Consider the following 42,085-nt stretch of genomic DNA (forward strand, 5'->3'; position numbering starts at 1 on the left):
AAAGCAAGAAAGAGAGCCTTGATTCAGGCTCTCTTTTTCGTTTCCTTTTCTTTCTCCGGTTTATTGTATTCCCGGGATATGCTGAGCAGAATGCCGAGGCTGGCCAGCGTCGTCAGCATCGAGGTGCCGCCATAGCTGATTAGCGGCAGTGTGACGCCGGTCATCGGAATCGTATTGGTGACGCCACCCATGTTGATGAACGCCTGAATGCCGATCATTCCGACGATCCCCACGCCGAGCAGCATCCCGAACGTATCCTGACAGCGGAGCGCTACGATCAGCCCTCGCCATAGAAAAGCGAGATAAATCAGCAGAAAGAGCGATGTGCCAATAAATCCGAGCTCTTCGCCAATGATGGCAAAAATAAAGTCGTTGTGCGCCTCCGGCAAATAATGCAGCTTCTGCACGCTTTGCCCGAAGCCGGCGCCCGTCAGGCCGCCGTGTCCGAACGCATACAGCGATTGCAAAAGCTGAAAGCCGCTTCCCTGCGGATCCTTGTTGGGGTCCCAATAAGCCGTGAACCGCGCGAAGTGATGACTGGTCCCGTCCGTGACGATATAAAAAATCATGCCCACCATGGTCAAGAAAACGGCTCCGCCGGCGCCCAAATAAAATACATGCTTGAGCTGCGCTCCGCCGACAATAATGATCAGCATGGCGCACAGGACCAGCACCATCGTGGAACCGAGATCGGGCTGCATCATAATCAGTGCGGAGATGAAACCGATGACGACGAGCGGCGGCATAAGTCCCCGTTTGAAGTCCTGAAACCGGTCGCCTTTTTTGCTGATAATCGAAGCCAAATAAACGATAATCACAAGCTTGGCGAATTCGGTCGGCTGCAGGGAGAAGCCGAATAAATTAAGCCAGCTCGTAGCGCCGTTCTTATCTTTACCGACAAGCGGAACGAGCAGAAGGAGCACCGAAACGACGAAAAGAGCCGGTACGACCCATTTCTGAATTTTCCGGAAATCCACATTCATGCAAAAAAACATAACGACCGTACCGAGACCGGCAAATATCGCCTGCTTCGACGCCAAGAACCAGGGATTGCTAGCTCTATACGCCATGCTTGCGCTAAAAACAAACGCCAATCCGAAGCACACGAGCGAAAACGTCAAGAAGAGCAGCAGAAAATCAGGCGTTCCTCGTCGCGGGGCACTCATAGGGCCTCCGTCTACTGAGTCAGCTTGACTTTCAGTTCAGCGAGCTTTCCGCTAGCCGTTTTCATAATGTAGTCCGGAATGGCGGCCTGATAGTTGACGCCGTGCGGGAACGTCGCTTGACCGATGTAAACGTCCTCGACATAAAGAATGGCATAAGGCGATTCCAGCTTTCCGGATTCTACGCGGGTATTGATGCGCAGGAAATAATCGTTCGTGGATTCGCGATCCGGCAATTGCAGATCGTACGTCGCGCGGTAGTATTCCCATTGCCAACGCACGAAGCCGAGCTGCTCCATCACTTCGTCCAAATGCGCAAGGTCGCTTTTTATCCCTTTAATTCCGCTATTTTCAATGATCACAACAAAACCCTCCTAGAAATATGTACCTCGACTCTACGGTAAACCCTTTATTCATGATAGTATGTTTCCCTTTCTTGTGCAAGCCTAATGCACGGAGGGAAATTGCCTGCCCGAATAAAGTTGTGAAATTCTTGTGACACATGGATGAAACCGTTTAAAGGATTTGATAAAATGATACTACATTTCAGCGATCGCTAATTTGAATGCGCCGGACAGCGGCAAGAGGAGACGGAGGGGTACCCTATGAAATCGATAGAAGAAACGCTGCAAGCGTCAGTGCCCGATATGATCGCTTGGCGCCGCTATTTGCACCGCCATCCCGAGCTTTCGTTCGAAGAATCGAAGACTGCGGCTTTTGTCGCGGACTTGTTGAAGCAGTGGGGGCTGGAGGTTCGGACGGGCGTAGGCGGGCACGGGATCGTAGCCAAGCTGCGCGGAGCATCGAACGGGCCGACGGTGGCGCTGAGAGCCGATATGGATGCGCTGCCGATCCAGGATGAAAAAAGCTGCGAATACGCATCTTCGGTGCCGGGGGTGATGCACGCCTGCGGCCATGATGCCCATACGTCCGCTTTGCTCGGCGTCGCCAAAACCCTTAGCAGCCACCGGGAAGCGTTTAGCGGCAGCATCGTATTTATTTTTCAGCCGGCGGAAGAGATGACCCCGGGCGGGGCGCTGGGGATGATCGAGGAAGGCGCGCTCGACGGGGTCGATGTCATTTATGGCATTCACTTGTGGACGCCGTTTGAGGTCGGTGCGGCTTATTGCAAGCCCGGTCCGATGATGGCGGCGGCGGATGAGTTTGTGATCGAGATCAAAGGAAAGGGCGGCCACGGCGGTCTGCCTCATGAGACGGTGGACAGTGTATATGTCGCCTCGCAGCTGGTTGTCAATTTACAATCGATTGTGAGCCGCAGTACCGACCCTACACAGCCCTGTGTCGTTACCGTGGGATCGATCCACAGCGGTACGAGCTTCAACGTGATTGCCGAATCCGCTGTGCTTAAAGGGACGGTCCGGACTTACGATTCCGCTTTGCGCATGCAGGTGAAAGAGCGGCTGGAGACGATCGTAAAGCAGACATGTCTGATGAACGGAGCAGCCTATACGCTCGATTACAAGCTTGGTTATCCTCCCGTCATCAACGATGCGAAGGAAGCGGAACGGTTTTACCGCGCCGCTGCACGGGCTATGGGCACGGAAGGCGGACGGACCGCGCCGCTCATTATGGCCGGGGAAGACTATGCCTACTACCTGGAAAAAATTCCAGGCTGCTTTATGTTCGTGGGCGCGGGCAATAAAACGAAGGGCGTCGTCCAACCGCATCACCATCCGAAATTCGATATTGACGAAACGTCGATGGAACATGCGGCCCGGTTATTCATCGCCATGATCCAAGATTATATGAAGGAAAATGGGGGAAGTGTTTGACCGCGTCTCCGGGGAAGTAACACCGGGCGGGACGAATGGGAAGCCGGGGGAAAGGGAATTCTAAGCGTGCAGCGGCCTGGGGACTTTCTTGTCTTCGATGAAAAATTTGGCGGAGAGTTTCGGCAACAGGCTGCCAATTCCTTTTCTCAGGAGGGTGTTTTTGCCATGAGTACAAGAACGCTTCGGGAAATTATGACGACGGATTGTGCAACGGTTACGTTGAAGGATAACGTATACGAGGCAGCCGTTAAGATGAAGCAGGAGGATACGGGCTTTATTCCCGTCGTTGAAGGGAAGAAGCTGATCGGCGTATTGACGGACCGGGACCTTGTGATTCGCGGCTATGCGGATAAGCGGGAAGGCTCCGCGGCGATTAAGCAGGTAATGAGCGACAGAGTCGTCTCCGTGCCGCCCGAGACGACGGTGGACGAAGCGGCCAAAATTATGGCTAAAGAACAAATCCGCCGGCTGCCGGTGGTGGAGAACGGCGAGTTGGTCGGGATCGTATCCATCGGAGACCTGGCCGTCCGCGACAAGTTCGAGGATGAAGCGGGCGAAGCGCTCAGCCAAATTTCCGAACAGGATAAGCAAACGGTGCACTAAACCACAATCGTTCTTTCGTCCGACAGGCCGGAGGAACGATTTTTCTTATTGTTTTGTTCACGTGTGCATTGTATAATGAAGGAGTCGAAAAGAAGGTTAATTTAGGCAATGACCTATCACGAGAGGCGGGGAAACGATGAGCAAGGTACGATTCGGACTTATCGGAATCGGCAATATGGGGAAGGGCCATGCGAATTATTTTGCCAAAAATGAAGTGGCCGGAGGCGAGCTGACTGCCATTGTGGATACGAATCCGGAGCGTTTGGAATGGGTTCGCCAGCAGTATGGAGACCGGTTCCAGCTGTTTGAAAATCTGGATTTGTTTTTTGCTTCGCAAGCCTTCGATGCCGTTCTCATCTGCACGCCGCACTACGATCATCCGGGCTTAGCGATTGCGGCATTCGAGCACGGCTATCATGTGCTGGTCGAGAAGCCGGCAGGCGTCTACACGAAACAGGTTCGCGAGATGAACGAGGCTGCCGCCCGGTCCGGAAAAGCGTTCGGCATCATGTACAATCAGCGCACGAACCCGTTGTACCAAAAGCTGCGCGATCTCGTCTCCACCGGAGAGCTTGGCGAAATCCGCCGCACCAATTGGATTATCACGAATTGGTACCGTTCCCAAAGCTACTACGATTCCGGCGGCTGGCGGGCGACCTGGGCGGGGGAAGGCGGAGGCGTTCTGCTTAACCAAGACCCGCACCAGCTCGATTTGTGGCAGTGGACGATCGATATGATGCCTAAACGGGTGCGTGCGTTTTGCCATTTCGGAAAATACCGCAATATTGAAGTGGAGGATGACGTGACCGCTTATGTGGAATACGAGAACGGAGCGACCGGTTTGTTCGTGACGACGACCGGCGAAGCCCCGGGTACGAACCGGTTCGAAGTGAGCGGCGACCGCGGCAAAATCGTCATCGAAGACGGCAAGCTGACGTTCTGGCGGCTGCGGGTGCCGGAGTCCGAGTTCAACCGCGATTTCAAGGGCGGTTTCGGTGCGCCGGAATGCTGGAAATGCGAGATTCCGGTAGGCTCCTCGGAAGGGGCGCAGCACAAAGGGATTACGCAAAATTTCGTCGATCACATTTTGCACGGTACGCCGCTGCTGGCGCCGGGAGAAGAAGGGATCAAAGGACTGACCCTTTCGAACGCAATGCATCTGTCCTCATGGACCGACAATTGGGTCGATCTTCCGATCGACGAAGACCTGTATTATGAAAAGCTGCAAGAACGGATTCAAAGCTCCACGTATAAAAAAGAAACCCGCAAGCTGGACCATATGGATGTCAGGGGAACTCATTAATTTAATAAAGGATGTAATCGGCCACAAACGAAACGGTCCGGACGAACGCGCCCGGACCGTTTTTGTTTCAGTCAAGATTTATTTATTGTCGGCCCACAGCCCTTTTTTCTTGCTGCGCGCCTCCCGCTCCAGCTTGACGAAGCTGTCCTGGAACATCACGTTAGGCGGTATGGTCATCGTATTGGCGTAGCCTTCGCGGATCAGCGTTTCGTTAAACATCGCGGGCTCACCTTGAATGAAGACATACCGGAGAAGCCGCCCGTACTTGTCTTTATCTCCTGCGTCCGCAAAGAGGTAAACCGTTTTGCCGGTCAGCTTCGATTTCGTGAATTGACTGGCTTCCTTTCCGTAATGTTCGACAGGACTGTTCGGCTTCACGGTTTCAGGCGTGTTGACTCCGATTAAGCGGACTTTGTCCCCCGACTTCGTCTCGAACGTATCGCCGTCGACGACACGCTTGACCTCCATTACCGTCATTTTATGGTCCTTCAATGCGGGATACTGCTTCAAGATTTCCTTGGCGAAGGCGTCGCCGTCCGCCCCTGATTTCGAGCAGGCCGCAAGCAGCAGTACGATTGCAAAAATGAGCAGCCCCGCTACCGATTTTCTCCCCATGCTTCCCATGACTCCATACTCCTCTCTCATTTTTCCAACCACAAAAAGGCACGTCGTCTATTGTAGAGCTTCCCGCTCCTTGTTGCAAATGAGGCAGAGGCCGGATTTACCGCGGATGTTTAAATCCCCCTTGCAACCCTCATACTAAAACTGACAGCTACAAGTGGAGGGATCGGTAGATGACATTTCATAAAGACCGCCCATTGATCGTGCAAACCGACTTTTGCGTGCTGCTTGAAGTCCGGCACCCGGCTTTCGAAGAAGCGCGGGCCGGACTCGCCAAGTTTGCGGATCTCGTCAAATCCCCGGAAAACATTCATACGTACCGCATGTCGTCGCTTTCCCTCTGGAATGCCGCGGCGGCCGGGTTAACATCAGAGGAGATTATCGGCTTCTTGGACCGCCATGCAAAATTCGGCGTTCCAGCGGCCGTAAAACAAGATATCCGGCGTTTCGTCGAGCGGTACGGTCTTGTTCGCATGGAAAGGCTGGGCGACGACTTGCTTCTCATCTCGGAAGACGTGGAAGCGATCAAGGAGATGGTTTCTTTCCGTTCCTTGCGGTCGTACGGGCTGTGTCAGGTCGATACGCAGACGCTTCGCTTTTCCGCCCGGTATCGGGGGCTTCTGAAGCAGGAGCTCGTTAAGCTCGGCTTCCCGGTTGAAGATCTGGCAGGCTACAGCCGGGGCGAATCGCTTCCGATCCAACTCCGCACGGTAGAGGCCGGAGGGCAGGCATTCGAGCTGCGGGAATATCAGCGGTCGGCGGTCGATTCCTTTTATCGGGAAGGGAGCATGCATGGAGGCAGTGGTGTGTTGGTTCTGCCCTGCGGCGCCGGGAAAACGGTAATCGGCATCGCCGCAATGGGAAAGTTAAACTGCGCGACGCTGATTTTGACGTCAAACAGCACTTCGGTTCGGCAGTGGAAAAGGGAAATATTGGACAAAACGAACGTTACGGAAGACTTGGTCGGCGAATACACGGGAATGCAAAAAGAAGTGCGCCCGATTACCGTGGCCACCTATCAAATCCTGACGTACCGCAAATCGAAGGATGATCCGTTCGTCCATATGGACCTGTTCAACAAACGCGACTGGGGCCTGATCGTTTACGATGAGGTGCATTTGCTTCCGGCTCCGGTGTTCAGGGTTACGGCCGACATTCAGGCGACGCGCCGGCTTGGCTTGACGGCGACGCTGATCCGCGAGGACGGACGGGAGGAGGATGTGTTCTCGCTGGTCGGGCCCAAGCGCTATGAGATGCCGTGGAAGGAGCTGGAGACGCAAGGCTGGATTGCCTCGGTCGAGTGCGTCGAGATCCGGGTTCCGATGGCGGACAAAGAGAAGGAAGCCTATCTTGCCGCAGCGCCAAGACAGAAAATGCGGGAAGCCAGCGTGAACCCGGGCAAGCTGAAGGTTGTCCGCGAGCTGCTGGACAAGCATAACGGCGAGCAGATTTTAATTATAGGCCAATATTTGGAGCAGCTTCGCCAGCTAGCGGAAGCTACGAAGCTTCCGATGATAAGCGGCGAAATGCCTTATGAGGAGCGGGAAGCGTTGTATTCCGGCTTTCGCGGCGGGACGGTTCCGGCGCTGATCGTATCCAAGGTAGCCAACTTCGCGGTCGATCTGCCCGATGCAACGGTGGCGATTCAAATATCGGGAAGCTTCGGTTCTAGGCAGGAGGAGGCGCAACGGCTTGGACGGATATTGCGGCCCAAGGCGGGCACAAACCGGGCGGTCTTCTATACGCTCGTCAGCGAGGATACGAAAGAACAGGAGTTCGCGCTTAATCGGCAGCTGTTCTTGATCGAGCAGGGCTACCGCTACCGGATCGAATGGGCGGACGGTTCGAAGGAGGCGGTCTCGATATGAATTATTCGCAATTGCTGGTGCGGATGCCCCGCGAGCTGAAGAGCAGGCTGGAAGCCGAAACGGTCTATGCTCCGTGGCTTGGCCAAGGAGCATCGCTTGGTCAACTTTGGACTGACCCTGTCGTGATGGAGACCGTCTGCAACCGGCTGAGTCGTTCCGAGCGTACGGTGCTTGAGGCGATTGTGCGGCGGATCGGCTGCGAGCCGTTTGACGATGCGGAATTGGAGCGGGCGGCAGCCGGTCCCTTGTCCGGGGCCGAGGTGAAAATGGGTCTGGCCGGATTGCTTCGCAAAGGCATCGTATTTTCGTTTCTCAAAACATGGGGAGAGCATCTGTATTTAATGCCCGAGGACGGATTTGCCTGCTGGCAAGACGTTCTATTTCCCGACTTGCCCTCCGGGCTAGGCGAAGCGCCGGGAAGCGCAGGATTGAGCCCGGTTCCTGCCTTCCCCGGCGAGCCGAACCTGGCGCACGATCTGTTTCATTCGCTGGTGTTTGCCGCGGAACAAGGGCTTAAGCTGACTAAAAACGGAACTTTGCACAAAAAGCAGCTTCAGAAATTGTCCGAACGGGTTCGGCTTCCGGAAGAGGCTCTCGAGCCGCTTTCGTTGAAATATGCGTATGCCGATACGTATTCCCCGAAGATTGCGTTGGTGCTGGATATGCTTCTGCGGTTGCAGCTTATCGTTTCGGAAGACGAACAGCTTAAGCTGGGCGTCGAAGCGGTAGCCGTTTTTCTGGATCAGCCGCTGGCTGCGCAGATGCGCCGTTTGTACGGGCTTTGGAAAACGCTGGCGCTTCCTGCCGCTGCTTGGCTGCAGCATGCTGTGCTCCTTCTGGAGCGCGTAAACGAGGGAACATGGATAACGGCGGAGCAATTGCTGGGTCGGTTGGAGGCGTTCGGTCTACTGCCTGGGACGTTAGAGGGCGGGGAAAGGGCCGAGCGTACCCGGTATTTGCTCAGGCTGTGGCTGGAGCCGCTCGCTGCGCTGGGCTTTCTGGAACAAAGCTCCGATCCGATCTGCGGGCCGGGCGCCTACCGATGGACGTTTCCGCTTGGTTTGCGGGACAAGTCGGCCGGGGAGGATGAAGCGGAAGACGGCGGCTTTATGGTTCAGCCCGATTTTGATATCCTGGTACCGCCGGATGTCGCGGGTAAAGTGCGCTGGGAGCTGTGCTGCCTGGCCGATCTGGTGACGCGGGATCAGGTAAGTGTCTATAAATTGTCGAAGGAAAGCGTCAAGCGGGCTCTGGAGAATGGCCGTACGGCTGCGGAAATATGCGATTTTCTGGAGCGTCACGCGCTTTACGGCGTGCCGGATCATGTCCGGTTAAGCATTGGGCAGTGGGCGAAGCCGTACGGCAAAACCGTCTTTACCCAAGCGCTGCTGCTTCGCTGCGCCGATGATGAAACCGCCCGAACGGTAACCAAGCTGCCTGCCGCTTCCCCTTACGTGAAGGAAATGCTGAATGGGCGGGATTTTCTTATTGCGGCCGCAGACGCAAAGCCGCTTGCCGTTGTTTTGGAAAAAGCGGGCTTTATGCCCGGACTGCCCGCTATCCCGGCGGCGCAAACGGGAATGCATGGGGAAACGAGCTCAAGCCGCTTCCCGAAGTTGTCCGCCGAACGGACCGCATCCGTGATGAAGCTGCTTTCCGTCGAGCCGGTGGACAAAGGGCTTATTTACTCAAGAAATTCCGTCGCTTTCCTCAGACTGCAGACACGCCTGCCGGAAGCCTCCGACGTTTATCCTTCTTTGCAGGATATTCCTCCGACGTGGCTCCGGGATTATCGTAACTATCATTTATCGACGCGCAAAGAAATCGTCGAAAAGGCGATCGAGATGCGTTCGGTGCTGCAAATCCGCAAAAATGGCACCGATTTTCGCATCGTTCCACGCAAAGTGCAGGAAACGCGGGGAACCTGGTGCATGACCGGACTCGGTCTATCCGGCGGCGCGCAGGACGAAACGTCGGAGGTACGCTGGCTGGCGGAGGAGTGGCAGGAAATGAGGCTGATACTTCCCGGGATAAACGATAAATATTAATTCAGCACGACCGTCCTCAAGTATGGTATGATAAACATGTCTGACATGGTCTGACGAATCATAGCCCGATTGAAAGGACGGTGCTGCCGCATGGCGGTAACGGAGACGCATACGCTCGATATGTCTGCTATACTGCTTGGATCGTATGAGCTGGCTGACCGCATCAAGTTCTCCGCGGAAACGGCGGATTATTTATATTGGAAACATCGCAAGGATGCCGACGAGGAAGTTCGGCAGTTGGTGAAGGAGTTTCTCAAAGCCAAGGAATTGTTCGAGGAGTGCGAACGCTTCGGGCATTTTCATCCGAATTATCATGAGGCGCTTGACCGGGTCAGGGCGGTTCAGGAGCGGCTTGATGCCGTAGAATCCGTCCGGCGCTTCAAGGAAGCGGAGAAACGGTTGGACGACTTGCTGCACGATGTGTCGGAGATCATTGCGCGTTCCGTATCGGATACGATCAAGGTGCCTTCGAACGATCCGCTTGCAGCAGGGGGAGGCTGCTCCTCCGGAGGAAGCTGCAGCGGCAAGTGCGGTTAACAAGCGATAAAACGGGCCCGGGGATATCCCGGGCCCGTGCTTTAGACGCGATGAAGTCGGAAGACCGGTCGGACGATGCCGACCTGATCGCCGCGGCGGTTGTTCACCGCCGGGTGGTGGAAGCTGGCAAGCTGCGCTGCCTCTTCGGCGCTAAGCAAACCGAGCTGGAGCAGCGATTCGGCGGCAGCGGGATAGATTGCTCGCTGGGCCCCGTCTTCGATTTTGACGGCAATGCCGATGCCCTGCTCGGGCACGGTGGCCGCATACAAGCCCTCGGCCCCCATTTTGCCGATGATGCGGCCTTGCGTCAGCTCGGCGAGGCGGGTATCGAATCTTTCGCTGCCGGCTACATAGAACGGCGCTTGCCGAATCGCTCCGATGATCTTACGGCAAGCCTCCGCGCGCTCCGGAAACAGATCGTCCGGCCGCCCGAGCCGCGCGTAAGCGAATGCGAGCGAGGCCAGCGGGACGGCGAATACGGGCACTCCGCAGCCGTCGGTTCCAAGCGTAATGCTTTCCGGCGGGACCCCGCACATGTCGGCGACCGTCCGGAGCATTTTTTGCTGGACAGGATGCTCGGGTGCGATATACTGTTGTATAGGAACATTCATAAGCTTCGCGAGCGCCAGCATGCCGGCGTGCTTGCCGGAGCAGTTGTTATGAAGCTGTCCGGGTTCGCGCCGCTCCCGCTTTATCGCATCGGCCGCGGGCTTATACATCGGCTCCTGCGGGCCGCAGCCTAGAGCGCTTTCATCCAGTCTCAGCTTTCGTAAAATCTCCAGAGCGGTTGCCGCATGCTCCGGTTCCCCTCCGTGCGAGGCGCAAAGCAGTGCCGTCTCGGATGGCGTCAGCCCAAACCGTTCGCTTCCGCCGGCTTCCAGGAGCGGGATAGCTTGCAGCAGCTTGGCGGTCGAGCGGGTAAACGTGTAAAATTCCGGATTCCCGGCATACGCCAGCAGTTTCCGCTCGTGATCCACAACGGCGATATGGCCACGGTGTACGCTTTCGGTCATCGATCCGCGGGAGATTTCGACTAACAATTCATTTTCCGGTGTATCCATCGTTCATCGGTCCTTTCCCGATCCTATTGCAAACAGAAAGAAGGTCATTGTCCATGTTTACCGAGCGAAGCGGCATTATTGTCTGGGTAAGCGATTTGAAAGCGGCCGGCAAACATTTGGAGAAATATGGGAATGTCCATTTTATTTCCAAAAGACTGCACTATGCCGCGATGTACGTTTATTCCAGCCGTCTGGACGAAACGATGAAGCAGCTTCAGAAGCTGCCGTTTGTAAAAAAGGTGGAACGTTCGTATCGTAACGAGATCAAAACCGAGTATAATAGTAACGTTCCGGATAAGACAAGATTCTATTCCATTTAACACGCAGCAAGTATATGAATATAGCTTACGAAAGGAAAAGAGCTTCTGTGCGCGGAAGCTCCTTTCCTTTTTTGGCATGTGCGCCTTAGGCAAGCAGTAAGTTCTGGCTCCGGTTTCTAAAGTTTTTTTAATTTGATTCCTGGGTTGGAATAAGGCAAAATAATAGGTAGATTCATGTGTACATAGGGTAACGGAACTATTTTTGTAGGAAAGGGGTTGGGAAGTTGAACGGAGGAAAAGTCGACGGCCGGGAACGAAAAAACGTATCGCGCGACGGGTTGCTTAGAGGCAGGCCGATTGCGGATATCGTCGTCACCCATCACGCTCGCAGCCGATGGGTCGATCGGGTGGAAACGGAGAAGACGGGCTTTCACGACATTACGGCTTTTTTGTGGAGCAAGCTGAAGTCGAACTCGATCCAACCCTACTACAAAAACGAGCAGGATGTTTACCTGATCGATGAGGATTTGGTCATGGTCGCCGAATTTGTCAAGATGGACACAACGGAATCGGTAGGGGAACCGGAGGCGTACAAAATGATCGTCGTCACGTTCCTCGGGAGGATGTCGGAGACGATAGAGCTGCGGGATTTGCGCTCCTACTATTCCTGGCTTCGCCATTCGCGGCGCATGACGCTGATCAAGAACAGCCGTAAACGAAGATAAGCTGTAAAGATTCAAGCATGCCGGGGGGCGGCATGCTTTTTTGGCGCTTTCCCGCCCACAAGAAAACCTACCTCTAACCCGCGGTCGCCCATCCGTGAATAGCTTCGCTCGAGGTTTTCTTAACGGTCGGGAAAGCAGCAGTTTTCGGCGAAGCCGAACGCTTTCCCGCCCACAAGAAAACTTACCTCTAATCCACGGTCGCGCATCCTCGAATAGCTTCGATCTGGGTTTTCTTATATAATGAGGCTACAACGCTTGCGGAGGAGTCGTTATGGCGCTTAACTTTCACCAGCTTCATATATTTCATACCGTTGCGGAGAAGGGGAGCTTCTCCTATGCTGCGCAGGCGCTGCATATGACACAGCCGGCGGTGACGATGCAGGTGCAGTCGCTTGAGGACTATTTCGGGACGAAGCTGTTCGTGCGGTCAACCAAGCGGGTCGAGCTGACCGAAGCGGGCCGGACGCTGCTGCCGTTTGCGTCCCGGAGTATTGAGCTGATGAGGGAAACGGACATCCGGATGTCCAAATTCACGCATATGCTGGAAGGACGGCTGCATCTGGGAGCGAGCTTAACGGTGGGGGAATACGTGTTGCCCCGGCTGCTCGGACCGTTCGGGCAAGAATATCCGAACATCTCCGTCAGCATGAAGGTCATCAATACGAAGCAAATTTTGGAGGAAGTGCTGAGTCATCAGCTGACCTTCGGCTTAGTGGAGGCCGAGGTGGATCATCCGGACGTGCATACGGAAGCCGTGTTGAATGACGAATTGAAGCTGATCGTGCCGAGACATCATCCGCTTGCCGAACTTGAGCATATCGGAATGGAGGAGCTTGCAAAATATCCGTTTATTTTGCGGGAACAGGGGTCGGGAACGCGCAAGGTAATGGAGGAGGAGTTAGCCCGGGCCGGCTTCGATGTGTCCAATCTGAAAATCGTGATGGAGCTTGGCAGCACGGGGGCGGTGAAATCGGCCGTAGAGGCCGGACTTGGCATCTCGATCGTGTCGCAATCCTCCGTCAAGCATGAAGCCGCGCTCGGCGTATTGCAGGTGAAGAACGTCGAAGGGGTTTCCTTCGCCCGCAGCTTTCATGCCATTTACTTAAGCTCTACGCTGCTCCCTATCTCGGCCGTGACCTTCATGACCTTTTTGCGGGAGCGCGATTTAAGCCAGTGGTTATAACAGACTTGTTTGAGAAAAAAAAGGGAGGCCTGTGGTTCTATGGCATTTGCAGATTTACATACGCATACGCTGGCCTCAGACGGTACGAGGCCGCCTGCCGACAATGTCCGGCTGGCCGCCGAGGCGGGGCTCGCAGCGGTAGCGATCACCGACCATGATACGGTGGGCGGACTCCGGGAGGCGATGGAAGCGGGCTTGAAGTACAGCATCGCTGTCGTGCCGGGCGTGGAGATCAGCACTGTCTATGCCGGACAGGACATTCATGTGCTCGGCTATTGGATCGACGATACGGACCCTCAGTTTCTGGCAAGGCTTGCAGAGCTGAGAGAAGTGCGCAACCGGCGCAACGAGATGATTGTGAACAAGCTTCAGGAACTGGGACTGTCCGTCACGATGGACGACGTGCTCGAATCGCTGCGGACCTCGAAAAAAGCGGGTGACACCGTAGGCCGTCCGCATATCGCCGATGCATTGGTGCGCAAAGGCTATGTAAGCTCGATGGCCGAAGCGTTCGACCGGTATTTGGCCAAAGGGGCGGCGGCCTATGTAAATCCGCCCCGCATCACGCCGCAGCAGGCGGTGGAGTGGATTCTGGAGGCCGGCGGGGCTCCGGTGCTGGCGCATCCGGGACTGTACGGGCAGGACGAGCTGATCCCGCTGCTTGCGGCAGTTGGGCTCGTCGGTGTGGAAGCATTTCATTCCGACCATACCCCGGAGCAGGAAACGCATTATGAAGCGTTGGCTGCCGAGCACGGTTTGTTGGTAACGGCGGGATCGGATTACCATGGCGAACGGGGCGGCGTCGTGTTCCATGCGCCGATAGGGGCGCGCCGCGTCGCCGCGGGCGTCGTAGACCGGCTATTCGAACGGAGGGGGATGCGGTCATGACCGTACGCAAAGCGATTATTCCGGCCGCGGGTCTCGGTACCCGCTTTTTGCCGGCGACCAAAGCGCAGCCGAAGGAGATGCTGCCGATCGTCGACAAGCCGGCGATTCAGTATATTGTAGAGGAAGCGATCTCGTCCGGTATCGAAGATATTATGATCATTACCGGGCGCAACAAGCGGGCCATCGAAGACCATTTCGACAAATCGGTGGAGCTTGAGACCATTCTTGAAGAAAAAGGAAATCAGGAGCTGCTCGGCATCGTCCAGTCCGTATCGAACCTGGCTGACGTTCATTACATTCGCCAAAAGCAGCCGCTCGGACTCGGTCACGCGGTGCTCTGCGCCCGTAAATTTATCGGCAATGAGCCGTTCGCGGTGCTACTTGGAGACGATATCATTCAATCGGAACCGCCTTGCCTGAAGCAAATGATCGACCTGCACGAGGCGACGAACACGTCGGTGATCGCTTGCATGGAAGTGCCCTGGGACGACGTAGACAAATACGGTATCATCTCGCCCTTGGCAGGGCAGCGTTCGCATCGTTATATCGATGGCTTAATCGAGAAGCCGGAACGCGGACAGGCCCCGTCCAACTGGGCGATTATCGGACGGTATATTCTCACTCCGGATATTTTCGATATACTTGAGCGCAGCGAGCCCGGCCGCGGCGGCGAGATTCAATTGACCGACGCCCTGCAGGTGCTGAACCGGCTGCGGCAAATGGTGATGTTTCCCGTACCGGGCCGGCGTTTTGATGTCGGCGATAAGCTGGGTTACCTCGAAGCGACGATCGAGATGGCACTGGAGCGGGAGGAGCTGCGCGGTCCGTTCGAAAGTTATTTGCGCAAGCGGTTAGGCTTGTAGGAAGACCGTCCTTCTAGCGGAAACGTATCCGCCGAAGGGCGGTTTTTTATTTTGGGATGCTGTTGCACTGTGCCGCCAAAAAAATCGAGCGCAATTGGAAAAAAACGGGTATACTTGAGCTGTAGCTTTAGTCTTGATACGGAATCCTGGACGTAAAGGATAAACGTGGTAGGGAACCGGGATTCATGTACCGGCTGGGAAAGAGGGTGAAATGAATGAACGGTAATCAAGCATTGCAGTACAGGCTGTGTCCGTACGAATCCGGGGGGAAGATCGTCGGAAGGGGGGCGCCGGCCGGAAGGCTTGAAGCGCTGCCGCAAGTTAGACCGGAAGACGGCGAGTTGGAGTCTGTGTATGATGACGAACAGACGCTGCAGCGGATTCTCGGGCTGCTGAACAAAGCATGCGGAATCGACTTCCAGAACTACAAACGAAGCAGCCTCATCCGGCGTATCGAACGCCGCATGGGCAGGCTGAGCCTGGAAGAGATGGAGGATTATGCACGACTGTTGACAGACGAACACGACGAGCTTCGCGCGCTAGGTAAAGATTTGCTTATCGAGGTGACGCATTTTTTTCGCGATCCGCAGGCATTCGAGACCATTCAGAAAAAGGTCATTCCCGCCATCGCAGAAAGCAGGCGGCACGAACGGCATATCCGCGTCTGGGTTGCGGGATGCTCAACCGGCGAAGAAGCTTACTCCCTCGCTATGCTGTTTCATCAATTCAACGAGAGTTCGGCGGAGCCTTATTCGGTCAAAATTTTTTCCACCGATCTGGACAAGGACGCGATCGCTGCGGCCAGTCAAGGCATCTATCCCGAAGCGGCGGTGACAAGCCTGCCGAAACCATGGCTGAGGCGCTATTTTACCCGAAACGGAGACCTGTATCACATCGATAAAGATATTCGCAAGATGGTCGTGTTTGCGCATCACAATATAGTTGAAGACCCGCCGTTCAGCCGCTTGGACCTGATCGCCTGCCGCAATCTGTTGATCTACCTGCAATCCGAGACGCAGCGGAAGGTGCTGTCGACGTTTCATTTCGCGCTTAATCCGGATGGGTTTATGTTTTTGGGACCGAGCGAAACGATCGGCCGGCTCACGCATTTATTTGTCCCATATGACCGCAAGTGGAATATTTTCAGGCAGAAGCTGCCGCCGGGACCGGGGCCCGTGTTCGCAAGCGAGATTGACAGGGGCAACTCTGGCGCTCCCCGGACACGTCCGACGGCAGCGGCAAGGCGGGGGCATCGGAAGTTGAAGGATCTGCAAAGCTTCATGAAAACGGACGAGTTGTATACGGCTTTCGTGGACGAGCACATGCCGCCCTGCATGGTGATCGACGAAAACAACGAAGTGATTCATCTCAGCGGCAACGTGAATCCTTATGTAACGCTGGCGAAGGGAAGGCCGAGCTGGAACATCTACAAAATCGTCGAGGCTCATATTGCAGTCGCGATTGTAACGGCCACGCAAAAAGTCCGCAAAGAAAAGCGCGCCGTTTATTATAAAAACATGAAGGTAAGCGGCTCCGAGCCGTCGTCATCCGTTAACCTGATAGTGAAGCCGTTTTCATTGAAAAACAAAACATTCGACAAGCTGGTACTCGTTTTGTTCGAGAAGCCGGAGCATCCTGACAATCCGGTCCGGTCCGCCGACGAATTCGAAATCGAACCAAACGTTAACCATCGGATGATCGAGCTGGAGCAAGAGCTGCGGCAAGCGGAGGAGTCGCTTCAGGCGACGATCGAAGAGCTGGAGACGTCCAATGAGGAGCTTCAAGCGACCAACGAAGAGCTGGTGGCGGCCAATGAAGAGCTCATGAGCACGAACGAAGAGCTTCAATCGGTGAACGAAGAGCTGGCTACGGTGAACTCGGAATACCGGTTCAAGCTCCAGGAACTGACCGAAGTGAACGACGATATGGACAATTTTTTGACCAGTACCAACATCGGGACGGTTTTCTTGGACACTGGCATGTGCATTCGCCGGTTTACGCCTGCCACCACGAAGGAAATCAACTTGCTTGAGATCGATTACGGGCGTCCCCTCGGACACATCTCGCATAACTTCGATGACGACGGCATTTTAAGCGATGCCCAAAACGTATTGAAGACGCTGATTCCCGTCGAACGGGAGATTCGGAGCCGAAGCGGGCTGTGGTACAGCATGCGCGTCCTGCCTTACCGTACGAACGATCATGTGATCAAAGGCATTGTCCTGACATTCGTGGACATCACGGAGCTGAAATCGGCCAACGAGCAGCTGCTTAAGCTTTCCTACGCCATTGAGCAAAGTCCCTCCGTCACCGTCATTGCCGATGCGGAGGGGAAGGTCCAATACGTGAACCCCAAATTTACGGAAATGACCGAGTTCCAAATGGCCGAGGTGGCGGGAAGTTCCCTTCGCGAGCTGAATCATTGGGACGCCTCTTCAACCTCGTTCGAGGAAATCTGGAGCATGCTCTTGTCTGGACACGAATGGAAGGGCGAGCTGGAATGCCGGCGCAAAAACGGGGCGAATTACTTGGAATCCGTCAAAATTTTGCCGATAAAAGATCGGGATGGCCGAATTATTCATTATCTTAAAATCGCCGAGGACATTACGGAACGGAAGCAAACGGAGGAATTGCTCCGGAAGTCGGAGATGCTGTCGGCCGTCGGCCAGCTTGCCGCCGGCATCGCGCATGAAATTCGCAATCCGCTGACCGCGCTCAAAGGCTTTACCAAGCTGATGGGCTCGGGAGGGCAGCACGGAAACTATTTGTCCATCATGTCGGCCGAGCTGGACCGGATCGAAGAAATCGTCGGCGAACTGCTCGTACTGGCGAAGCCGCAGGCAGCCGACTTTTTGCCGAAATCCGTGGCTTCGATTCTGCATGACGTCATTATGCTGCTCGAAACGCAAGCCATCATCAGCAAGGTGGCCATTGACACGGACATCGAGGACGAACTTCCGCTGGCAAGCTGCGTAGAAAACCAGTTGAAACAGGTATTCATCAACGTGCTGAAGAACGGAGTGGAAGCGATGCCCGGAGGTGGTACGTTCCTCGTCAAGGTGGAAAAGTCGGAGCGGGGCAGCATACGCATCAGTTTTATCGACCAGGGCTGCGGCATTCCGGAGACCAAGCTGGCGAAGCTGGGAAAACCGTTTTATACGACGAAAAACAAAGGAACGGGTCTCGGGCTCATGGTCAGCTACAAAATTATTGAAAACCATCGCGGGTCCATGACCATAACGAGCAAGGAAGGGATTGGAACGACGGTCGTTATTGAACTTCCCGCGGTGCCGTAAATGAAAAGCACCTGGTCCGCAAGGCTGCGGATTCAGGTACTTTTGCTCGCTGTGCGGTTTACTTAATGGCAACCGGCAGCTGTTTGATATTCCCCGGATCAGGTGTGACGAACAGCGTTTTTTGATGATCGTAAATCACGAATCCCGGCTTGGCGCCGCTAGGCTTGCGCACGTGCCGGATGAGCGTATAGTCGACCGGCACCTGACTCGATTCCTTGGCTTGGCTGAACCAGGCGGCAAGCTGGGCCGCTTCGTGCAAGGTAGCGTCGCCGTACTCGGCGCTGCGAATGACGACGTGAGAGCCCGGGATATCTTTCGTATGCAGCCACGTATCGCCGGGATGGGCGAGCCGGTTCGTTAAGTACTCGTTTTGCGTATTATTTTTGCCGACATAGATCGGGATGCCTTCGCTCGACGTGTAGCAGGCCAGAGCCGGCTTTTGATTCGGCTTTTTTTTGCGTCCTTTTTTGCCGCGGTCCCGCACGTAGCCTTGCTCCGTCAGTTCCTCGCGGATTTCCCCGATATCGGCCAATCCTGCGCTGGCCAACTGCTGCAGCAAATTGTCCAAATAACGGATTTCCTCGTGCGCCTCGGTCATTTGCTGCTGAACGGCGATCAGGCTGTTTTTGCTTTTCGTATATTTTTTAAAATACCGCTGGGCGTTCTCGGACGGCGTGAGCAGCGGATCGAGCTCAATCGTGACGGGGCGCTGCTCTTCATCGTAATAGTTCACGACTTCGATTTGCTTGTCGCCTTTGCGGATTTGGTGCAGCGAAGCGGTAAGCAGTTCGCCCAGGATGCGGAAGCGATCCGCGCCGCGGGCGTCCTCCATCGTCTCTTCCAGCTTTTCCAGCTTTTTGATGTTTTTGCTGCGTTCGTTGCTGAGCAGCCGGAACAGATCGGCTACGCGCTGCTTCACGGTATCCCGCTCGGCCTTGTCTCCGTAATACGCCTCGAGGCAGGCGCTGATCGAGGCGAAGCGCTGCGTCTCGCCCTGCACGTGGCTCAGCTCCGTAATGGAGAAGAACGTTTTGCCCGTCGACGCTTCTTCGACAATAACCGCTTCCGCCGCTCCGGCTTGCAGCTTTTCGGTGAGCTCCCGAAACGGAGCCCACAGCTTCGCGGGCATTTCGGACGGCAGAGGCAGGCCTCCTCCGTTGGCAGCGCGGTACACAAGCTCGCGGGCGACGAGCGGGCTGAACCCGCTAAAATGACCGACGAGCGCCTGCTCCCAGAAGCGCGGGGAAGCGGGCTCATCGGCCGCCTCGGTTGCTTCGGCAAGGAGAGAGGTGAAACGGTCCTCGCTCATTCCGAACGGAAGCAGCTTGTGCTGCTCGGGCGGCGCCGTGTAGACGCTGCCCGGCATGACGATGCGGTAGCTGCTGATCGCCGGCGTGACGTGATGAATGCCGTCGGTAATAATCCCGGTCGCCGGGTCCTTCAAAATAATATTGCTGTGGCGGCCCATAATCTCCACGACGATGGTTTTGAGACTGAGGTCCCCGAGCTCGTCGCGCTGCCGGATGTTCAGATGCAATATCCGCTCGAGGCCGGGCTGCTCGATCGCTTCGATGATGCCTCCCTCGCAATGCTTGCGCAGCAGCATGCAGAACATGGGCGCTTCCAGCGGATTCAGAAAGCTCCGCTCGGTAAGGTGCACCCGGGGGTAGGTGGGATTGGCGGACAGCAGCAGCTTCAGGTTGCGGCCGACCGCGCGGATTTGCAGGACGATATCGTTTTCCGATGGCATCTGCACTTTATTGATTCGGGCCCCAACGCAGCATTGCAGCTCTCGGGCCAGACTGTGAACGACGAGACCGTCGAAAGACATACAGGACAACTCCATTCTTCATGCGCAAAAGCGATTTTTGAGTGCTACCCTCTATCATGCCATATTTTAAGGCAAATTTTAAGTAATAAGACCCGGATGCCGTTTTCGGAATCGTTTTTGTGGCCTGAGCCGACGGGAAGAGGGACGGTTCGCGTCAATATTGGCGAGGCTACCGTTTCCTCTTCCGGAACCAATACAGCGCCGCCGCGATGACCGCGTTGCACAGCACAAGACCCGTCAGCGCGGGCGCGACGACCGCGAAGCCGGAATCGCCGCCGAAATAAATGCTCCAGACGATCTTCAGAACGGCGATCAGATTCAGAACGAGCAGGCCGTACAGCCAGGACCGTTTCCAGAACGCATACGCGAGAGCGGCCAGCGACCCGGGCACCAGCAGAGTCATCAACAATTTCGCCAAGTTCCATTCGCCTAGCAAGTAATCCTGCTCCATCTGCAAAAATTGACGCACGTTCGGGTCAACCGCGGCCGGTTTCGGAAACCAGAACATGCTGCTCAGCAGCAGAAGAAGCACGATAGCGATTCCTTTGAGGCTGCGTCTATAGGCGAAGAAACAGAACGGCAGAAGAAATAACGGACGAATGTACCAGCTCAACACGTTTTGATGCCTTTCATAAGCCCAGAAAAACCATTCCTCCAGCATTTGTATTTACCTCCCCGAACGATTCGTAGCGGTGATGCCGTTTTCCACGATCTTAAGCAGGCTGTCAATCGTCTTCATGGCCTGTTCCTCACTGCCGGACAAGGCTTGATCGGCGTAATGCTCCGCGACGTACACGCTTAGGAACGCAATCAAATCGGCAAGCACCGGCGCATCGACGTGGGGGGCGATCCGGCCCGACTCTTTTTGGCGCTCAATGAGCCGAATGAAAAATTCGTTGCTTTTGGCCGCGGCATCGCCGGTTATTTCCCGTTTCAGCCCGGGATCGCGAAGCTTGGCGAAATCTGCCGCGATCGAAGCAAGCTTCGGATGCGCCCGGTAGAAGCGAATGCCGGCGACAAACAGCTCTCGCACCGTTTGCAGCAGATCATTCCGTTCGAGATCGCGGAAGGCTGCGGCCGAGAAGTCCGCCTTTTGCCGGCCAATGACCTCCAGGACATGTTTGTAGAGGTCTTTTTTGTCTTCGAAATACTGGTAGAAGCTGCCTTTGGCAATGCCGGTTTTCGCGACGATACGCGAAATGCTGGCTTTGGAGTACCCGGATTCGAAAAACTCTTCCACGGCCGTTTCGAAGATCAGGCTTCGCTTGTCGACAGGCAAATTAAAGAATGTCGGATGCGGCATCAAACATAGCTCCTTTCGGATATGACTGTATGGTCATATGACTATATAGTCATATTATACATCGTTTCCGCATTTTTTCAATGATCTGTGCGTCGAACGGAGAGTGGCCCCGGCGTTCCTTTCCAGGTGCTAATTTCCAGCTTGTCTGAATACATTTAACGTAGACAACCTTTTGGGAGGGAAAAAGCAGATGAGTCAGAAGAAGTGGTATCAAATGTCGACGGAGGAAACCCTGCAGTCGTCCGGGACAGAGCCTTCAAAAGGGCTGACTATGGAGGAATCGGAAAAGCGTCTGGCCGCACACGGCAAAAACGAGCTGGCGGAAGGACAAGGCGTGTCTCCCGTGACGCTGTTTTTGAACCAATTCAAAGACTTCATGGTGCTCGTGCTCGCCGGAGCGACGCTGGTCTCGGGTCTGCTGGGCGAATATTTGGACGCGGTCGCGATCATTGCGATTATTATCATGAACGGCATTCTCGGCTTCGTGCAGGAATTCCGGGCGGAACGATCGCTGCGGGCGCTGAAGGAGCTGTCGGCGCCGAACGCCAAGGTCCTGCGGGAGGGCCGCGTGGAACTCATACCGGCAAGATGGCTTGTTCCCGGGGATATCGTCGTGCTGGAAAGCGGCGACCGGGTGCCGGCGGACGTCCGGTTCATTGAGACGAACGGCCTTTATGCGGAAGAGTCCGCGCTGACCGGGGAATCCGTGCCGGTCGCCAAACATACGGCGCCGCTGGAGGGAGAAGACATCCCTCTGGGGGACCAGCGCAATGTAGGTTTTATGGGGACGATGCTGACGAGAGGAACGGCCAAAGGAGTCGTGGTCCGTACCGGCATGGCGACGGAGATGGGCAAGATCGCCGACCTGATCCAAAACACCGATGCCACCGAGACGCCTTTGCAGCACCGGCTCGAGCAGCTTGGTAAAATATTGATCGTCGTCGCGCTGGCGCTGACGGTAATGGTCGTGGTTGCGGGCATCCTGCACGGACAGGAGCCGTACGGCATGTTCCTCGCCGGGGTGAGCCTGGCGGTCGCCGCGATTCCGGAGGGGCTGCCGGCGATCGTGACCATCGCTCTGGCGCTTGGGGTACAGCGGATGATTCAGCGCAAGGCGATCGTCCGCAAGCTGCCTTCCGTCGAGACGCTCGGCTGCGCTTCGGTCATCTGCTCGGACAAAACAGGCACGCTGACGCAAAATAAAATGGCCGTGACGCACTTGTGGACGGGCGGCGAGCTGCTTGAGGTGACGGGGAACGGCTACGACCCGCGCGGCGAAATTTTGAAGCAGGGGCAGCACGTCGATGTGCGGAAAAACCAGATGCTGCGCCGGCTGCTGCAGGTTTCCGTGCTCTGCAACAACGCGGAGCTGTGGGAGGAACGGGCAGAGTCCAAGAAAACGCAGCCGGACGACGAGCCGGAGGGCGTATGGAGCATCAAGGGCGATCCTACGGAGGGAGCGCTTGTCGTGCTGGGGGCCAAGGCCGGCGTCACGCAGCAATCGCTCGGAGGCTTGTACCGGCGCGTCTTGGAGTTCCCGTTCGATTCGGAGCGCAAGCGGATGTCGGTCATCGTCGAGCATCAGGGCGGCCGGATGGTTTGCACGAAGGGAGCGCCCGACGTTCTGGTGCAGCAGTGCGCCTACGTGCTGTGGGACGACAAAATCATCCCGTTCACTCCGACGCTCAAACAGAAGGTGATGGCCGCGAACGAAGGGATGGCCAAAAACGCGCTCCGTGTACTCGGCCTGGCTTACCGCGATTTGAAACCGACGGAACGGAGCGAGGAAGAGACGGCGGTGGAAAGCCAGCTTGTTTTCGTCGGTCTGACCGGGATGATCGACCCGCCGCGCAAAGAAGCGCGGGAAGCGATCTTCAAATGCCGCAAGGCCGGCATCAAAACGGTCATGATCACCGGCGATCATCAGACGACGGCGGAAGCCATCGCCAGGCAGATCGGCATTCTGCCGCAGGATGGCCTTGCTCTGAACGGCCAGCAGCTTAGCGCGATGAGCGACGATGACCTGGATAAGCGGATCGGCGAAGTGTACGTCTACGCGCGCGTGTCGCCGGAGCATAAACTGCGCATCGTCAAATCGCTGCAGCGCCAAGGCCACGTCGTGGCGATGACCGGCGACGGCGTGAACGACGCGCCGGCGATCAAGGCGGCGGATATCGGCATCGCCATGGGGATCAGCGGGACGGACGTATCGAAGGAAGCGTCTGCGCTCGTGCTCAGCGACGATAATTTTGCAACGATCGTCTCGGCCATCGAGGAAGGACGCGGGATTTACGAAAATATCCGCAAGTTCATCCGCTACTTGCTCGCTTCGAATGTCGGCGAAATTTTGACGATGTTCCTCGCCATGCTGGCCGGGCTGCCGCTGCCGCTGGTGCCGATTCAGATTTTGTGGGTCAATCTCGTGACGGACGGCCTGCCGGCCATGGCGCTCGGCGTGGATCAGGCGGAGAAAGATCTGATGCAGCAGAAGCCCCGCCTGGCCAAAGAAAATATTTTCGCTCGCCGGCTCGGGTGGAAAATTATCAGCCGCGGCATTCTGATCGGACTATGCACCCTGGCGGCGTTCTACATTACGCTCAAGCTGGGCGGGGACGGTTCGGGCGCGCTTATCAAGGCGCAGACGGTCGCTTTCGTCACGCTGGTTATGGCGCAGCTCATCCACGTGTTCGACTGCCGCAGCTCGCGCTCGATTTTTCACCGGAACCCGCTGCAGAACAAGTGGCTTGTGATGGCGGTCGTCTCTTCGCTGCTGCTGATGCTGCCGGTGCTTTATGTCGAGCAGTTCCAGCCGATTTTCAAGACGGTGCCGCTCGGTGTTGCGGATTGGGTGCTTGTGCTCGTATTTGCGAGTATTCCGACATTCCTGATGGGCATCGGAAGCCTGATGAGCAAGCCGCGGAAACGCAAGCCTGCGTCTTACGGAGGCGGCGGGGCGAAGGCGATGAAGCCGGTCGTACGTTAAAAGGGATGGGAGCCGGACCCCTGCGAAAGCAGAGGGTTCGGCTATTTGCATTTTCGCCCGAATTCGGATAAAATTTTGCGGAACCGCTATGCATAGCTGCGAATTTGCGATATAGTAGGGTGTAAAACGCTGAAATGGGAGCCAAAACGATGAATTTCACGAAAATGCAAGGGTTAGGCAACGATTTTATCGTCTTGCACGGCCACAAGGAGCTGCCTGTGGATGCATCCGAGCAAGCGATCCGGTTGTGCGACCGCCATTTCGGCATCGGCGCGGACGGTCTTGTCTACCTGCTTCCTTCGGCAAAAGCCGATTATATGATGCGAATCATCAATTCCGACGGCTCGGAGGCGGAGCAATGCGGCAACGCCATCCGCTGTGCGGCCAAATATATTTACGATCACGAGCTTGTTCCCCGGGACAAGACGGAACTGACGATTGAAACGATCGGAGCCGGGGCGCAGGCGGTACAGTTGACGGTCAAGGAAGGGCGCGTCGCTGCGGTACGCGTCGATATGGGCGCACCGGTATTGAACGGGCTCGAAGTTCCTACGACGATCGACGAGCCTCAGGTCATCGGGTATCCGGTCACCGTCGACGGACGCGAATTCCGGTTTACCGCCGTGTCGATGGGCAACCCTCACTGTGTCATTTTTGTCGAGGATGCCGTTGGAACGGATCTGCACGCTTGGGGCCCCAAGCTCGAAACACACGCGCTGTTTCCGCGTAAAATTAATGTAGAATTTGCGACGGTCCAAAGACGCGATTACGCCGATATGCGGGTGTGGGAACGCGGCGCGGGCCCGACGCTCGCCTGCGGAACGGGCGCCTGCGCCACGCTGGTGGCCGGGGTGCTTACCGGACAAATGGACCGGGAAGCGGTCATTTCCTTAAAAGGCGGCGAGCTTCGGATCGAATGGAGCGAATTGAACAATCGTGTCTATATGACAGGACCGGCGGAAATCGTGTTTAAAGGAACGCTGTAAGGTCCATCATGGAGAGAAGGGAGATGCCGTTAGTGAAACCGGATTTGCGAGAAGCTCTCAGACGTCAGGTGCTGGTAGGGGACGGGGCCATGGGTACGTACCTGTATCAGATGGGTTTTCCTGTCGGCATTTCTTATGAAGAATTAAATTTGTTGGAGCCCGATGTCATCGTGGACGTGCATCGGCGCTATTATGAAGCCGGAGCGCGTTTAATCGAGACCAATACGTTCTCGGCGAACCGCGAAAAGCTGTCCAAATACGGGCTGGAGCAGGAGATGGAGGCGATCAACCGCGCCGGCGTCGAGCTGGCCAGAAAAGCGGTTGGAGACGACGCCTATGTTGTCGGCGCTATCGGCTCGATCCGGGCAGGCAAACGCAAAAATGTCCGCACCGCCAAGGTCAAGGAAGATTTTCGCGACCAAATCGAGGTGCTTGTCGATACGTCGGTGGATGGGCTGCTGCTCGAGTCGTTCTACGATCTGGAGGAAATGCTGATCGCGCTGAAGCTGATCCGCAAGGTCAGCGAGCTCCCGGTCATTTGCCAGTTTGCCACCGAAGGCACGGGCTCGACGCATGACGGCATCCTGCTGACGGAAGCGTTCCGGAAACTGACGGCGGCCGGGGCCGACGTAGTCGGCTTCAACTGCCGGAGCGGTCCGAACGGGCTGATGCGTTCGCTCCAGCGGGTCGCCGGCATGGAGGGGGCACCGCCGTTCTCGGTGTTCCCGAACGCAGGGATCGCCGACTATGTGGACGGACGGTATACTTATGCGGCCACTCCGCAATATTTCGGGGAAACCGCCCGGAAATTCGTCGACTTGGGAGCACGCATCGTCGGCGGCTGCTGCGGCACGACGCCGGAGCATATCGCCGCTATGGCGCAGTCGCTTCAGAACTATGCGCCCGATCCGGATGCTTTGCGCTTGCTGCAGGAAGTTGGCGAGGGAAGCGAGACAGGCCGCATTGTGACGCGTCTGCAGCCTGTACCATCGCCTTCCGCTCCGGAGCCGAATCTCGCCGAGCTCGCGAAGGAGCGCTATACTGTAATCGTGGAGCTTGACCCACCACGGGATCTGGACATCGAGAAGTTCATGCAGGGGGCGCAGGCGCTCAAAAATGCCGGGGTCGACGCGCTGACGATGGCCGACAATTCGCTCGCCGTCACACGGATGAGCAATTTGGCGCTTGGCAGTCTGGTGAAAGAGAGAATCGGCATGAAGCCGCTCATTCACATCGCCTGCCGGGACCGCAACATGATCGGCACCCAATCGCATATGATGGGGCTTCATGCGCTCGGTATCGACCATGTGCTGGCCGTGACGGGCGATCCGGCCAAGTTCGGCGATTTGCCGGGTTCGAGTTCCGTATACGATCTGACATCGTTCGAGATCATCCGGATGATCAAGCAGCTGAACGAGGGAATCGCTTTTTCGGGCAAGTCGCTCAAGAAGAAAGCGAATTTCGTCGTCGGCGCCGCCTTCAATCCCAACGTCAAGCACTTGGATAAAGCGGTGCAGCGGCTTGAGCGCAAAATCGAGTCCGGCGCCGATTATATCATGACCCAGCCGGTCTATAATGCGGAGCTGATCGAGAAGGTGTACGAGGCGACAAAGCATCTGGACGTTCCGATCTTCATCGGAATTATGCCGCTCGCCAGCGGGGGCAACGCCGAATACCTGCATAACGAGGTTCCGGGCATTCAGCTATCGGACGAAGTCCGGCAGCGGATGAGCGGACTCAAGGGCGAGGAAGGACGGGCCATGGGCGTGCAGATCGCCAAGGAACTTCTCGATGCGGCGATGCGTTATTTTAAAGGAATTTACCTGATGACGCCGTTCCTTGCCTACGAGATGACCGTACAGCTGACGGAGTACGTTTGGGAGAAAGCGCATCGGCTTGATTCCCACTTGTACCCACTATCAAAATGAATTAGAATAGGATAATGGATGTGAAGGCCATGGTCATCAGTATGACCGGCTTCGGACAAGCCGCACGTACGACGGACGGCTTCCGGATCCAGATTGACCTGAAATCGGTCAATCACCGTTACTGCGAGATCGTGGTACGGATGCCCCGGGAATTTGCCCGTTACGAGAACGCGGTTAAGGCCGCCGTTCAGCAGCATGTAAGGCGCGGGCGTGTCGATGCGTTCGTTACGGTTGAACGCGACCGCGACGTACCGCAAGCCGTCGAGATCGATTGGAGCTTGGCGATGGGCTATGTCCAGGCGGCCGAACAGCTGCGTGAGCGGTTATCCCTCAAGGACGAGCTGAGCCTGCGCGATTTGCTTGCCATTCCCGGCCTGGTTGCGATCGGGCAACATCAGGAGATGGCCGAGGAGCGGATGGAAGCGGAGCTCGTTGCCTGCGCAGTAGAAGCGGCCAGGGAGCTTTCGGACATGCGCGAGAAGGAAGGCGCCTTTCTTCAGAGCGATCTGATGCAGCGTATCGGGACGATGGAGCATTATTGCAGCACAGCCTCGGGGATCGCGCCTCAAGTGGTCCAAGACTATGCCGGCAAGCTCCGCGCCCGGATCGAAGAGCTTTTGCAGCAAGCGCCTCCTGACGAGCAGCGGCTTGCCATGGAGATCGCCGTCTTCGCCGACCGTGCCAGTATCGCCGAAGAGCTGACCCGTCTGCAAAGCCACTGCAAGCAGTTCCGGGAACTGTTGAAATCTTCCGAACCGGTGGGCCGAAAACTCGATTTTCTCGTTCAGGAAATGAACCGGGAAGCGAATACGATCGGTTCCAAAGCGAATCACGCCCAGCTGGCCTCCGTGGTGGTCGACATGAAAGCGGAGCTCGAAAAAATGCGGGAGCAGATTCAAAATATCGAGTAACTACTCATAAGTAATATCTAATTTTTTTGCAAGTGTTTTTGTCTTTCGACCGGAGGCGGAGGGCAGAGTATGTTCCGGAGAGTTCACGTGCTGCCTTTGATATCGGGTTCTTACCGCAAGGTAACAATAATTGAGAACCCGATATCAAGAGCAGCCGGAGGAACATGCTTCTGACCCGTAGACGGTGAAGAAAGACAACCCCTAACTTGCAAAAAAATTCTCAGGGGGAACCTATAACATGGCGATCAAACTAATCAACATCGGTTTCGGGAATATCGTATCTGCGAATCGAATCATTTCCATTGTCAGCCCGGAATCGGCACCGATCAAACGGATCATCCAAGAAGCGCGCGACCGCCATATGCTGATCGATGCGACTTACGGTCGCCGCACCCGCGCCGTCATTATCACGGACAGCGATCATGTCATTTTGTCCGCGGTACAGCCGGAAACGGTAGCGCATCGACTTTCCAATAAGGACGATGATCATGACGAGTAGTGTAGGATATACCCCTGCGGATAAAGGAATCTTAATCGTGCTTTCCGGTCCTTCCGGCGTCGGCAAGGGTACCGTCTGTAAAGCGCTGCGGAGCTGCACGCCGGATATCGTGTATTCGGTTTCCGCGACAACGCGGGCTCCGCGGCAGGGCGAAGTGGATGGGGTCAATTATTTTTTTAAGACCAGAGAACAATTCCAGCAAATGATCGCGCAGGACCAAATGCTGGAGTGGGCGGAATACGTAGGCAATTATTACGGAACGCCGCGCAAGTTTGTAGAAGACACGCTGAACGCAGGCAAGGACATTATTTTGGAGATCGAAGTGCAGGGTGCGCTGAAGGTGAAGCAGAAGTTCCCGGAAGGGGTATTCATTTTTCTGCTGCCTCCGTCGCTGCCGGAGCTTGAAAGCCGCATCGTCGGACGCGGTACGGAATCCGAGGAAACGATTCGCAGCCGCATGTCGGTGGCGGTCGACGAGATCGCGATGATGGAGCAATACGATTACGCTATCGTCAACGATCAAGTAGACCTCGCCTGTTCCCGCATCCGCAGCATCTTGACGGCGGAGCACTGCCGCAAAGACCGGATGGTTTCCAAAATTCAACATTGGATGGCTGAGGTGAAAAAATAACATGTTGTATCCTTCTATCGACAAACTTTTGGACAAGGTAGACAGCAAGTATTCGCTCGTGGTAGCGGCCGCCAAACGGGCGCGCATGCTGCGAGACGGTTCCAAAACCGAAGTAAAGCAAAAGAAGTCGCATAAATATGTAGGTCTGGCTCTGGAAGAAATCTATGAAGACCATATTTCCTACGAGAAATTGCAAAACAAAGAGTCCTTAAAGTAAACAACAACCCTCGCGGTTGTTATTTTTTTCGCAAGGATACGATTCATTGCCCGTAAGGGAAAGGAGCGAAGCCCCATGTTGAACGGAAAAACGGTCTTGCTCGGGGTCAGCGGCGGCATTGCCGCTTACAAAGCGGCGGCGGTGTGCAGCAAGCTCGCGCAGGCGGGAGCCGACGTGCGGGTGATCATGACAGAATCGGCAACCAAATTTGTGGCGCCGTTAACGTTCCAAACGTTGTCGAGACACGATGTCATCGTCGACACGTTCGACGAAAAGGACGCTTCCGTCGTATCGCATATCGATCTGGCCGACCGGGCGGACGTCGTCGTGATCGCCCCGGCCACCGCCAACGTCATCGGTAAAATCGCGCTGGGCCTCGCCGACGATATGCTCAGCACGACGCTATTGGCCACCACGGCGCCGATTCTCGTAGCTCCCGCCATGAACGTACATATGTATGCGCACCCGGCGGTGCAGGCCAACATGCAGAAGCTCGCGGAGCGCGGCGTCCGGTTCATCGAGCCAGGCACGGGTCAGTTGGCTTGCGGCTACGTAGGCAAGGGCCGCTTGGCGGAGCCGGAAGAGATCGTGGCGGCGGTTGAGCAGTTTTTTCAGGAGAAGCGGCTGCTTGAAGGGAAGCATGTTCTGGTTACGGCCGGCGCGACGGTGGAACGGATCGACCCCGTCCGGTACTTGACCAACGACTCCTCGGGCAAAATGGGGTATGCGATCGCCGAGGAAGCCCAGCGGATGGGGGCGAACGTGACGCTCGTCACGGGCAAAGCTTCGATTGCCGCGCCCGCCGGCGTGACCGTGGTCAAAGTCGAATCCACGCTGGAGATGATGGAAGCGGTCCTTTCCCGACTGCCCGAGCAGGATGTGATTATCAAGGCGGCGGCCGTGGCCGATTACCGGCCCGCGGAGCAGGCTGAGCACAAAATCAAAAAGAGCGGAGACGAAATGACGATGCGGCTGGTGAAAAATCCGGATATCGCGCAAGCGGTCGGCGAACGGAAGAAGCCGTCGCAGCTTCTCGTAGGTTTTGCTGCCGAAACGCAGCATTTGGAGACGTTTGCGCAGGAAAAGCTGAAGAAGAAGCGCTGCGATCTGCTGGTAGCCAACGACGTGACGATGGAAGGCGCTGGCTTCGGCACGGATACGAACGTCGTGCGGATTTATGATTCCGGGGGGCTGGTTGAAGCGCTGCCTCTGATGTCGAAAGGACAAGTCGCGGCCAGATTGCTCGCGCTCGTTGCGGATCGTCTCGGAAAGGGGAGATGACCGACGAATGTACGCCAAAGTCATTGTGGATGTCCCGGCCCGGCCTACGAACCGGGCATTTGACTATATTGTGCCGGAAACGATGCGGGACTACATTGCCGTGGGGAGCCGTGTAGGCGTTCCCTTCGGCCCAAGGACCGTACAAGGGTTTGTCGTGGAGCTTCATGACGGAACGGACCTTGACCCGGAGAAGCTGAAGCCGATCCGCCAGACGCTGGACGTTACTCCTCCGCTAACTCCCGAGCTGGTAAAGCTGGGTCGCTGGATCAGCCGCACGTATCTTTGCCACGAAATTATTGCGCTGCAAGCAATGATCCCCGGCGCGCTGAAGGCCAAGTACGAACGGCACGTTAAGGCGGTCGACGAACCGGAGATCAAAGAAAAGCAGCCGGAGCTGCTGCCTCTGCTTCTCCCCGAGCAGGAAGAAATCCTCGCTTATGTCCGCAAGCACGAATCGGTCGAGCTGGAATCGCTGCTGCAAACCTTTTCGGAAAAAGGCGCACTGATCAAGCAGCTGCTGGAAGACGGACGGCTGACGGAAATTCAAATGGTCAAAGACCGGATGTCTACGAAAAAAGCGCTTTATGTGTTTCCTCCGAGCGATCCAGATCAGCTGGAAGCGTGGCAAGCCGAGCTGCCGGCGCGCGCGGCCAAGCAAAAGCAGGTGCTCGCTTTTCTGCAGGAGCATCCTGAGCCAATCAAGCTGACAGAGCTGCTGACGAAGCTTCAAATCACCGCCGCAGCGGTCAAAGGGCTCGTCGAACGAGGCTGGCTTCGGCTGGAGGAAACCGAAGTGCAGCGCGATCCCTACGCGTCGCGCACGTTCAAGCCGACCTCGCCGCTCCCGCTGACGCCCGAACAGCAATCGGTGTTCGATCGGATCAGAGAAGCGGCGCAAGGACGGACGCGTCGCGTCTTTTTGCTGCACGGCGTGACCGGCAGCGGTAAGACGGAGGTCTATCTCCAGTCGATCCAATCCTGCTTGGATCAAGGCCGCGAAGCGATCGTCCTTGTCCCGGAAATTTCGCTTACGCCCCAAATGGTGGAGCGGTTCAAAGGAAGGTTCGGCAACCGGGTCGCCGTGCTGCACAGCCGTCTATCCAACGGCGAACGCTATGACGAATGGCGCAAAATCGTGCGCCGGGAAGTCAGTGTCGTGATCGGCGCGCGCTCGGCGATTTTCGCACCATTTACGAATATCGGACTCATTATTATCGATGAAGAACACGAATCGACCTATAAGCAAGAAGAAAGCCCGAAATATCATGCCCGCGATGTGGCGATCGCCCGAGCGGGCGAGCATGGGGCCTCGGTCGTGCTGGGCTCCGCTACGCCATCGCTGGAAAGCATGTACCGTACCTCTGTCGAAGCCGCCGCTTTGGCAACCCTGGATCGTCCGGCATTCGAATTGCTCTCCATGCCTTCGCGCGTCGAGGGAAGGCCGCTGCCGCGGGTGAACATCGTCGATATGCGCGAGGAACTGAAAAACGGCAACCGGTCGATGTTCAGCCGCGCCTTGTATAAAGCGATCGAAGATCGGTTACACAAGAAGGAACAGGTCGTCCTGCTGCTGAACCGGCGCGGGTACGCCACGTTCGTTATGTGCCGCACCTGCGGCTATGTGGCGGATTGTCCGCATTGCGATATCTCGCTGACGTACCATCAAAGCTCCAAGGCGATCCGCTGTCATTACTGCGGCTACGCGGAGCGCGAATTGGCTGTCTGTCCGGACTGCGGCAGCGAGCATATCCGCCACTTCGGCACGGGAACGCAGCGGGTCGAGGAGGAGCTTGGTAAACTGTTTCCCGGCATTCGCGTCATTCGCATGGACGTCGACACGACAACGGAAAAGGGTTCGCATGAAAAATGGCTCACAATGTTCCGCAACCGTCAGGCCGACGTGCTGCTCGGCACGCAGATGGTAGCCAAGGGGCTTGATTTTCCTTACGTGACGCTCGTCGGCGCGCTCGCTGCCGATTCCGTTCTGAACCTGCCCGATTTCCGCGCGGCCGAACGGTCGTTCCAGCTGCTGACGCAGGTGGCGGGACGCGCCGGACGGCACGAGCTGCCCGGCGAGGTGTTCGTGCAAACGTACACGCCGGAGCATTATAGCATTATGAGCGCGAGCAAGCACGATTATATGGGCTTTATGCGCAAGGAGATGCTGATGCGCAAGCTGCACAATTATCCGCCGTTTCACCGGTTGGTTTTGATTACGCTGTCGCACGAGCAGGTGCAGCTGCTGCTTCGCGCGGGTGAAATGCTCGCTTCCCGTTTGAAAGAGCTGGCACAGACGATGCAAGCGGACGGAACCGAGCTGGAGGTACTGGGGCCCGTCGCTTCACCGATTTCAAGGATCAAAGATAGATATCGTTTTCAATGCATGATAAAATATCGGGGAGAGACGGACATTTCCGCCTTGGTTCAGAAAGCGGCCGCCGTGCTTGACGATACCGTGAAGCAGCACAAGCTGACGGTGGCGATCGATGTCGATCCCCAAGTGTTAATGTAACGGAGCTGTCAACCGGTCCATGCGGCCGGAATATACATAACGTATCAGCCGGCTGCAGAAAAGCCGGTTCATTCTCTTGAAACGAAAAGGATGGTGCTTATACATGGCAATCAAAATCATCGTGAAGGACCCGGACCCGGTGCTGCGTGAAAAATGCAAGCCCGTTCCTAAAATTACGCCGAACATTCATAAGCTGCTGAATGACATGGCGGATACGATGTACGATGCGGAGGGCGTAGGATTGGCCGCGCCGCAGATCGGCATTCTCAAACGGGTGATCGTCATGGACGTCGGCGACGAGCACGGCTTGATCGAGCTGATCAATCCGGAGATTATCGAACGGGACGGGGAGCAGTTCGGACCGGAGGGCTGTTTAAGCATTCCCGGATTTACGGGCGATGTGAAGCGGGCAGCCCGTGTGAAGGTCAAGGGCCTTAACCGCGACGGCGAGGAGATCGTCATCGAAGGGACCGAGCTGCTGGCCCGCTGCATTCAGCATGAGGTGGATCATTTAAACGGGGTGCTGTATACGGACTTGGCGGAAAAAATGTATCGCAGCGAGCAACAGGATCGTGATGACGCATGAGAGTAATTTTTATGGGCACGCCGGATTTCGCCGTGCCGTCTTTGCAGACGCTGCTGAACGATAAAAATCTGGAAGTCGTCGCTGTCGTCACGCAGCCGGACCGTCCGGTCGGGCGCAAACGCGTACTGACGCCGACCCCCGTCAAGGTCGAGGCGGAGAAGCGCGGCTTGCCCGTGCTTCAGCCGGAACGGCTGCGCCGCCCGGAGTCCGTCGAGGCGATCAGCGCCCTGCAGCCGGATCTGATTGTGACAGCGGCCTTCGGACAAATTTTGCCGAAATCGGTACTGGAGCTGCCGAAGCTGGGCTGTATTAATATTCACGCGTCGCTGCTCCCCAAATACCGCGGCGGAGCGCCGATTCACTACGCCGTGATGAACGGCGACGCCGTCACCGGCGTCACGATCATGTACATGGCGGAAGGCTTGGATACCGGCGACATGATCAGCAAGATCGAGGTGCCGATTGAGGACAGCGATACGACCGGCACGATGTTCGACAAGCTGAGCTTGGCCGGAGCGAAGCTGCTGGAGGAGACGCTGCCGGATTTGCTGGCGGGCCGCGTGCAGGCGGTGCCGCAGAACGATGCGGAGGCGGTCTATTCGCCGAACATTGCCCGCGAGCAGGAACTGATCGATTGGACAAAGCCGGCGGAGCAGCTGTGGAATCTGGTGCGGGGGCTCCATCCCCGGCCGGGAGCCTATACGCTGTGGAACGGCGAAGTATTGAAAATATGGATGTGCGCCAAGCCCGCCGAGTCGGATCAAGTACCTGACGGCGTACAGCCGGGCACTGTGCTGGAAGCGGGAGAACGGGGAATCGCCGTGGCTGCCGGACAAGGCATTCTGCGGATCACCGAGCTGCAGCCGGCCGGCAAGAAGGCTATGGACGCCGCCGCGTTCGCGCGAAGCGGACAGCTGGCGGCGGGCACCGTGCTTGGGACATCGGGCGATTGAGCTGTGAACTGCTATGAGCTATAGAAGAAAAGCGGAGGAATTATGAGCGAAACGAATCAACCGTCCTCCGGACGGACCAAGCAGGGGGGAGCCGCAGGAGGCAAACGTACCGGCGGTGCGGCTTCGGGTGGAGCCCGGGGGAGCCGTCAGGGGAAGGCTCCCCGGGCAAGCAAAGGCCCGGCTCAAGGCTCGGCCAGGGAAGCGGCCCTTGACGTGCTGGTGCGGATCGAGCAGGACCGTTCGTACAGCAATTTGCTGCTCAACCAGACGCTGCAAAAGTACAAGCTGGACAAGCCGGACGCCGGACTCGCGACGGAAATCGTATACGGAACGGTGCAGCGGCTGAGCACGATCGACTTTTTCCTGGAGCGGTTCGTCAGCAAAGGGCTGGCGAAGCTGCAGCCGTGGGTTCGCAATTTGCTGCGGCTGAGCTTTTACCAGTTGCATTATTTGGACCGGATTCCGGACCACGCGATCGTCAACGAAGCGGTCAATATCGCGAAGCGGCGGGGCCACCAAGGCATCTCCGGCATGGTCAACGGCGTGCTGCGCAGCGTGCTCCGCGGCAAAAGCGAGCTCGTCCTGCCCGCCGGGCTGCCGGCCGAGCGGCGCATCGCGCTTGCGCAGTCACACCCGGAGTGGCTGGTGCGGCGCTGGATCCGCGAATTCGGCGAGCAGACGGCCGAGCGGCTTTGCGAAGCGAACAACACGCCGCCGCGCGTAAGTCTGCGCGCGAATGCACTGAAGTTCGGCCCGGGCGAGCTGGCCGAGCGGCTGCGGCAAGGAGGGCTCGAAGCGGAGCCCTCCGCGGTTGCGCCCGCCGGCGTGATCGTGCGCGGCGGCGGCAACATGGCCCTCTCGCCGGACTATGCGGCGGGCCTGTATTCGGTCCAGGACGAGAGCTCCATGCTCGTCGCAGAATGGGTGGACCCGCAGCCGGGCGAGCGGGTGCTGGACTGCTGCGCTGCGCCCGGCGGCAAGACGACGCACCTTGCGGAGAAGATGGGCGACCGCGGCGAAATCGTCGCTTGTGACGTGCACGAGCATAAGCGGAAGCTCATCGAGGAGCAGGCGGAGCGCCTCGCGCTGCGGTCGATTCGGACGCTGACGGCGGACGCGCGCCGGCTGGCGGAGCATTTTGCCCCGGAAAGCTTTGACCGCATCCTGCTCGACGCCCCCTGCTCGGGGCTTGGTGTTATCCGCCGGAAGCCGGACATGAAGTGGGGCAAAAGCGAAGCGGAGCTGACGGAGATCTGCGATATCCAGCGGGAGCTGCTGGAGGCGGTGCATCCGCTGCTGAAGCCGGGCGGCGTCCTGGTGTACAGCACGTGCACGGTGGAGAAGGCCGAGAACGAAGACATGATCCGCGAATTTTTGGCGAGTCATCCTTCGTTTGCGCCGGACCTGCCCGAAGTGCCGGAGACGCTCCGAGATCGGCTGGACGAGGAGCTTGCTGCGGTGCGGATCATGCCGTACGATTACGGTTCGGACGGCTTTTTCATCGCCCGGCTGCGCAAGCGAGCATAGAACCGCAAAATGTGGTAAAATAAAATGTGGCCTTTTTGGAGGAGCGTCCTCCGAAAGGGCTTCACTATAGACTAAACAGGTTGTGATGCATACAATGAACGAAATAGAAAGCAGATGGCAGCCGAAAAACGAAAAGCCGTACATCTACGATTTTACCCTGGAGGATTGGCAGCAATGGGTCAAGGATAACGGAGAGGCGGGCTTTCGTGCCGGTCAAATTTTCGATTGGCTGTATGTGAAAAGAGTTTCAAGCTTCGATGAGATGACGAATCTTCCGAAAACGCTCCGGGACCGGCTTAAGGAGCAGTTTGACTTCGTCACGCTCACGGAAGTGGCGCATTACCGTTCGAAGGACGGGACTGTGAAGTTTTTGTTTGAGCTTAGCGACGAGAACGCTATCGAAACGGTTATCATGAAGCACAGCTACGGCAACAGCATCTGCGTAACGACGCAGGTCGGCTGCCGGGTCGGCTGTACGTTCTGCGCCTCGACGCTGGGCGGATTGAAGCGGAATTTGACGTCCGGCGAGATCATCGCCCAGGTGGTCAAGGCGCAGCAACTCTTGGACGAAACGCAGGAGCGGGTCAGCAGCATCGTCATCATGGGAATCGGCGAGCCGTTCGAAAATTACGACGCGGTGATGAAGTTTCTCAAGGTGATGATCCATCCGAAGGGGCTGAATATCGGCCAGCGGCACATTACGGTGTCGACGAGCGGCATCGTTCCGAACATCTACCGGTTTGCCGACGAGGATACGCAGATCAATCTGGCGATTTCGATCCATGCGCCGAACGATGAGCTGCGTTCCAAGCTGATGCCGGTCAACCGCCGGTATCCGTTTGCCGAGCTGATCGAAGCCTGTCAATATTACGTCGCAAAAACCGGACGGCGTATTACGTTCGAATACGCGCTGATGGGCGGCGTGAACGATCAGGCCGAGCATGCGGAAGAGCTGGCGAAAGTATTAAAAGCATTTCCGATGGCGCACGTGAACTTGATTCCGGTCAATTTCGTTTCCGAGCGCAACTATGTGCGTACGCCCCGGAATGATATCTTCACGTTCCAACGCATTCTGGAACGCAACAAAATCAACGCCACCATACGCCGGGAGCAGGGCAGCGATATCGCGGCCGCCTGCGGGCAGCTGCGGGCGAAGCATATGGAGTCGGGTGCGAGGTGAAGCAAGCGATGCTGAGATTGGCTTATCAATCCGATATCGGCCGGGTGCGGGCGGTCAATGAGGACCGCGCAGCCGTTCAAGAAGACTTGAACGGCTGGACCCTCGCCATTGTCGCAGACGGCATGGGAGGCCATCAGGCCGGAGATATCGCAAGTCAAATGGCGGTGGAGCTTATCCCGCTGCAGGTGAAGTCCTTGGATCCGAACCGCTCGTCCGAGGAGCGGCAGCATAAATTGAAAGAAGCGATCGAAGCCGCCAACGATAACATTTTCGAATTTGCATCCGGACGCGAAAATTACCACGGAATGGGAACGACCGTCGTTGCCGTGCTGGCGAACGACGAGCGGGCTGTCGTGGCGCATATCGGCGACAGCCGCGTATACCGGATTCACGACGGGCAGATCGAGCAGTTAACGGAAGATCACTCGCTTGTGAACGAGCTGGTCAAAAGCGGCCAGATCACCCGGGAGGAAGCGAGCCACCATCCGCGGCGCAACGTTCTGACACGGGCGCTCGGCACCGAGCCGACGATCGAGGTGGACGTGCAGGAAATCGGTTGGGGCCCCGGAGACTTGCTGCTGCTGTGCAGCGACGGACTAAGCAGCCTTGTTGAGCCGGGCCAAATGCTCCAAACCGTGGAGGAGACGGACGGCTTGGAGCGTAAGGTGGACCGGCTTGTGCAGGCTGCGCTGGATGCCGGGGGCGACGACAACGTAACGGTGTTGCTGATCGAGAACGGGCCGGGTTCGGCGGTACATGACGACGGAGAAGCGGGGTGAGGAAGGAATGATCGGTAAGCAGCTTGGAGGACGCTACGAGATTTTGGGACGCGTCGGCGGCGGCGGAATGGCCATCGTATACAAAGGACTCGATATTTTATTGCATCGGCATGTCGCCGTGAAGGTACTGCGTCAGCAGTATGTGCACGACGAAGAATTCATTCAGCGTTTTCGCCGCGAAGCGCAAGCCGCAGCCTCCTTGTCGCATCCGAACGTAGTCAGCATATACGACGTCGGCCAAGAGGAAGACATCCATTACATCGTGATGGAGTATATCGAGGGGACGAACTTGAACGAGCAGATTAAGGAAAAGGCTCCGCTGCAGGTGGAGGAAGCCGTTCATATTGCGAGCCAGATTTGCGACGCCCTCGATCACGCGCATCATAATCAAATCATTCATCGCGATATTAAGCCTCACAACATTTTGATCGGCAAAAACGGCCGCATCAAAGTGACCGACTTCGGGATCGCCCGCGCCGTCACTTCTTCCACGATTACGCAGACCGGCTCCGTCGTCGGCTCGGTTCATTATTTTTCGCCCGAGCATGCCAAAGGAACGCCGACCGGCGAGCAATCGGACTTGTACTCTCTCGGGATTGTCATGTACCAGATGCTGACTGGCCGACTGCCGTTTCTCGGCGAAAGTCCGATCAGCGTAGCCTTGAAGCATTTGCAGGAGGATGTCGAGGAGCCCCGCAAGGTGAATCCGCTCATCCCGCAAAGCGTGGAAAACATCATTCTGCGCGCGATGCGCAAAAGCACGTCGGAGCGGTACCGTTCGGCCAAAGACATGCTGAGCGACCTCGGGTCGTGCCTGCTGCCGCACCGCCGCAACGAGCCGAAAGTCAACTTTCTGGACGACGATGATCTGGATGAGGAAAAGACGCGGGTCATGCCTGCGCTGCGGCCGGGACAATACGCCGTTGTGGAGGATGACGACGATGCACCCCGCGCGAAGGAACCGGCGCCGCCCGAGAAGAAAAAAAAGGGCTGGGTCAAGCCGCTGGTCTGGTTCGTGGTACTTATGTCGCTCGTGGGTGGCATGTGGTATGCGGTCCAGTACGTGCAGCAGAAATTGGCAGTGCAGCGGGTCGATATCCCGAATGTGGTGGATAAGCCGCTTGCCGAAGCCAAGAAAATATTAGAGGACAGCAAGCTCAGAGTGGAAGAGACTTATCAGAAGGATGAGGTCAAGCCGAAAGATATCGTCATTCGGCAGAGCCAGTCGAATATGCAGGTTAATGTGGGCACGACGATCAAGCTGGTTGTCAGCGAAGGGCCCGAAAGTAAAAAAATGCCCGACGTAACCAAGCTGAAGCTGGCAGATGCCAAAACGAAGCTGACCTCTCTCGGCTTTAAGTCGGAAAATATCAAGATCGATCAAAGGTTTCTGGAAGCCGAGCCGGAAACGGTGACGTCTCAAAAGCCTGCGGTGAATGAGGAGTACACGTTGCCGGGCGATGTTAAGGTCGAACTGATCGTTAGCAAAGGTCGAGAAACGTTCAAAATGCCGAACCTGATCGGCAAAACGGAAAACGAAGCCAAAGCGATCCTTAGCGAAAAAAAACTGAAGCTTTCCAAGGACGGCATCTCCCGCCAACTGAGCTATAAGCAAAGGAAGGGGCGTGTAACTGAACAATTTCCGTTCTTACCGGATGACGACGTAACGCCGGGTACGGAAATTACGCTGACCGTCAGTTCGGGCCTACCGCCGGAAGCGGGACAGATGACCGTGCCGGTGAAGATTAAACCGGCCAAGGAAGGACAGGCGGGCACGGCTAAGGTGATTCTGAGCGATGCGTCCGCCGAGAACTCGGAATATCAGACGCTCACGAACGTGACCAAAGTGGAAACGCTTGAGGTACAGCTGGTCGTTGCGCCCGATAAAGATGCGACCATTCAAATCCGTGGGGAAGGCGTTCAGAACGATACGATAACGAAGACCTATAAGGACTACTTGGATCAAAAAAACGGTAAGACTTCCGGGTCTGACGCCGGTACGCAGCAGAATACAGGCACCGGGACGAACGGTGGCGGCAAGACCGAACCGCCGGCAACTCCGGCTTCCGGCACGGGGGCCGAGAGCGGCAAGCCGACGCAACAGGGAAGCGGCGGAACGACGCCGCCGCCGACCGGGCAGAACGGAGGCGCAGCGACGTCTCCGGCCGGGAATACGACGGGCACAGGAGGCAAGAATCCATAATGCCAACCGGGTTAATCGTGAAGGCGCTAAGCGGATACTATTACGTACTTGCTGACGACGCGCAGACGACCGAATCGGTGCAATGCCGGGCGCGGGGCATTTTCAAGAAGCGGGGCATTTCGCCGCTCGTCGGCGACCGCGTGGTGTACGGGCTGACGGAGAACGGGGAAGGAACGGTCGACGAGATTCTTCCCCGCTCCTCCGAGCTGATCCGGCCGCCGGTGGCAAATATCGATTTGGCCGTACTGGTGTTCTCGGTAACCGAGCCGGCGCTTAATTTGCCGCTGCTGGACAAGTTTCTAGTCCATACGGAAAGCGCTGGACTCGATACGCTGATCTGTTTGACCAAGCATGATCTTCTGTCCGAAGGAACTTCGTCTGACGGGGTTTCCGAGCAATTGGCGCCGGTGATCCGGCTCTACGAGTCGATTGGCTACCCCATGCTTGTGACAAGCGCCAAGGAAGGCATCGGCGTGAGCGAAGTCTACGATCGGCTTGCGGGCCGCATCGGGGTGTTTGCGGGGCAGTCCGGCGTCGGGAAGTCGTCGCTGCTTAACGCCATGGTGCCGGGGCTGTCGCTCGAAACGAACGAAATCAGCATGAAGCTCGGCCGGGGCAAGCATACGACGCGCCACGTCGAGCTGATCCGGCTGCAGAACGGCGGAGTTATCGCCGATACGCCGGGCTTTAGCCAGCTCGATTTTTTGCAGGTGGATGCGGAGGGGCTCAGCGGGGCTTTTCGGGAATTCGCGCCTTATGCCGCAGCCTGCCGCTTCCGCGGATGTCTGCATCTGCACGAACCGGGCTGCAAGGTTCAGGAGGCCAAAGAAGCGGGCCATATCGCCGCATCGAGGTACGACCATTACATTCAATTTTTGAACGAGATTAAAGACAAAAAAAGGAGGTACTGAGATGCTGCGTATCGCTCCTTCGATCTTATCCGCGAACTTCTCCAAGCTGGGCGAAGAAATTGCCGACGTCGAGCGCGGCGGGGCCGACTGGATTCACGTCGACGTGATGGACGGACATTTCGTGCCGAATATTACAATCGGACCGCTGGTGGTGGAGGCGATTCGTCCGATAACGAAATTACCGCTCGACGTGCATCTGATGATCGAGCAGCCGGACCGCTACATCGCCTCGTTCGTTCAGGCGGGCGCAGACCTCATTTCGGTTCACGCCGAGGCATGTGTCCATCTGCACCGGACACTTCATTATATTAAGGAGCAGGGCGTCAAAGCGGGCGTCGTGCTGAATCCGGCCACTTCGCTCCATGCTTTGGAGTATGTGCTTGAGGAAGGTCTGCTCGACTACGTGCTGCTGATGACGGTCAACCCCGGCTTCGGCGGGCAAAAGTTTATCTCCGCCATGCTGCCCAAAATCGCCGGACTGCGCCGCATGCTGGACGAGCGCGGGCTTCAGCACGTGGACATCGAGGTTGACGGAGGCGTCAATACCGAGACGGCCAAGCTTGTTGCCGAAGCGGGCGCTAATGTGCTCGTTGCCGGGAATGCGGTGTTCAACCGGCCGGACCGCGCCGAGGCGATCCGCACGATCCGGGAA

General features: G+C 56.8%; 36 protein-coding genes. 29 read left to right on the forward strand and 7 right to left on the reverse strand.

The genetic code is table 11. From position 1 onward, the window contains the following. Positions 1 to 23 precede the first annotated feature (23 nt). Together ftsW and QJ48_RS15350 are read right to left on the reverse strand one after the other, a co-directional pair. The gene (gene ftsW / locus QJ48_RS15345) at positions 24 to 1,166 is read right to left on the reverse strand and encodes a putative lipid II flippase FtsW (RefSeq protein WP_054974444.1); all 1,143 of its coding nucleotides are present in this window, start codon (positions 1,164 to 1,166) and stop codon (positions 24 to 26) included. 11 nt (positions 1,167 to 1,177) lie between these two features. Then, positions 1,178 to 1,525: a YugN family protein gene (locus tag QJ48_RS15350; protein WP_054974445.1), complete on the reverse strand. Its 348-nt coding sequence runs from the start codon at positions 1,523 to 1,525 to the stop codon at positions 1,178 to 1,180. 243 nt (positions 1,526 to 1,768) lie between these two features. Between QJ48_RS15350 and QJ48_RS15355 the strand changes: the two genes are divergently transcribed. The 3 genes from QJ48_RS15355 (at position 1,769) to QJ48_RS15365 (ending at position 4,862) form a co-directional block, all read left to right on the forward strand. Continuing rightward, positions 1,769 to 2,956, forward strand: coding sequence for a M20 family metallopeptidase (locus QJ48_RS15355; protein ID WP_054974446.1), 1,188 nt, complete (start codon positions 1,769 to 1,771; stop codon positions 2,954 to 2,956). Between the two features lie 165 nt (positions 2,957 to 3,121). Continuing rightward, positions 3,122 to 3,559, forward strand: a complete 438-nt coding sequence (locus QJ48_RS15360) for a CBS domain-containing protein (RefSeq protein WP_054974447.1) — start codon at positions 3,122 to 3,124, stop codon at positions 3,557 to 3,559. A 136-nt stretch (positions 3,560 to 3,695) separates the two neighbouring features. Then, on the forward strand, positions 3,696 to 4,862 hold the full coding sequence (locus QJ48_RS15365) for a Gfo/Idh/MocA family protein (protein ID WP_054974448.1): 1,167 nt from the start codon (positions 3,696 to 3,698) through the stop codon (positions 4,860 to 4,862). A gap of 78 nt (positions 4,863 to 4,940) precedes the next feature. Here the strand turns inward: QJ48_RS15365 and QJ48_RS15370 are convergent, their stop codons facing one another. Next, on the reverse strand, positions 4,941 to 5,486 hold the full coding sequence (locus tag QJ48_RS15370) for a thermonuclease family protein (RefSeq protein WP_054974449.1): 546 nt from the start codon (positions 5,484 to 5,486) through the stop codon (positions 4,941 to 4,943). A gap of 170 nt (positions 5,487 to 5,656) precedes the next feature. Here QJ48_RS15370 and QJ48_RS15375 point away from each other — a divergent pair, with 170 nt between their 5' ends. The 3 genes from QJ48_RS15375 (at position 5,657) to QJ48_RS15385 (ending at position 9,936) form a co-directional block, all read left to right on the forward strand. Next, the gene (locus tag QJ48_RS15375) at positions 5,657 to 7,351 is read left to right on the forward strand and encodes a DNA repair helicase XPB (RefSeq protein ID WP_054974450.1); all 1,695 of its coding nucleotides are present in this window, start codon (positions 5,657 to 5,659) and stop codon (positions 7,349 to 7,351) included. Beyond that, positions 7,348 to 9,399, forward strand: coding sequence for a helicase-associated domain-containing protein (locus tag QJ48_RS15380; RefSeq protein ID WP_054974451.1), 2,052 nt, complete (start codon positions 7,348 to 7,350; stop codon positions 9,397 to 9,399). The genes QJ48_RS15375 and QJ48_RS15380 overlap by 4 nt, the downstream gene beginning before the upstream one ends. Before the next feature lie 90 nt (positions 9,400 to 9,489). Further along, positions 9,490 to 9,936, forward strand: a complete 447-nt coding sequence (locus QJ48_RS15385) for a YlbF family regulator (RefSeq protein WP_054974452.1) — start codon at positions 9,490 to 9,492, stop codon at positions 9,934 to 9,936. A gap of 41 nt (positions 9,937 to 9,977) precedes the next feature. Here the strand turns inward: QJ48_RS15385 and QJ48_RS15390 are convergent, their stop codons facing one another. Continuing rightward, complete coding sequence (locus QJ48_RS15390; RefSeq protein WP_054974453.1) at positions 9,978 to 10,997, reverse strand: asparaginase; 1,020 nt, start codon at positions 10,995 to 10,997, stop codon at positions 9,978 to 9,980. 53 nt (positions 10,998 to 11,050) lie between these two features. Here QJ48_RS15390 and QJ48_RS15395 point away from each other — a divergent pair, with 53 nt between their 5' ends. The 6 genes from QJ48_RS15395 (at position 11,051) to QJ48_RS15420 (ending at position 18,212) form a co-directional block, all read left to right on the forward strand. Then, positions 11,051 to 11,317: a YlbG family protein gene (locus QJ48_RS15395; protein WP_054974454.1), complete on the forward strand. Its 267-nt coding sequence runs from the start codon at positions 11,051 to 11,053 to the stop codon at positions 11,315 to 11,317. 224 nt (positions 11,318 to 11,541) lie between these two features. After that, the gene (locus QJ48_RS15400) at positions 11,542 to 11,982 is read left to right on the forward strand and encodes a hypothetical protein (protein ID WP_157261641.1); all 441 of its coding nucleotides are present in this window, start codon (positions 11,542 to 11,544) and stop codon (positions 11,980 to 11,982) included. A 271-nt stretch (positions 11,983 to 12,253) separates the two neighbouring features. Further along, the gene (locus QJ48_RS15405) at positions 12,254 to 13,165 is read left to right on the forward strand and encodes a selenium metabolism-associated LysR family transcriptional regulator (protein ID WP_054974455.1); all 912 of its coding nucleotides are present in this window, start codon (positions 12,254 to 12,256) and stop codon (positions 13,163 to 13,165) included. 39 nt (positions 13,166 to 13,204) lie between these two features. Beyond that, positions 13,205 to 14,053, forward strand: coding sequence for a PHP domain-containing protein (locus QJ48_RS15410; RefSeq protein WP_054974456.1), 849 nt, complete (start codon positions 13,205 to 13,207; stop codon positions 14,051 to 14,053). Further along, the gene (gene galU, locus QJ48_RS15415; protein WP_054974457.1) at positions 14,050 to 14,916 is read left to right on the forward strand and encodes a UTP--glucose-1-phosphate uridylyltransferase GalU; all 867 of its coding nucleotides are present in this window, start codon (positions 14,050 to 14,052) and stop codon (positions 14,914 to 14,916) included. The genes QJ48_RS15410 and galU overlap by 4 nt, the downstream gene beginning before the upstream one ends. Before the next feature lie 215 nt (positions 14,917 to 15,131). Next, the gene (locus QJ48_RS15420; RefSeq protein WP_054974458.1) at positions 15,132 to 18,212 is read left to right on the forward strand and encodes a CheR family methyltransferase; all 3,081 of its coding nucleotides are present in this window, start codon (positions 15,132 to 15,134) and stop codon (positions 18,210 to 18,212) included. Positions 18,213 to 18,270: 58 nt separating this feature from the next. On the opposite strand, the gene QJ48_RS15425 is transcribed toward QJ48_RS15420, so the two are convergent. The 3 genes from QJ48_RS15425 to QJ48_RS15435 all read right to left on the reverse strand — a co-directional run bounded on the left by QJ48_RS15425 (position 18,271) and on the right by QJ48_RS15435 (position 21,346). Then, positions 18,271 to 20,043: an NFACT family protein gene (locus QJ48_RS15425; protein WP_054974459.1), complete on the reverse strand. Its 1,773-nt coding sequence runs from the start codon at positions 20,041 to 20,043 to the stop codon at positions 18,271 to 18,273. A 169-nt stretch (positions 20,044 to 20,212) separates the two neighbouring features. Then, positions 20,213 to 20,704 carry a hypothetical protein gene (locus QJ48_RS15430; protein WP_054974460.1) on the reverse strand — a complete coding sequence of 164 codons (492 nt, stop codon included), beginning with the start codon at positions 20,702 to 20,704 and terminating at the stop codon, positions 20,213 to 20,215. Between the two features lie 6 nt (positions 20,705 to 20,710). Beyond that, positions 20,711 to 21,346, reverse strand: coding sequence for a TetR/AcrR family transcriptional regulator (locus tag QJ48_RS15435; protein ID WP_054974461.1), 636 nt, complete (start codon positions 21,344 to 21,346; stop codon positions 20,711 to 20,713). A gap of 190 nt (positions 21,347 to 21,536) precedes the next feature. On the opposite strand from QJ48_RS15435, the gene QJ48_RS15440 reads away from it, so the two are divergent. The 17 genes from QJ48_RS15440 to rpe all read left to right on the forward strand — a co-directional run. Beyond that, positions 21,537 to 24,329 carry a calcium-translocating P-type ATPase, SERCA-type gene (locus QJ48_RS15440; protein ID WP_054974462.1) on the forward strand — a complete coding sequence of 931 codons (2,793 nt, stop codon included), beginning with the start codon at positions 21,537 to 21,539 and terminating at the stop codon, positions 24,327 to 24,329. A gap of 149 nt (positions 24,330 to 24,478) precedes the next feature. Continuing rightward, positions 24,479 to 25,315, forward strand: coding sequence for a diaminopimelate epimerase (gene dapF, locus QJ48_RS15445; protein ID WP_054974475.1), 837 nt, complete (start codon positions 24,479 to 24,481; stop codon positions 25,313 to 25,315). Between the two features lie 32 nt (positions 25,316 to 25,347). Beyond that, the gene (locus tag QJ48_RS15450; protein WP_054974476.1) at positions 25,348 to 27,243 is read left to right on the forward strand and encodes a bifunctional homocysteine S-methyltransferase/methylenetetrahydrofolate reductase; all 1,896 of its coding nucleotides are present in this window, start codon (positions 25,348 to 25,350) and stop codon (positions 27,241 to 27,243) included. Between the two features lie 14 nt (positions 27,244 to 27,257). Then, positions 27,258 to 28,154, forward strand: a complete 897-nt coding sequence (locus QJ48_RS15455) for a YicC/YloC family endoribonuclease (protein WP_237762925.1) — start codon at positions 27,258 to 27,260, stop codon at positions 28,152 to 28,154. A gap of 238 nt (positions 28,155 to 28,392) precedes the next feature. Further along, positions 28,393 to 28,653, forward strand: coding sequence for an extracellular matrix/biofilm regulator RemA (gene remA / locus QJ48_RS15460; RefSeq protein ID WP_009672664.1), 261 nt, complete (start codon positions 28,393 to 28,395; stop codon positions 28,651 to 28,653). Further along, complete coding sequence (gmk, locus tag QJ48_RS15465) at positions 28,643 to 29,284, forward strand: guanylate kinase (RefSeq protein ID WP_054974464.1); 642 nt, start codon at positions 28,643 to 28,645, stop codon at positions 29,282 to 29,284. The genes remA and gmk overlap by 11 nt, the downstream gene beginning before the upstream one ends. 1 nt (position 29,285) lies before the next feature. After that, positions 29,286 to 29,501, forward strand: coding sequence for a DNA-directed RNA polymerase subunit omega (gene rpoZ / locus QJ48_RS15470; RefSeq protein ID WP_054974465.1), 216 nt, complete (start codon positions 29,286 to 29,288; stop codon positions 29,499 to 29,501). A gap of 75 nt (positions 29,502 to 29,576) precedes the next feature. Continuing rightward, positions 29,577 to 30,782, forward strand: a complete 1,206-nt coding sequence (gene coaBC / locus QJ48_RS15475) for a bifunctional phosphopantothenoylcysteine decarboxylase/phosphopantothenate--cysteine ligase CoaBC (protein WP_054974466.1) — start codon at positions 29,577 to 29,579, stop codon at positions 30,780 to 30,782. A 7-nt stretch (positions 30,783 to 30,789) separates the two neighbouring features. After that, the gene (gene priA, locus QJ48_RS15480) at positions 30,790 to 33,294 is read left to right on the forward strand and encodes a primosomal protein N' (RefSeq protein ID WP_054974467.1); all 2,505 of its coding nucleotides are present in this window, start codon (positions 30,790 to 30,792) and stop codon (positions 33,292 to 33,294) included. Between the two features lie 103 nt (positions 33,295 to 33,397). Further along, positions 33,398 to 33,880, forward strand: coding sequence for a peptide deformylase (gene def, locus QJ48_RS15485; RefSeq protein ID WP_054974468.1), 483 nt, complete (start codon positions 33,398 to 33,400; stop codon positions 33,878 to 33,880). Then, positions 33,877 to 34,833: a methionyl-tRNA formyltransferase gene (gene fmt, locus QJ48_RS15490; RefSeq protein WP_054974469.1), complete on the forward strand. Its 957-nt coding sequence runs from the start codon at positions 33,877 to 33,879 to the stop codon at positions 34,831 to 34,833. Before def ends, fmt begins: the two co-directional genes overlap by 4 nt. Before the next feature lie 42 nt (positions 34,834 to 34,875). Next, on the forward strand, positions 34,876 to 36,360 hold the full coding sequence (gene rsmB / locus QJ48_RS15495; RefSeq protein ID WP_054974470.1) for a 16S rRNA (cytosine(967)-C(5))-methyltransferase RsmB: 1,485 nt from the start codon (positions 34,876 to 34,878) through the stop codon (positions 36,358 to 36,360). Positions 36,361 to 36,454: 94 nt separating this feature from the next. Continuing rightward, a complete protein-coding gene (gene rlmN / locus QJ48_RS15500; protein WP_157261642.1) occupies positions 36,455 to 37,540 on the forward strand; it encodes a 23S rRNA (adenine(2503)-C(2))-methyltransferase RlmN in 1,086 nt (361 codons plus the stop codon). 8 nt (positions 37,541 to 37,548) lie between these two features. Then, positions 37,549 to 38,319, forward strand: a complete 771-nt coding sequence (locus QJ48_RS15505) for a Stp1/IreP family PP2C-type Ser/Thr phosphatase (RefSeq protein ID WP_054974478.1) — start codon at positions 37,549 to 37,551, stop codon at positions 38,317 to 38,319. 7 nt (positions 38,320 to 38,326) lie between these two features. Then, on the forward strand, positions 38,327 to 40,522 hold the full coding sequence (pknB, locus tag QJ48_RS15510) for a Stk1 family PASTA domain-containing Ser/Thr kinase (RefSeq protein WP_082420519.1): 2,196 nt from the start codon (positions 38,327 to 38,329) through the stop codon (positions 40,520 to 40,522). Then, positions 40,522 to 41,433 carry a ribosome small subunit-dependent GTPase A gene (gene rsgA, locus QJ48_RS15515; RefSeq protein WP_054974472.1) on the forward strand — a complete coding sequence of 304 codons (912 nt, stop codon included), beginning with the start codon at positions 40,522 to 40,524 and terminating at the stop codon, positions 41,431 to 41,433. Before pknB ends, rsgA begins: the two co-directional genes overlap by 1 nt. A gap of 1 nt (position 41,434) precedes the next feature. Continuing rightward, on the forward strand, positions 41,435 to 42,085 hold a 651-nt coding region (gene rpe / locus QJ48_RS15520), incomplete at its 3' end, for a ribulose-phosphate 3-epimerase (protein ID WP_054974473.1).

It is taken from the genome of Paenibacillus sp. A3, from assembly GCF_001399685.1.
Classification (GTDB): Bacteria; Bacillota; Bacilli; order Paenibacillales; family NBRC-103111; genus Paenibacillus_G.

What these genes read in the sequence shown, in the direction of transcription:
- QJ48_RS15395 (WP_054974454.1), top strand. Translation starts at nt 11,051, where the DNA reads ATGTTTACCGAGCGAAGCGGCATTATTGTCTGGGTAAGCGATTTGAAA.
- pknB (WP_082420519.1), top strand. Translation starts at nt 38,327, where the DNA reads ATGATCGGTAAGCAGCTTGGAGGACGCTACGAGATTTTGGGACGCGTC.
- QJ48_RS15365 (WP_054974448.1), top strand. Translation starts at nt 3,696, where the DNA reads ATGAGCAAGGTACGATTCGGACTTATCGGAATCGGCAATATGGGGAAG.
- QJ48_RS15385 (WP_054974452.1), top strand. Translation starts at nt 9,490, where the DNA reads ATGGCGGTAACGGAGACGCATACGCTCGATATGTCTGCTATACTGCTT.
- coaBC (WP_054974466.1), top strand. Translation starts at nt 29,577, where the DNA reads ATGTTGAACGGAAAAACGGTCTTGCTCGGGGTCAGCGGCGGCATTGCC.
- QJ48_RS15505 (WP_054974478.1), top strand. Translation starts at nt 37,549, where the DNA reads ATGCTGAGATTGGCTTATCAATCCGATATCGGCCGGGTGCGGGCGGTC.
- QJ48_RS15355 (WP_054974446.1), top strand. Translation starts at nt 1,769, where the DNA reads ATGAAATCGATAGAAGAAACGCTGCAAGCGTCAGTGCCCGATATGATC.
- rsgA (WP_054974472.1), top strand. Translation starts at nt 40,522, where the DNA reads ATGCCAACCGGGTTAATCGTGAAGGCGCTAAGCGGATACTATTACGTA.
- priA (WP_054974467.1), top strand. Translation starts at nt 30,790, where the DNA reads ATGTACGCCAAAGTCATTGTGGATGTCCCGGCCCGGCCTACGAACCGG.
- rlmN (WP_157261642.1), top strand. Translation starts at nt 36,455, where the DNA reads ATGAACGAAATAGAAAGCAGATGGCAGCCGAAAAACGAAAAGCCGTAC.
- QJ48_RS15420 (WP_054974458.1), top strand. Translation starts at nt 15,132, where the DNA reads ATGAACGGTAATCAAGCATTGCAGTACAGGCTGTGTCCGTACGAATCC.
- fmt (WP_054974469.1), top strand. Translation starts at nt 33,877, where the DNA reads ATGAGAGTAATTTTTATGGGCACGCCGGATTTCGCCGTGCCGTCTTTG.
- remA (WP_009672664.1), top strand. Translation starts at nt 28,393, where the DNA reads ATGGCGATCAAACTAATCAACATCGGTTTCGGGAATATCGTATCTGCG.
- QJ48_RS15370 (WP_054974449.1), bottom strand. Translation starts at nt 5,486, where the DNA reads ATGGGAAGCATGGGGAGAAAATCGGTAGCGGGGCTGCTCATTTTTGCA.
- QJ48_RS15405 (WP_054974455.1), top strand. Translation starts at nt 12,254, where the DNA reads ATGGCGCTTAACTTTCACCAGCTTCATATATTTCATACCGTTGCGGAG.
- QJ48_RS15425 (WP_054974459.1), bottom strand. Translation starts at nt 20,043, where the DNA reads ATGTCTTTCGACGGTCTCGTCGTTCACAGTCTGGCCCGAGAGCTGCAA.
- dapF (WP_054974475.1), top strand. Translation starts at nt 24,479, where the DNA reads ATGAATTTCACGAAAATGCAAGGGTTAGGCAACGATTTTATCGTCTTG.
- QJ48_RS15435 (WP_054974461.1), bottom strand. Translation starts at nt 21,346, where the DNA reads ATGCCGCATCCGACATTCTTTAATTTGCCTGTCGACAAGCGAAGCCTG.
- def (WP_054974468.1), top strand. Translation starts at nt 33,398, where the DNA reads ATGGCAATCAAAATCATCGTGAAGGACCCGGACCCGGTGCTGCGTGAA.
- ftsW (WP_054974444.1), bottom strand. Translation starts at nt 1,166, where the DNA reads ATGAGTGCCCCGCGACGAGGAACGCCTGATTTTCTGCTGCTCTTCTTG.
- gmk (WP_054974464.1), top strand. Translation starts at nt 28,643, where the DNA reads ATGACGAGTAGTGTAGGATATACCCCTGCGGATAAAGGAATCTTAATC.
- QJ48_RS15360 (WP_054974447.1), top strand. Translation starts at nt 3,122, where the DNA reads ATGAGTACAAGAACGCTTCGGGAAATTATGACGACGGATTGTGCAACG.
- galU (WP_054974457.1), top strand. Translation starts at nt 14,050, where the DNA reads ATGACCGTACGCAAAGCGATTATTCCGGCCGCGGGTCTCGGTACCCGC.
- QJ48_RS15380 (WP_054974451.1), top strand. Translation starts at nt 7,348, where the DNA reads ATGAATTATTCGCAATTGCTGGTGCGGATGCCCCGCGAGCTGAAGAGC.
- QJ48_RS15430 (WP_054974460.1), bottom strand. Translation starts at nt 20,704, where the DNA reads ATGCTGGAGGAATGGTTTTTCTGGGCTTATGAAAGGCATCAAAACGTG.
- QJ48_RS15410 (WP_054974456.1), top strand. Translation starts at nt 13,205, where the DNA reads ATGGCATTTGCAGATTTACATACGCATACGCTGGCCTCAGACGGTACG.
- rpoZ (WP_054974465.1), top strand. Translation starts at nt 29,286, where the DNA reads ATGTTGTATCCTTCTATCGACAAACTTTTGGACAAGGTAGACAGCAAG.
- QJ48_RS15375 (WP_054974450.1), top strand. Translation starts at nt 5,657, where the DNA reads ATGACATTTCATAAAGACCGCCCATTGATCGTGCAAACCGACTTTTGC.
- rsmB (WP_054974470.1), top strand. Translation starts at nt 34,876, where the DNA reads ATGAGCGAAACGAATCAACCGTCCTCCGGACGGACCAAGCAGGGGGGA.
- QJ48_RS15455 (WP_237762925.1), top strand. Translation starts at nt 27,258, where the DNA reads ATGGATGTGAAGGCCATGGTCATCAGTATGACCGGCTTCGGACAAGCC.
- QJ48_RS15390 (WP_054974453.1), bottom strand. Translation starts at nt 10,997, where the DNA reads ATGGATACACCGGAAAATGAATTGTTAGTCGAAATCTCCCGCGGATCG.
- QJ48_RS15440 (WP_054974462.1), top strand. Translation starts at nt 21,537, where the DNA reads ATGAGTCAGAAGAAGTGGTATCAAATGTCGACGGAGGAAACCCTGCAG.